Source organism: Streptomyces sp. V2I9, from assembly GCF_030817475.1.
Taxonomy (GTDB): domain Bacteria; phylum Actinomycetota; class Actinomycetes; order Streptomycetales; family Streptomycetaceae; genus Streptomyces.
This window is the reverse complement of the sequence record NZ_JAUSZJ010000002.1, coordinates 1,907,058-1,964,728: the sequence shown is the minus strand read 5'-3', so window position 1 is coordinate 1,964,728 and position 57,671 is coordinate 1,907,058. Positions and strand designations below refer to the sequence as shown.

Genomic DNA, 57,671 nt, shown 5'->3' with positions numbered 1-57,671 from the left:
GAAGAGCGCGGCGGCGACCCCGAGGGAGTGCACGGCGATCCAGTGCAGCAGCGCCTTGCGGCGTGCGGTGCGTGCGGCGGGGGTGGTGCGGGGAGCGGTCGCCGGGGAAGGGGCCGCGGTCTTGTCGATGAGGTGGGTCATGGCTCAGTCACCGGCCGAGATCAGGTTGTTGCGGCCCCGCATCAGCAGTGCGGTGAAGGCCATGGCCAGGGCGAACAGGACGAGAGCGACGGCACAGGCGGCGCCGTAGTCGAAGCGCTGGAAGCCCAGGTTGTAGACGAGCTGGGGAAGCGTCAGTGTCGACTTGTCGGGATAACCGGGTTCGAAGGACTGGCCGGAGCCGCCGATGACTCCGGAGGCGACCTTCCCGGCCACCAGGGGCTGCGTGTAGTACTGCATCGCCTGGATGACCCCCGTCACCACCGCGAACAGCACGATGGGCGAGATGTTGGGCAGGGTCACGAAGCGGAACTTCTGCCAGGCGGACGCACCGTCCAGCTCGGCCGCCTCGTACTGCTCCTTCGGCACGTCCAGCAGCGAGGCCATGAAGATGACCATCAGGTCCCCGATGCCCCAGACCGCGAGCATGGTGAGCGCCGGCTTGGACCAGGTGGCGTCGTTGAACCAGCCGGGCGTCGGCAGTCCCAGGTCGCCGAGGATCGCGTTGACGGGCCCGGTGCCGGGGTTGAGGAGAAAGACGAACGCGAGCGTCGCGGCGACCGGCGGAGCCAGGTAGGGCAGGTAGAACAGGGTCCGGAAGACCCCGGCCCCCGTCCTGATCCTCGTGATCAGCATCCCGACGCCGAGGCCGAAGACGACCCGGCAGGTGACCATGACGAGCACCAGCCACAGGGTGTTGCGCAGCGAGGGCCAGAACATCGGGTAGTCCTGGAAGACGTACGTCCAGTTCGCCAGGCCGTTGAAGACCGGCGTCCCGAACCCGTCGTACTCCATGAACGAGAAGTAGATCGTCGAGACCATCGGATACGCGAAGAAGACCGAGAACCCGATCAGCCACGGCGACATGAAGGCCGCCGTACGAAGCGCCGACCTGCGGCGCTTCGAGCGGAGTGTGTGCGTCGTCATCGAGGGCTACTTGGCCTTGGCGATGTCGGTGTCGATCTGCTTCGCGGTCTTCTCCAGCCCGGCCTGGAGGTCCTTCACCGCGCCCTTCTCGTACTGGTAGCCGAAGTCCTGGAGGGTCAGCTGGTACGCCGCACCGTTGACGGCGCCGTCGGGCGTGCTGGACTTCGGGTGCTGCGCGATGTCCAGGAAGGTCTTGAAGCGCGGGTCGAACTTCAGGTCCGGCGACTTCAGCGCCTCCAGGGTGGAGGGCACGTTGCGGATGCCGTTGGCGAATTCCACGACCGCCTTCGTGTCCGTGGTCATGTACTTCACCAGCTCCCACGCGGCGTTCTGCTTCTTGCTGGCCGGGGCGATGCCCACGATGGTGCCGGAGAGGAAGCCCTTGCCGTAGCTGTCGGCCTCGTCGTCGGCGACGGGCATCGGAGCGACACCGATCTCGAAGCCGGGCTTGGTGTCCTCGGCCATGCCGAGCCGCCACTCGCCGTCCAGCTGCATGGCGACCTGCCCGGTGTGGAACGGGTGCTTGGCGCCCCACTCGTCACCGAAGGTGCCCCGGTACTTCTCCAGCTTCCCGTAGCCGCCGAGGTCCTCGACGAGCTTCTTCTGGAACGTGAACATCTCCGCGAACGCCGGGTCCTTGGCGACGTTGGACTTGCCGTTCTCGTCGAAGTACTTGTGGTCCCACGAGGCCATGTAGTGGTCGGCGACGGTCTCGTAGCCGTGGAAGGTCGGCATGAACCCGAGCTGCTGGTAGCTGTCACCCTTCTCGACCGTGAGCTTCTTGGCGACGCTCGCCAGCTCGGACATCGTCTTCGGCGGGGCGGTGATCCCGGCCTTCTCGAAGGCGTCCTTGTTGTAGTAGAGGCCGTAGGCGTCGGTGAGCAGCGGCAGGGCGCAGCGCTTGCCCTCGAACTGGGTGTAGCCCAGGAGGACCTTCGGGAAGGTCTTCTCCAGGTCGAGCTTCGACTTCTCGATGAACGGCTTCAGGTCCGCGAACGCGCCCGAGGAGCAGAACTTGCCCACGTTGGAGGTGGTGAACGAGGAGACCACGTCGGGTCCGTTCGAACCGCCCGCGCGCAGCGCCTGGTTGAGCTTGTCATCGTTGATGTTGCTGGAGACCTTCACCGTGATGTTCGGGTGGGCCTTCTCGAACCGGGCGATGTTGTCCTTGACCGCCTTCACCTCGGCGGGAGCACTCCAGCCGTGCCAGAAGTTGATCGTGGTCTTCGCGTTCGGGTCGTCGGAGGCGCCGGCCTCGGACTGGCCGGTACACGCGGTGGCGAGCACCGATATCGCGGCGACGGCGACGGCGGTGGTGGTGAGACGGCTGGTGCGCATGACGGAACTCCCAGGTACGGGGAAGAGATGCGGACGGCAGGGCAGGGGAAAGGCGTGGTTCAGCGCGAGGTGTCGAACACTTCGTCGCGGGTGTCGGCGAGCGCCCGCTCCAGGGCGCCGCGCAGGACGGGGGTGCGGTCGATCTCGCCGACCACCAGGCGGGGCCGGGAGGCGGCGAGTTCGGCCAGTTCGGACTGGATCAGGGAGCGCAGGACCTCGCCGCCCGCCGCGACCGCCCCGCCGGCGAGGACGATCAGGCCGGGGTCCAGGACGGCGGTGACGGAGGCGAGCCCGGTGGCCAGCCGCTGGGCGTACTGGCGCAGCAACTCGGTGAGCGCCCCGTCCTCCTCGTACGCGCCGGCCGCCCGCGCCAGCAGGTCGGCGGCTACCTTCGCGTACGGCTGCTGCGGTGTGTCGATCCCCAGCGACTTGGCGAGCCGGGGCACCGACTGGGCGCCCGCCAGCTCCTGGAAGCCGCCGCTGTTGGCCTTGACGACCTGGCGTACGAGGGGGGTGCCCGGCACCGGCAGGAAGCCGACCTCGCCCGCCCCTCCGGTGAAGCCGCGGTGCAGCCGGCCGTTGATGACGAGGGCGGCCCCGAGACCCTCCTCGTTCCACAGCAGGACGAAGTCCTCGTGGCCGCGCGCCGCGCCGAGGCGCTGCTCGGCGACGGCGACCAGGTTGACGTCGTTCTCGTACTCGATCGGCATCGGCAGGAACGCGGCCAGCTCGTCCAGCAGGGTGGGGGAGTGCCAGCCGGGCAGGTGCGAGGCGTACCGCAGCCGCCCGGTGCCCGGGTCGAACGCGCCCGGCGTGCCGATGACGAGCCGGTGGACGTCGGCGCGGGTCAGCCCCGCGTCCTTCACCGCCCCGTCCAGCGCGTCGGCGACCTGGCGCACCACGCTGTCGGCGCGCCGTCCCGGTGTGGCCAGTTCGAACTCCCCGACGGTCCGCCCGGTCACGTCCGCGACGGCGGCGGCGATGCGCCGCCCGTTCACGTCGAGCCCGGCGACGTGGGCGGCCCGCGCGTTGACCGTGTAGAGCTGGGCGTTGGGTCCGGGGCGTCCCTCGCTGGTCCCGGTGGCGACGACGAGCCCGGCCGCCTCCAGCCGGGCCAGCAGCTGCGAGGCGGTGGGCTTGGAGAGCCCGGTGAGCTTCCCGATCCGGGTCCGGGAGAGCGGTCCGTGCTCCAGCAGCAGGTCGAGCGCGGCCCGGTCGTTCATGGCCCGCAGCACGCGAGGGGTGCCCGGGATGCCGGGTGGGCCGGGAGTGGGTCCCGCCATCGTGGATGCACCGCCCTCTGTCCGGAACTCGCGTTCACGACTCTGTTAGGAAAGTTTCCTGTTTGGTTGAGAGGACGGTAGGGCGCAGGTCACCGGGGCGTCAATGGGTGCCATCCCTCCGGCTACCAAAGTGTTACCTCGCCGGGGATGCGCAGCGGGCATGCTGGGCGGACATGTACGGGTCCGGAAGGGGGCGTCGGGCGTGGAGGGACAGGGACGAAGACGTGGTGCGCGAGGGGCCGCGGCCGTCGCGGTGACGGCGGCGGTGCTGGCCGTCCTCTCCGGATGCGTCGTGACCAATGGACCGGTGGAGACGTTTGCCGGCTTCCGCGTGGACGGTTCCGATCTGGTGGTGGCCATGCCGCTCTGCGCCGGTGACAGTCTGGAGAGCGCCGATGTCGTCGTCGACAGTGACGAAGGAGACGGGTTCGAGACGCTCTGGAGCGCCCGAGAGCCCCGTACAGCCGACGCTCGCGACGGTGTTTTCCACGTGAACAGTCCACACAGCTTCACCACGGTGATCAAGCAGTCGTCCGGTGCCCTGCCGGGCGAGTTCTTTGTGGAGACGAGGCAGGGCGGGGAGCGGGAGCCCGTGACCGAGTCGGGCTACGTCGACCTCGCTCAGCTGGAGTCCGTCGAACTCGGGAACGGCGAGTTCGTCACGTACCAGGGCAAGGTCATGACCCGCGCCGAGATCAACGCCCAACTCCCCTGCAACAAGAAGCACAAGAAGAACGAGCAGAAGTGACCGTCGCACCATGACGCGGAAGGGGCGCCCCACCGGGTCCGGTGGGGCGCCCCTTCCGCGTCGCCCGCTACTTGTTCAGGTTCGCCGGCGGCGGGATCGGGGAAGTCGCCAGGGACTGCGGGGAGGTCGCCGAGGCGTACGCGGAGGGGGCTGCCATCGCCGCCGTCGGGTCCGCGGTGGACTCGCTCTCCGTGGCGAGCGGGGCGGGGCCGATCATGCGGATGCCCGCCTCGTCCAGCGCCTGCTTGATCCGCCAGCGCAGTTCGCGCTCCACGCCGATCGACTTGCCCGGCATCGTCTTCGCGGTCACCCGGACCGTCATCGAGTCCAGCAGGACCGCGTCCAGGCCGAGCACCTCCACCGGGCCCCACAGCCGCTCCGACCAGGGCTCTTCCTTGGACATCGTCTCGGCGGCCGCGGTGATCGCCTTGCGGACCTGCTCCAGGTCCTCGGTCGGGCGCACCGTGACGTCGACCCCGGCCGTGGACCAGCCCTGGCTGAGGTTGCCGATCCGCTTCACCTCGCCGTTGCGGACGTACCAGATCTCGCCGTTGTCGCCGCGCAGCTTGGTGACGCGCAGCCCCACCTCGATGACCTCGCCGGAGGCCACCCCCGCGTCGACCGTGTCGCCGACGCCGTACTGGTCCTCCAGGATCATGAAGACGCCGGACAGGAAGTCCGTGACCAGGTTGCGGGCGCCGAAGCCGAGCGCCACACCGGCGACACCGGCCGAGGCGAGCAGCGGGGCCAGGTTGATCTTGAAGGCACCCAGGATCATCAGCGCGGCCGTGCCCATGATGAGGAACGACGCCACCGAGCGCAGCACCGATCCGATGGCCTCCGAGCGCTGGCGTCTGCGCTCCGCGTTCACCAGCAGCCCGCCCAGCGCCGTGCCTTCCACGGCCTGGGCGCTGCGGTTCATCCGGTCTATGAGGTTGGTGAGGGCACGCCGGATCAGATAACGCAGCGTGATCGCAACGGCGACGATCAGGAGGATGCGCAAACCGGTGCTCAGCCAGGTGGACCAGTTCTGCTCGACCCAGCCCGCGGCGTTCCCGGCCTGTTCGGCGGCTTCACCCAGCGAGCCGGCCGGCTCGGGAGACGGGCTTGCGGCCAAGAGGACGGACAAGGACACGACGGGGACCTCCAGGGGGACGACGGCTGGTCAGTAACAGTAACGAAGCCGGGGGAGTGGATCGTTGCCGTGAAGGGAGGAGAGACGGGTCTCACCGGGAACCCCTCCGCTGTGGCCGATCGCACAGCGCGGACAGCCACCCAGGTGAAACACCTGTTCGGGGTCTCCGGGCGGTGCGCGGGGCCCGGAGTGAGAAAAATCCTCCCGGCCCGTTACCCGTACGTGGTGGCGCTCCGACCAGGCATGAGGAGAGACTGAGATCGGATCGTCCCGGCGCGAGCCACGCGCCGCCGGCGTACAAGGAGGCATCCACCGTGCCGCACGTCCTGGTTCTCAACGCGTCGTACGAGCCGCTCGGCGTCGTACCGCTCCGCCGCGCACTCGTCCTCGTCCTGGAGAACAAGGCCATCTGCCTGGAGGAGTCCGGCGCCTTCCTGCACAGTGCCACCCGGGCCGTGCCCGCACCCAGTGTGGTCCGCCTCAAGCGCTTCGTCCGCATCCCCTACCGGGGGCCGGTGCCCCTGACGCGGCGGGCGCTGTTCGCGCGGGACGGCGGGCGCTGCATGTACTGCGGGGCCGCCGCCACCAGCGTCGACCACGTCATCCCGCGCAGCCGGGGCGGCCGGCACGCCTGGGACAACGTGGTGGCGGCCTGCCGCCGCTGCAACCACGTCAAGGCCGACCGCCACCTGCCCGAGCTGGGGTGGCGCCTGCGCCACCAGCCCGCCCCGCCGACGGGCCTGGCCTGGCGGATCATCGGGACCGGTCACCGCGACCCGCGCTGGCTGCCGTACCTGCAACCGTTCGGCGCGGACGACGTGATGGCCCGGATCGACGGCGTTTCCGCCTGAGACCGGGTTTCGCTCGTTCCGGGGCCTCACCCGTTTCCGGTGCCTCGCCTGTACCCGGCTCCCGCCTGTGCCCGGCCCTCAGCGGTTCTCCCATGCGGGCCGGGCGCGCGTCCGCCGTCTCAGTCGTCCGCCACCGCGTACGCCTCCACCGACCAGAGCGAGTAGCCGTACTGCGTCGCCCGGCGCTCGCCCTGCACCCGGACGAACCGGGTGGCCTTCGCGTCCATCCGGACCGACTCGCGCCCGCCCCGGCCCTCCGCCACGGTCGCGGCGGTGCGCCAGGTACGGCCGTCGGCGGAGACCTGGACGCGGTAGCGGGAGGCGTACGCGTCCTGCCAGCTCAGCACCACCTGGCCCAGGCGCACCGGCTTCGGCAGCTCCGCCTGCCACCACGCGCCGTTCTCCACCGGCGAGGACCACCGGGTCTCCGGGTCGCCGTCGGTGGCTGCCGACGCGGGGAAGTCCGGAGTCTCGTCACCGGACGAGGACGCCTTCGCCGTACGCGCCAGATCCGGCCCGCCCGTACGCGGGAAGGCCCGCACGGTCAGGGTGGACTCCTGGCCGCCGAAGGTCAGCGGCACCTCGTACTCGCCCGCCGGGGTGTCCGCCGGGACGGTGATGTCCACGGGCACCTCCGTACGGGAGCCGCGCGGCACGGTGGTCTGTTTCGGGACCCGCACCTCGATGCCCTTCGGGGCCTTCGCGGTGAGCTTGCCCTTGACCTCGGCCGGACGACGCCCGGCCAGCCGCGCCGCGACCCGCTGGGGGTCGCCGCCGATCTCCGCGTCCGTCTCGCCGTGCTTCAGGTCGAGCATGGCGGCGGGCTCGTCCCCGAACCACGGCACCAGGGCGCGCACCTGGGGGGCTCCCGTCACGACGGAGGGGGCCGAAGGCAGGCCGGGGCTCAGGTACGGGGGGCGGGCGGCCCGCGCGGCCTCCGGCACCGAGACCCGTACGGCGTCCGCGCGCAGCCCCTTCGCGGCGGTCTGGGTGAAGCCGCTCGGCGAGAGCTTCCCGAGGGCCCGCCACCCCTGGCCGGGCACATGGGCCTCCACGACCGCGTCGGCGAGGGCCGCTCCGGGCTCGGCGAGCGCCGTGACGGCCTCCACCGGACGCGGGGAGGCCAGCCGGACCGTATGGCTGCGGGCGTCCTTGACGACCCGGCCCGAGGCGCGGTCGGTACCGTTCCACCCGGCGGCCACCTTCGCCACCCGGTCCAGGAACGGGTCCAGCACGCCCTCGCCGACCGTCGCCCGGCTCGCCGCGATCTCCTCACGCAGCGGCTCCAGGGCCAGCTGGGCGCGCCAGGCGGCGGCCCCGTCGCCTGCGGCCTGGGCCTGGAGCAGGTCGACGGCCAGCTCACCCGCCCGGCCGTAGCGGGCCAGCTGCTCCGTCCAGGGGCGCACCTCGTCGGCGAGCCGGCCGCCGGCGGGGGCCTTCAGCCGGTCCGGGGCCTGCCGCATCACCGAGAACGCCGCCCGCAGCCCGGCCGCCGCACGGTCGCGGCGGGAGGCGTCGGCGCGGGAGCCCCAGAACGCGTCGAACAGCGGCCGGAGGTAGGCGGATTCCTTCGCGCCGAGCACCGAGCCCGCGCTGTTCCCGGCCAGGGCCAGCAGGGCGTCCCGCGCGGCGGCGTCCCCGCCCGCCAGATCGTCGACGGCCGCCCGCCAGGACGCGTCGGGGTCGTACCCCCTCGGGTTCCAGGCGAAGTCGGCGGCGGTGAACAGCGGAATGCGGGAGGCGGACGCCTGCTCCATCGCGTTGGCCAGCAGCGCCGCCGAACCGCTCGCCACCGCCGGTTCCCGGCCGGTGTACGGGCCGAGGAAGACGCGGTCCTGCGCGTAGTCGTTGACCGGGTAGTTGTCCATCGTGACCAGCGGATGGCGGAACGCGGCGCGGGCCCCGGCAAGCTCGGTCCCGGTGATCCTCTTCGGCACCACCCCGACCCCGGTCCAGGCCACCTGCACCCGGTCGTCCAACTCGGCCGCCAGCGCGGTGCGGTAGTCCGTGGCCCCGTCCTGGTAGAACTCCGTCGGCAGTACCGACAGCGGGGCCGCGCCCGGGTACCGGTCCTCCAGATGCCGGGCGAGGGCCCCCGCGACACGGGCCTGCGCGCGGGCCGCGGCCTTCGGCCCGTCGCCGAAGGTCTCCGCGTCCTCGTCGCAGTGCCACTCGCTGTAGCTGACGTCCTGGAACTGGAGCTGGAAGACCCGGACGCCCAGCGCCCACATCGCGTCGGCCTTCTCCGTCAGCGCCCGGACGTCCTGGTCCGAGGCCATGCACATCGCCTGACCGGGGGAGACCGCCCAGCCCAGCGTGACGTGCTCGGCGCGCGCCCGCTCGGCCAGCGCCCGGAAGCCGGCCCGCTCGGCGGCCGGGTAGGGCTCGCGCCAGCGCGCCAGCCGGTAGGGGTCGTCGCCCGCCGCGTAGAGATAGCGGTTCTGCTTCGTGCGGCCCATGAAGGAGATCTGCTCCAGCCGCTCCTCACGGGTCCACGGCTGTCCGTAGAACCCCTCGGCCATGCCGCGTACGGCGGTTCCCGGCCAGTCCCGGACCGTAACGCCCGCCACCGCGCCCCCGGCCGTCAGTTGACGCAGGGTCTGGACGGCGTGGAAGAGGCCGTCCGTGCCGGTGCCGTCCAGCGCGACGGTGGCGCGCCCCGTGGCCTTGCCGACCGCGATCCGGTAGCCGCCCGAGGGGAGATCACCCCGGTCGGGGGCGCGCAGCGCCCGCAGCGCCTCGCCGGCCCCCGTGCCGCCGAGACGGACGACGGGGCCGCGGCCCGGCAGGCTCTCGTGCAGGGTCCGCACGCCCGCCCCGCGCAACAGCGCGCGGGCCTGCTCCACGGCGTGCGGGTCCGCGTCCGGCGCGGCGACGAGGGTGGCCTCGGTACCCAGCTTCACGGCGGGCCCGGTGGTCCTCATGCTCTGCGGGCGGGGCCATACGGACGGCGGCAGGGCGTGGTCGGCGCGGTCGGACCGGTCGGCGACGGGCCTGCCGGGCTCCGCCGGGGCGGCGGGGGCCGCCGTCGCGGCCGGGGCGATGGAGACCGGACCGAGGAGTCCGCCGATCACGGCGGCGGCGACGGCCGCCGCCTGCCTTCTGCGCCCGAACCGCACGTCGCGCTCCCCTTCGTACGTATCCACTGCCGGTCGACGTTCGTAGGTTTCCCCGCCGGTCGGAGCCCGCGCGGGCTCCGAGCCCACCACCCGCGCGCGAGGGTGTCAATGCGCCCGGCCGTTCTGCGTTCTTTGCCGGGAATGGTGACAGCTCCGGTTCCACCGGGGCGGCTGTGACGGGAGAGACTGGCCGAAAATGGCCCATACCTGGCGTTCAGGGGAACGGAATGTGACCTGGAGCACGTTGGTCTCGTTGGTCGTAACGCCTACATCACGTCCACGTCTGCCACGGCGTGGCTTGGGTAGGGCTTGCTGTGTCCTGTTCTCCATGGCCAGGAGGCCACCATGCCCGCCGCCGCGCAGCTCCTGCTCTCCGACCTCTCCAAACAGGTAACCACCCCGGCCGATTCCGCGCCGCTGACCAGCGAACTCCCCCTCTCCGACGTCCGCCACCTGATCAGCGGGCCGCCGCTCGCCGACGTCTCCCTCCTGCTCGGCGAATCCTCCTTCGCCGATTCCGCGCCGCTGACCAGCGAGCCCCCGCTCGCCGATGCCACCCCCCTCACGAGCGAGCCGCCGCTCGCCGCCGTCGCCCCTCTGACCAGCGAGCCGACCGCACCCGGCACCGCAGGGGGCTTGGAGTTCCCAGGAGTCTGAATGGGCTTGTCCCGGCTCGCCGCACTGCACGGTGTCGCCACCTCCTACTCCCCGTCGCCGGATGTCACGGTGTCCGTCCCCGACGACACGGTCATCGCCGTGCTCGCCGCGCTGGGCGTCGACGCCGGCACTCCGGAGGACGTACGGAGGTCACTCGCCGCCGCGGAGTCCCGCTCGCGCCTGCTGCCGCCGACCGTGGTGGTCTGGGCCGGTGAGCCCCTGCCGGCCGCTCTGGCCGATCTGCCTCCCGGCTCGACCGTCACGGTCGAGCCGGAGGCGGTCCACCCCCCGGCCGACCCCGGGGGCCGCCCGCCCGCCCCGCTGAGCATGCGCTCCCGCGCTGCGGCCCCCGCGCCGGTACCGGCCCCCGATCCGTCCGCCGGACCCCCGGTGGGCGCGCCGGACGACGCCGCACCCACGGGAGCGGGCGAGGCCCTGGAAGGCTCCACGCCCGCCTGGTGGGTCGCCCCGCCGCACGGCGTCCACCGCGTCCACGTCCGTACGCCGGACCACCGCCGGGCCTCCGCCACCCTCATCGCCGCCCCGGCCCGCGTCCCGCAGCCGGCCGAGCGCGCCCACGGCTTCCTCGTCCAGCTCTACTCCCTGCTCTCCGCCCGATCCTGGGGCATGGGCGACCTCGGTGACCTGGCGGACCTCGCCGCCTGGGCGGGCCGCACCCTGGGCTCCGGGTTCGTCCAGGTCAACCCGCTGCACGCGGCCGTTCCCGGCCGCCCCACCGACCCGTCCCCGTACCGCCCCTCCTCCCGCCGCTTCCCCGACCCGGTGCACCTGCACGTCGAATCGGTCCCGGAGTACGGTCACGTCCGCGACCGGGCCACCCTGGACGACCTCCGGCAGGACGCCGCCGCGCTCAGCGAAGCCGTGCTGAACAAAGGCGCGCTCATCGACCGGGACGCCGTCTGGGAGCTGAAGCGCCAGGCCCTGGAGCTGGTCGTCCGGGTGCCCCTCACCCCCGGCCGCCGCGCCGACTACTGCGACTTCCTGGCCGAACAGGGGCAGGCGCTGGAGGACCACGCCCTGTGGTGCGCCCTCGCGGAGGTGCACGGCCCCGACTGGCTCACCTGGCCCGAGGCCCTGCGCGACCCCCGCTCCCCGGGCGCCGCCCGCGCCCGGACCGATCTGCTGGAGCGGGTCGACTTCCACTGCCGCCTCGCCTGGCTGACCGCCGGCCAGCTCGCCGACGCCCAACGGGCTGCCGAGGACGCCGGCATGGGCATCGGCCTCGTCCACGACCTGGCCGTCGGCGTGCACCCGTCCGGCGCCGACACCTGGTCCCAGCGGGACGCCTTCGCCCACGGCATGTCCGTCGGCGCGCCGCCGGACGCCTTCAACGCGCGCGGCCAGGACTGGGGCCTGCCGCCCTGGCGCCCCGACACCCTCGCCGCCACCGGTTACGCCGCCTACCGGGGCCTGCTGCGCGGACTGCTGGCGCACGCCGGGGCCCTGCGCATCGACCACGTCATGGGCCTCTTCCGGCTCTGGTGGGTGCCCGAGGGCCGCCCGCCCACGGACGGCACCTATGTCGCGTACGACGCCGAGGCGATGCTCGCCGTCCTCGTCCTGGAGGCCCACCGGGCCGGCGCCGCCGTCGTCGGCGAGGACCTGGGCACCGTCGAGCCCGGCGTCCGCGAGGCCCTCGCCCGGCGCGGGGTGCTCGGCACCTCGGTGCTCTGGTTCGAGCGCGACTGGGAGGGGGACGGACGGCCGATCGCCCCGGAGAAATGGCGGCGCGACTGCCTGGCCACCGCGACCACCCACGACCTGCCCTCCACCGCCGCCCGGCTGACCGGCGACCACGTGACGCTGCGTCACCGTCTCGGTCTGCTCACCCGCTCCCTGGAGGAGGAGCTGACCGAGGACGTCACCGACACCGCCGAGTGGCTGGCCCTCCTCGCCCGGCTGCGGATGCTCCCCGAGGGCGACGGCGACGAGGAGGCCGCGGTCCGGGCCGTCCACCGCTTCCTGCTGCGCACCCCCGCCCTGCTGACCGGCGTCTGGCTCCCCGACACCGTGGGCGACCGCCGCCCGCAGAACCTGCCCGGCACCTGGGACCAGTACCCGAACTGGCGGCTCCCGATCGCCGACGCGGAGGGGCACCCGGTCACCCTGGAGGAGATCACCGCCTCGCCCCGGCTGCACGCGCTGATGGAGGTCCTCAGGCCCCGAAAGCCTCATACGGCACCCCCGGGCGAGCGCCATCCTTAGGCGTTCGCTACGTTGGCACCGTGGACAAGAAGAACGCTATGCGCGCCGGCGTCGTTGCGGCCGGGACGACGCTGATGATGCTGCTCATGTCGAACCCGGCGCTCGCGCTGACGCCCGACGACGGTGACGACCCGGCTCCGCGCCTGAGCGTGATGGAGACCGTCGGTCTCTACGTGGTCGCGCCCATCGGGCTGTTCGTGGTGATCACGGCCCTGGTCATGGTCCTGGACAAGTCCAAGAAGCAGGTCTGACCCGCACGGGCACGCCGAGCTCCTCGGGTGCGCCGCCGGTGGTCTCCACCGGCGGCGCACCCGTGCGTGCGGCCCCTGTCGCGTACGGTGCGCCCGCCCCGGTCGCGTAGGCCCCGGCCCTCCGCGTCCCCGGCGTTCCTCCGGGCGCCGGTCCCGTACGAGCGCGCCTCCCCGCCTCGCGGGCCGGTAGGTTGCGCCCATGACCGAGTGGGACGTCAAGAAGCTCCGCATCCTGCGCACCCTGCGCGACCGGGGCACGGTCACGGCGACCGCCGAGGCCCTGCGGATGACCCCCTCCGCCGTCTCCCAGCAGCTCACCAACCTGGCCAGGCAGCTCGGCGTGGACCTCCTGGAGGCCCGGGGCCGCCGGGTCCGCCTCACCGACGCCGCCCACCTCGTCCTGCGCCACGCCGAAGCGGTCTTCGCCCAGCTGGAGCGGGCCGACGCCGAACTGACCGGCTATCTGCTCGGGGAGGCCGGCGAGGTCAGGATCGCCGCGTTCTCCACCGCCGTGCCCGCCCTCGTCGTCCCCGCCGTCCGGCTGCTGCGCGCCGAGGACCGCCCGGGGCCCGACGTCCGTGTCCGGGAGGCCGAGGCCGCCCTGGCGTACGACCTGCTCACGGCGGGCGAGGTGGACGTGGCGCTGTCGCTGGCCGCCCACGCGCCGACCGCCCGCGACCCCCGCTTCAGCCTCTTCCCGCTGCTCGCGGACCCCTTGGACGTGGCGCTCCCCGCCGACCACCCGCTGGCCGGCGCGCCCGCCCTGCGTCTGGCCGACCTTGCCGCCGACCGCTGGATCTTCGGCGGCTCCGGCCCCTGGTCCGAGATCACCACCGCCGCCTGCGAGGCGGCCGGCTTCGTCCCCGAGCAGGCCCACAGCGCCGCGGGCTGGACCGCCATCCTCGCCCTCGTCGAGGCAGGGATGGGCGTCGCGCTGGTGCCCCGGATGGCCGCCCGTGAACGCCGCGAGGACGTCGTGATGCGGGTGCTGGAGGCGGACCGGCCGCGCCGCCACGTGGTCGCGGCCGTCCGGCACGGGGCGGAGAGCGGACCCGTCGTGGCCCGTGTCCTCGCGGCACTCACCGAGACCGCCCGATCGTTCAGCTGAGCTGAACGGTATGTGCGAAAACTTTCGATGGACCTGATGGGTTGGACGGCGTCAGAGTGAGGGCATGACCTTCGACGCGAGCGAGCCCGTCTTCCAGGATCCCGACACCGACCCCCACGCCAACGACGCCGCACCGTACGGCGGCGGCGACCCCTACGCCGACTACCGCGAGGCCGGGGACCTCCCCTTCACCGAGCTGGTCGACCTCGCGGACCGCCGCCTCGGCGCGGGGGTGATCGCCGCCTCCGACGAGTTCTTCGCCGAGCGCGAGAACCTGCTGATCCGCGAACGCGCCGTCTTCGACCCCGAGCGCTTCGGCCACAAGGGGAAGATCATGGACGGCTGGGAGACCCGCCGCCGTCGCGGCACGGACGCCGACCACCCCTTCCCGGCCCCCGAGGACCACGACTGGGCCATCGTCCGACTCGGCGCCCCCGGCATCATCCGCGGCCTGATCGTGGACACCGCCCACTTCCGCGGCAACTACCCGCAGCGCGTCTCCGTACAGGCCACCTCCGTCGACGGCGCCCCGAGTCCCGAGCAGCTCCTCGCCGACGACGTGAAGTGGGAGGAGATCCTGCCGCCCACCCCCGTGCGCGGCCACGCCGCCAACGCCTTCGGGATCACCGGCGGCCGCCGCTCCACCCACCTGCGCCTCTGCCAGCACCCCGACGGCGGCATCGCCCGCCTCCGCGTGCACGGCGAGGTCGTCCCGGATCCGGCCTGGCTCGCCGCGCTCGGCACGGTGGACCTGATCTCGGTCCTCAACGGCGGCCGTTACGAGGACGCCTCCGACCGCTTCTACTCCTCGCCCACCCAGATCATCCTGCCGGGCACCTCCCGCAAGATGGACGACGGCTGGGAGAACCGCCGCCGCCGGGTCCGCGGCACCCACGACTGGGTCCGCTTCCGCCTTGCCGCCCAGGGCGCGGTCCGCGCGGTCGAGATCGACACCGCCCACCTCAAGGGCAACGCCGCCGGCTGGATCGCCCTCCAGGGACGCAACGGCGACACCGGCGAGTGGTTCGAGATCATCCCGCGCACCCGCCTCCAGCCCGACACCCTCCACCGGTTCGTGCTGCGCGCCCACGCCGTCGTCACCCACGTCCGCCTCGACGCCTTCCCCGACGGCGGCGTGGCCCGGATGCGGCTGCACGGCTCGCTCACCGAGTCCGGCGCGGCCGAGCTGACCCGCCGCTACGAGGAGTCCGGCGCGTAGACCCCGTACCGCCCTCGGGCCCGCGTCCCCGAGGGTCCCCGAGCAGAAGCCTTCAGAAGTCGGACGGCTTGATCTCTCCCGCGAAGACGATGACCTGGTCGATGAGGCCGCGCCGCAGGTGGACGACGTCCGTTCCCGCCAGCCGGGGGCCTCCGCCCGGGGTCGTGAAGGCCCACCGGTACCGGGCCCACTCGTCAGGCATGTCCACCGCCGAACAGCGCACCATCGTTCCGGCCCCCGCGGGGTGACGCCGGATGTCCAGCACGAACTGCTCGACCGCCGCGATCCCTTCGCTGCGGCCCAGCGGCCCCCAGAAGACCACGTCGGAGGTCAGGGCCCGGGAGAGCAGCTCGGTGACGTAGTGGTCGTCCAGGGCGTTGAACGCGGAGAGGAACGTGTCGATCGCCGACCGTGCGGTCTCTTCTTGCATACACCAGTAATACCAGCCGCTTCGCCGGGGCCGGTCGTTTCCCCGAGCACCTTCCGGGCCCGCCCCCGGCCTGTTCCGCGGTCGCGCCCGGCCCTTCCTCCGGACAGCTCCGCACCCGGAGGGCCAGGAGCAACGCGGAAGCGCCCCCTCCGCCACGGCGGAGGGGGCGCTCGGGGGTACGCGTTACGCGGTGGCGGCCGCCGCGTCCGCCGCCTGGGCCTTCAGGGCCCGCTCCACACCGGAGCGCGACTCCGACATCAGCCGGCGCAGGGCCGCGCTCGGCTCGGCCGAGGCCAGCCAGGCGTCGGTGGCGTCCAGCGTCTCCTGCGAGACCTGGAGGGCTGGGTAGAGGCCCACGATGATCTGCTGGGCCATCTCGTGGCTGCGCGTGTCCGAGACGCCCTTCACCGAGGCGAAGTACTTCTCCGTGTACGGGGCCAGCAGCTCCCGCTGGTCGGGCTGGACGAAGCCGCTGATGACCGCTTCCTGGAGCGAGTTGGGCAGCTCGCCGGAGTCCACGACCGCGGCCCACGCCTCCGCCTTGGCCGCCTCGGACGGCTGGGCCGCCCGCGCGGAGGCCGCGTGGCGCTCGCCCGCGGCGGTCCTGTCCCGCTCGTACTCGGCGGCGATCTCCTCCTCGTCCAGCAGCCCGGCCGCCGCCAGCCGCTGCACGAACGCCCACCGCAGCTCGGTGTCGACGGCCAGCCCCTCGATCGACTCGGTGCCGTCCAGCAGCGACTGGAGCAGGTCCAGCTGCTGCGGGTTGCGGGCCGTGGCCGCGAAGGCGCGGGCCCACGCCAGCTGGTGGTCGCTGCCCGGCTCCGAGGCGCGCAGGTGCGCCAGCGTCGCGTCGGTCCACTGGTTGAGCGCGCCCTCACGGGTCTCCGGGGCCGCGTACAGGTCGAGCGCCGTCTTCACCTGGCGGTGCAGCGACTGGACGACGCCGATGTCCGACTCCTTGCCGATGCCGGAGAGCACCAGCGCCAGGTAGTCGCGGGTCGCCAGCTCGCCGTCGCGCGTCATGTCCCAGGCCGAGGCCCAGCACAGCGCGCGCGGCAGCGACTCGGCGAAGTCGCCCAGGTGCTCGGTGACGACCCGCAGCGACTCCTCGTCGAGGCGGACCTTCGCGTACGACAGGTCGTCGTCGTTGAGCAGGACGACGGCCGGGCGGGCCTTGCCCACCAGGGCGGGCACGTCGGTGCGCTCGCCGTCGACGTCCAGCTCGATCCGGTCGGTGCGCACGAGCTTGCCGTCCGCGTCGAGGTCGTAGGCGCCGATGGCGATGCGGTGCGGGCGCAGCGTCGGCTCGCCCTTGGCGCCGGCGGGCAGCGCGGGGGCCTCCTGGACCACGGTGAAGGAGGTGACGTGACCGTTCGCGTCGGTCTCGATCTCCGGGCGCAGGATGTTGATCCCGGCCGTCTCCAGCCACGCCTTCGACCAGGTCTTCAGGTCGCGGCCGGAGGTCTTCTCCAGTGCGCCCAGCAGGTCGGACAGGCGGGTGTTGCCGAAGGCGTGCGCCTTGAAGTACGCCTGCACGCCCTGGAAGAACGCGTCCTTGCCGACGTACGCCACGAGCTGCTTGAGCACCGAGGCGCCCTTGGCGTACGTGATGCCGTCGAAGTTGACGAGGACGTCGTCCAGGTCGCTGATGTCCGCCATGATCGGGTGCGTGGACGGCAACTGGTCCTGCCGGTACGCCCAGGTCTTCATGGAGTTGGCGAACGTGGTCCACGAGTGCGGCCACTTCGAGCCCGCCGCGTCGGCCTGGCAGGCGATCGAGGTGTAGGTGGCGAACGACTCGTTCAGCCAGAGGTCGTTCCACCACTCCATCGTCACGAGGTCGCCGAACCACATGTGGGCCAGCTCGTGCAGGATGGTCTCGGCCCGCACCTCGTACGCCGCGTCCGTCACCTTGGAGCGGAAGACGTACTGGTCGCGGATGGTGACCGCGCCCGCGTTCTCCATCGCGCCCGCGTTGAACTCCGGGACGAAGAGCTGGTCGTACTTGGCGAACGGGTACGCGTAGTCGAACTTCTCCTGGAACCACTCGAAGCCCTGCCGGGTCACGGCGAAGATCTCGTCCGCGTCCAGGTACTCCGCGAGGGAGGGACGGCAGTAGATGCCGAGCGGGACGGTCTGGCCGTCCTTCTCGTACGTGCTGTGCACCGCGTGGTACGGGCCGGCGATGAGGGCCGTGATGTACGTGGAGATGCGCGGCGTCGGCTCGAACGACCAGACGTCGTCCTTCGGCTCGGGCGTCGGCGAGTTCGAGATGACCGTCCAGCCGGAAGGGGCCTTCACGGTGAACCGGAAGGTCGCCTTCAGGTCCGGCTGCTCGAACGAGGCGAACACCCGGCGGGCGTCCGGGACCTCGAACTGGGTGTACAGGTAGGCCTGCTCGTCGACCGGGTCGACGAAGCGGTGCAGCCCCTCACCGGTGTTGGTGTACGCGCAGTCCGCGACGACCTTCAGCTCGTTGGCGCCCTCGCGCAGGCCGGGCAGGGCGATCCGGGAGTCGTGGAAGACGGCGGCCGCGTCGAGGGCCTCGCCGTTCAGCACGACCTCGTGGACGGCCGGGGCGACCAGGTCGATGAAGGACTCCGCCCCCGCCTCCGCGCTGTCGAAGCGCACGGTGGTCGTGGACCGGTAGGTCCCGCCCTCCTGCGCTCCGGAGAGGTCGAGATCGATCTCGTACGCGTCCACGGTCAGCAGGCGCGCCCGCTCCTGTGCCTCTTCGCGGGTCAGATTCGTGCCAGGCACGCGGTCATCTCCTAGGTGTGCGACTTGATATGCGGCGTTTCCGGCCATCCTTCCACGTACCGCGCCCCCAGCGCGATGTCCGTTTTCCGCCGGACGCGGACAGTCTCGGGGGACAGGCTCGCACCATGACCGGACACCAGCCCCGCCCCATCGGCCCCGCCACCCTCGCCGAGCTCCGAGCCGCCGACGACGCGGGCCGCCCCTGCCGCCCGTACACGGCGGCCGAAGGCGGCCACCCCCTGCGCTGCTGCCTGCGCGACTGCGAGCCGGGGGAGCGCATCGTCCTCGTCTCCTACGCCCCGCTGCGCCGCTGGGCCGCCGCGACGGGGGCGGGGCCGGGGGCGTACGACGAGCAGGGCCCCGTCTTCATCCACGCCGAACCGTGCGCGGGCCCGGACCCGGAGCGCGGCGGATACCCCTTCGCCCGCGTGGGTGCGCTGCGCACGGTCCGCCGGTACGACGCGCGGGGCCACATCGTGGGCGGCCGGCTCCTGGAGATCCCGGCCGACCCGGAGAAGGGGTTCGACGCGGCCCTGGACGAGGCGTTCGCGGACCCGGAGGTGGTCCTGGCGCACGTGCGGGCCGTGGAGTACGGGTGCTTCCACTTCGAGGTGCGGCGGCGCTGAGCGACCGACGTGCTGCGGGTGGCGCCGGTTCGAGCCGGTACGGGCGATGGCCCGGGAGCGGTGCGTGCGGCAGACCGGCGACGCGCCCCGTCCGCGTGTGGCGGGGACCGACGTGGTCCTCGGAGGCCACCCGGTGCTCCGAGGGCACGGCCGGCACACGAAGGGGCGGCCACCGGTGCACTACGGTGGCCGCCCCTTCGCGGTGTACGCGTACGGCTGCGATCAGCCCTTCAGCTCGGCCGCCACCAGCTCCGCGATCTGCACGGCGTTCAGCGCCGCGCCCTTGCGGAGGTTGTCGTTGGAGACGAACAGCGCGAGGCCGTGGTCCACCGTCTCGTCGACCCGGATACGGCCGACGTAACTGGCGTCCTTGCCGGCCGCCTGGAGCGGCGTCGGGATCTCGGACAGCTCGACGCCCTCGGCGTCCTTCAGCAGCTCGTAGGCGCGCTCGACGCCGATCGGGCGGGCGAAGCGGGCGTTGATCTGGAGCGAGTGGCCGGAGAAGACCGGGACCCGGACGCAGGTGCCCGAGACCTTCAGCTCCGGGATCTCCAGGATCTTGCGGGACTCGTTGCGGAGCTTCTGCTCCTCGTCCGTCTCGAACGATCCGTCGTCCACGATCGAACCCGCCAGCGGCAGCACGTTGAAAGCGATCGGGCGCTTGTAGACCTCCGGCTCGGGGAAGTCCACCGCCTCGCCGTCGTGGACCAGCTTCTCCGCGTCGGCGACGACCTTGGCCGCCTGGCCGTGCAGCTCGGAGACGCCGGCGAGCCCGGAGCCGGAGACGGCCTGGTAGGTGGCGACGGTCAGCGCTTCGAGACCGGCCTCCTCGTGCAGCGGGCGCAGCACGGGCATCGCGGCCATCGTCGTGCAGTTCGGGTTGGCGATGATCCCCTTGGGGCGGACCTTCGCGGCGTGCGGGTTGACCTCGGAGACGACGAGGGGGACCTCGGGGTCCTTGCGCCAGGCGGAGGAGTTGTCGATCACCACGGCGCCCCGGGAGGCGACCTTCTCGGCCAGGGCCTTCGAGGTCGCGCCGCCGGCGGAGAACAGCACGATGTCCAGGCCGGTGTAGTCGGCCGTGGAAGCGTCCTCGACGGTGACGGGGGAGCCCTGGAAGTCGATCGTGGAACCCGCGGACCGGGCGGAGGCGAACAGCCGCAGCTCGTCGACCGGGAAGTCCCGGTCGGCCAGGATCCTGAGCATGACTGTGCCGACCTGACCGGTGGCGCCGACGATTCCGACCTTCACGAGGACTCCTCTGTTCTGCACGGATGTTCTGCACGGAGGGCGGCCGCCCGGCCCGTGCGTCGGTGCGGCCCGGCCGCGGGCGGCTGCCCGGCCGTGCTTCTGTACGGCCCGTTCGCCGCACCATGATGCGTATGTCCTGCCCCGCCTTGTCCAATCCATTGTCCGGCCTGCGGACTCTTCGCGCGAGGACCGCGGAATCTGCGCCGGCCGCGCGTGCGCGGGGAACATCTGCGGCGGCCTCCCCGTCCTGTGACGAGGAACACGCACGGCGGGGCGGGTGCTCGTGATGAGCGCCCGCCCCGCCGTCGTACCGGAGTGATCCGTTACGAGTGATCCGTTACGGCGTGACCTTCTCGATCACGACGCTGCCGGTGCCCGCGGCGGTGCCGCGCGCGTTGACCAGCCGGACCTCACCGAAGAACTGACGGCCCTCGGGGGCCGCCCCGGCGACCACGACCTCGGCGCCGACCCGGGCGGACGCGCCGTTGGCCAGGTTCACCGCCTGGGAGGCGTCGACCTTGATCGTGCCGAGCGACGCCGCGTAGTACACGTCGCGGTAGTCGTACGTGGTCGACCCGGCCGGGACCGAGTAGCCGTCCACGACGACGGTGTACGTGCCCGCGGCGGGCTTCACCAGGCTGACCGCCTCCTCGGAGCCGGCGGTGGTGCCGCTGCCGACCTGGGTGGCGCCCCGGAAGACGTACAGGTCGAGGTCGGCGTTGGCGTCCGACGTGCCGCCGATGGCGAAGTCGAGCTTCTCGACGCCCGCGCCGATGGTCACCGTGGTCTCACGGGTCTGACCCGTGGAGATCGACGGCTTGTCCACCTTGGCCGAGCCCAGCGAACCGCCCTGGAGCTTGCCCTGGAGGGCGGCGGCCTGGTTGGTGACCTTCCAGTCGACCGCGGTCGGCGCGCCGATCTTCGCCTCGGCGAGGGTGCGCACCGCCGGGTCGAACTCCACGCCGAGCAGCGAGACGTCCAGCTTGTACGGGTTGTCCAGCAGCGGCGACGTGCGGCGCGACTCGACCTCGATCTCCCAGACGCCGGGCTGCGGGTCCTTGTAGGAGCGCGCGTCCGGGCGGCAGGTGTTGGCCGGGTTCTCGTAGTTCGGGTAGCAGAAGGTCGTCGTGGTCGGGTCGACCGGCGTCCCGTACGGGTGCAGGGAGACGAACCGCGTCTGGCTGCCCGAGCGCAGCGCGCTGAGGGCGACCTCAAGGGTCTTCGCGCCCTCCGGCACGTTGACGAAGTACGACGTCGTGCCGTTGCGCTGGACCGAACCGGACGCCTTGTAGGCGTAACCGGGCTGCTGCAGCTCGTGGGCGATGACGACCGTGGTCATGATCTGGTGGTCGACGCCGGAGGTCTTCTTGTCGTCGACCTGGAGGATGGCGCTGTGCACCCCGGCGGTCTTCGCCTTGGCCCTGACCTTCAGCTTGACCGGCGTGTCGAGCGGCAGCGAGACGTACTGCGGGCTGCTCAGCTCGAAGGTGCCGTCGTTGTTCTTCCACGTCAGCTTGTGCTGGACGTCGCGGTCCGGGCCCGTGGTCCGGGTGACGACGACGTCGTAGACCTTGCTCTGGCCGACCTTGAGGCCGCCCTCGCGGTCGTAGAGGCCGGTGCCGAAGCCCGGGTCCTTGAGCGCGAAGTCGATCGCGGTGTCGACCGGGGCCTTCACCGAGAACTCGTGCGCGGGCTTGCCCTGCTTGGCGATCTGCTTCCACGCCTTGACGATGTCGATCAGACCGGAGCCCTGGACGTGCGCGGGCACGTCCGCGATGTGGCCGGCGGTGCTGGTCAGCGCCACCCGCAGGTCGGCCGGGGGGAGCTCGATGCCCTGCTGCTTCGCCTTCGACAGCAGCAGCGCCGCGGCGCCCGCGGCCTGCGGGGAGGCCATCGAGGTGCCCTGGAGCATGGAGTAGCCGGCCGGCAGCTCGTAGCCCGCCTCCTTGACCGGACCACCCGGCGCCCACGTCTGGGTGGTGTTGATGGCCGCACCCGGCGCCGAGAGGATCGGCGTGAAGCCGCCGTCCTCACGCGGACCGCGCGAGGAGAAGGGCATCATGTCGTACTTCTTGGTGACGTGGGAGCCGTAGTTGGCCGCCCACGTCTCCTTGGAGATCGACGCGCCGACCGAGATCACGTGGTCGGCGAGCGACGGGTCGCCGATGGTGTTGAGGCCGGGGCCGCTGTTGCCGGCCGAGATGACCAGCTGCACGCCGTAGATGTCCACGAGGCGCTTGTACAGCTCGGCGCGGGCGTTGTTGCCGTCGTTCAGCGGCGGCAGGCCGCCGATCGACATGTTGACGATGTCGACGCCGCGGTTGACGACGAGGTCGATCATGCCCTCGGTCAGCGCGATGTTGGTGCAGCCGCCGGTCCAGGTGCAGGCGCGCGAGGAGACGATCTTGGCGCCGGGGGCGGCGCCGTTCATCTCGCCGCCGAACAGCCCGTTGGCCGCGGTGATGCCCGCGACGTGCGTGCCGTGCGAGCCCTCGATGACGCCGATGTTGACGAAGTCGGCCTTCGCGCCGGCCGCGTTGTGGACCACGTTCTTACGGGTCTCGACGACGAACGGAATGCGCTCGACGACCTGCGTGCGCGGGTCGTCCTCACCGAAGTAGGAGACCTGGAACTTCTCCTTGTACGGCTTGAGGACCGTGTCGTCGGAGAAGTCGGCGTTGCCGTTCAGGTCCACCCGCGTGGTGCCGGTGACCGCGTCGTACAGCACGCCCCAGGTGTCGGTGGTGTCCCCGTCGCGGTTGAGGTCGCCCGCCATGTCGCCGCCGGTCGTGGCCGCCTCGGCGAAGGTGGCGAACCGGTAGCTGCCCGCCGGAGCCGAGTAGGTCTTCCCGCCGGACGTGAACGTCGGGCCGGTGACGGTGTCGGACATCCGGAGCCAGGTGCCGTCGCCGTCGCTGACCGGGTCGGTCGCGGTCACCCAGTCGACGATCTTGCGCTCGCCGGTGGTGGTCTTCCTGAGGGCCGGGTGACCGAGGTCGACGCCGGAGTCCAGGACGCCGATGGTGATCCCGCGGCCGTCCGCCTCCGGGTGCTTCTCGACGAAGTCGACCGCGCCCGTCTCGAAGGAGGGGTTGTACGGGTTCTTCGCCGGGGTGTTCCTGCCCGGCGCCGCGTAGCTGCCGGTGGCCTTCGGCTGCTTCGCCCCGGCCGCGCGGTCGCCCTTGGGCGTCGGGTCGTCCAGCTTGATCTCCTGCTTGAGATCGATGCCGAGGACGGAGGAGAGCTTCGAGGCCGCCTTGATGGTGGACTCGGCGCTCTTCGTCGGGACCGTCGCCCGGACGTAGCCGAGCTTGTCGTAGGTCCGGCCGAGCACGGACCCCTCGACGGCGTCCAGCTGCTTGCTGACCTGCTCGGTCGCCCCGGGGGTGGTGGCGACCATCATGGTGACGTTCTTCTCGCCCTTGGCCTCGGCCTTCGCCAGGACATCGGCGTCGGCCTTGCCGAGCTTGTCACCGCGGTCGCTGGTGGCGGCCGGTTTGACGGGTGCCGGAGCCGGGTCGTCGACGGCGAAGGCCGGTGCGGCACCGGAGGCGGCCAGCGCGGCCACCAGACCGGCCGAGGCCGCCATACGGGCCGCTCGTCTCGCCCCGGGTATGGAGCTGGGGGATTCCTTGGTCATCAGCATCCCTGTAATTGAAAGAGAGAGTCCGGAATTCGGTACCGGATGACCGCTCAGCCTGTCGTAAATGACAGGGGTTTGTGGAGAGTTGACGGAGACGAGTCAGGGACATGGCAGAGATCCGCCAGGGTGCGTGCTGCGCCATGAGGGAGGAACAGGGTCAAACGGTACGCCGGTGACGTCCGGGACGAGGGTGGCATCGCTTCCGTGGTCCGGACCAGCCGCACCGGCGGCCCGGAAACGCCGCGCTCCCTCCGGGCCGGCCCGCGCCCCCTCCGCCCGGGCGGCTCTCCGGGAGGACCTCCCCGTGCCGCCGCCCTGCTCAGCGCGGCAGCACCATCACGTACGCGGCCGGCTCCCGGTCCGCCGCCGCCATCAGCGCCGTCCGCACCACCGTCGCCTGCTGGTCCGCAGCCTCGCGCAGCTTCCTCGGTGTCAGGTGGACGACCGTGACCCCGAGCCGTTCCAGTTGCTCCCGCTTCGCGGTATACGCGGCCCACTGCGGGTCCTCCTCGGCCCAGCCCCTCCGCGGCGGCACGCCGTACCGGGGCGCCCGCACGTCCAGCTCCACCGCGACGGCGTGATCCGGCCAATAGGCGTCGACCGCGCCGAGCCGGGGTCCGCCGGGCAGTCGCAGCTCCACGTTCCACACCGGGTCCGGCAGCCCGTGCTCCCGCACCATCGCGTACAGCCGTGCCTCCGCCGCCGCACGGCCCTCGGCCAGCAGCGCGTCGACCGCACCCACCACGGCGGGTCGCCCCAGCAGCTCCGCCTCGCTCAACTCCCGTACCACGGAGGCCGGCTCGCAGTGGCCCGCGCGCACCGCCTCGGTCAGCAGCCGCCGCACCTCGGCCGCCTCCGCCGTGCTCGCCACCGCGTCCGCGAGGGCCCGCTCCACCGGGGCGACGGGCACCTCGCCCACCCGCACCGCGCGCGGCATCGCGGCGGTCCGCAGCACCTCCACGAACCGGGTGGACCGCAGCCGCCGGGTGCGCGGCACCAGGACGTCGATCCGGTGCAGCGCACCCAGGGGCCCCACCGAGGCGAAGCCGTGCAGCGCGAGGGCGGCGGCCCCGGTGACCATCGCCTCGCCGTACCCGTCCCCGCACCCCGGCTGGGGGAGGCCCGCCGGAGCGCGCCGCGCGGAGACGGGGGGACGCCCCGCGTACAGCAGCGCCCCGTGCAGCCGCTCCTGACCGGTGGGCGGCCCCGAGTGGAGCAGGTAGACCCCCGGCAGGATCTGCTGCCAGGGGCCTCCCGGCAGGCACTGTGCGGACGTCTGGGCCGCGGACACCCCGCGCGCCCGTAGTTGGGCGGCGGACTGGACACGGAGCGTCACGGCCTCGGGGTGAAGGGGAAGGCGGGAGGAGAGCGGGGTGTTCTGGGTCATGTCCCGTGATTTCCCGCGCCCGGAGGGGGTCCTAACCCCTGTTACACGCCCGTCGACAATCCCGGACAACACCGTCCTCATGCACGGACGTTCGGCAATCGAAATGGGCCGTCGCGCCGGGAATCGAGGGAGGGGCGCTACGAGCAGATGTGCGAGCGCCGCTTTCGCGCCGCGCGCACGCCCTGCCCGAGCGCCCCTCCCTCACCCCTGTTCACGCCCTCACCGAGAAGGTGCCGCGCCGGTGCTCCGCGGTCACGCCTCGCAGTCGCGCGCGACCCGTCCGGCCCCGTACGGCGACGTCACCCGGTGACACCCCGAGCGGGACCCGGCTCTGCCCGGTCGGGTTACGCCGTACGGTCGCACTCCTGAGCGCGGAGCGCCCGCGCGAGGTCGTCGCGGGCCTCCAGCACCAGCCGGCGCAGCGCCGGGGCCGCGTCCTCGTGCTCGCTCAGCCAGGCGTCGGTCGCCGCGAGGGTCTCGGGGCTGTCCTGGAGTCCGGGGAACATCCCCTTCACCACGTGCATGCCGATCTGGATGGACCGCTCCGCCCAGATCCGCTCGATCACCGCGAAGTAGCGCGGCGCGTACGGGGCGAGCAACTCCCGCTGCGAGGGCTGCTCGAAGCCGTTGATCGTCGCCTCGACCAGCGCGTTGGACAGCTTGTCCGACTCCACCACGGCCGCCCACGCCTGCGCCTTGACCGCCTCCGAGGGACGCGAGGCCAGGCACCGTACGTGGTGGCGCTTGCCGGACGCCGTGTCGTCGCGGGCCAGTTCGGCGTCGAGCGCCGCCTCGTTCGCCACTCCGTGCGAGGCGAGCGGCGAGAGGAAGGCCCAGCGCAGCTCCTGGTCGACGTCGAGACCGTCGATCTTCGCCGTGCCCTCCAGCAGTCCGCCCAGCAGCTGGAAGTCCGCCTCCGACGAGGCGACCGCCGCGAAGAAGCGGGCCCAGGTCAGCTGGTGCTGGCTGCCCGGCTCGGCGGCCCGCAGCTCGCGCAGCGCGCCCTCGGCCGCCGCCCGGCCGCCCTCCTCGCGCCAGTCCGGCGCCGCGTAGTGGACCAGCGCGGACTGCGTCCAGGCGTGCAGCATCTGCAGGACGCCGATGTCGCTCTCCCGGCCGGCGAACGCCAGCACCAGCGCGACGAAGTCGCGGGCCGGCAGAGCCGCGTCCCGCGTCAGGTTCCACAGGGCCGACCAGCACAGGGCGCGGGCCAGCGGGTCGGTGATGTCGCCCAGGTGGTCCCGGAGCGTGGCCAGCGACCCCTCGTCGAAGCGGACCTTGCAGTACGTCAGGTCGTCGTCGTTGACCAGGATCAGATCGGGCCGCTCGGAGCCGGCCAGCTCCTCCACCACGGTCCGCTCACCGGCCACGTCCACCTCGGCGCGCGCGTAACGCGTCAGCTCGCCCTCCGGCGTCCGCCGGTACAGGCCGACCGCGACGCGGTGCGGGCGCAGCTCCGGGTGGGAGGCGGCCGCCTCCTGGACGACGGCCAGCTCGGTGAGCACGCCGTCCGCGTCGTACGTCGGCACGGGGGTGAGCACGTTGACACCCGCCGTCTGGAGCCAGGAGCGCGACCAGGCGGTCATGTCCCGGCCCGACGTCTCGGCGAGCACCGACAGCAGATCGCCCAGGCGCGTGTTGCCGTACGCGTGCTGCTTGAAGTAGCGCCGGGCGCCCTCCAGGAACGCGTCGCGCCCCACGTACGCCACCAGCTGCTTCAGCACGGACGCGCCCTTGGCGTACGTGATCCCGTCGAAGTTCAGCTTGGCGTCCTCCAGGTCACGGATGTCGGCCGTGATCGGGTGCGTGGAGGGCAGCTGGTCGGCACGGTAGGCCCACGCCTTGCGGTTGTTGGCGAAGGTGATCCACCCGTTGGTGAAGCGGGTCGCCTCGACCATCGAGAAGGAGCCCATGAAGTCCGCGAAGGACTCCTTCAGCCACAGGTCGTCCCACCACTCCATGGTGACCAGGTCGCCGAACCACATGTGCGCCATCTCGTGCAGGATGACGTTGGCCCGCCGCTCGTAGGCCGCCGAGGTGACCTTCCCACGGTAGATGTACTCCTCCCGGAAGGTGACCATGCCCGGGTTCTCCATGGCGCCGAGGTTGTACTCGGGCACGAACGCCTGGTCGTACTTGCCGAAGGGGTACGGGTAGTCGAAGTGGTCGTGGAAGAAGTCCAGCCCCTGCTTGGTGACCAGGAAGACGTCGTCCGCGTCGAAGTGCTTGGCGAGCCCCTTGCGGCACATCGCGCCGAGCGGGATCTCCAGCGTGGTGCCGTCGTCGAACGTACGGCTGTAGTAGTCCCGCACGTAGTGGTACGGACCGGCGACGACGGCCGTGATGTACGTGGAGATCGGCTTCGTCTCGGCGAACCGCCAGACCTCGCCCTCGCGCGACTCCTCGGCCCCGTTGGACCAGACGCGCCAGCTCCGGGGAGCGATGACCTTGAACCGGAAGGGCGCCTTGAGGTCGGGCTGCTCGAAATTGGCGAAGACGCGGCGGGCGTCGGCCGGCTCGTACTGCGTGTAGAGGTAGACCTCGCCGTCCTCCGGATCGACGAAGCGGTGCATGCCCTCACCGGTCCGGCTGTACGCGCAGCGGGCGTCGACCACGAGCACGTTCTCGCCCTCGACGAGCCCGTCCAGCGCCACCCGCGTCCCGTCGAACACGACGGCCGGGTCGAGTGCGGTCCCGTTCAGCGTCACCGCGTCCACGGCCGGGGCCACCAGGTCGGCGAAGGTGGAGGCTCCCGCACGGGCCGAGCGGAACCGGATCGTGGTCAGCGAACGGAAGGTCCGCGGTCCGGCCTCCCCCTCGCCCCCGCCGGTTCCCTCGGGCTCACCGACGGCGGAACGCAGGTCGAGCTCGACCTCGTATCCGTCGACGGTCAGCAGCTCGGCCCTCTCCTGGGCCTCGTCGCGGGACAGGTTTTCACCGGGCACGGGCACTCCTTCGTGGCGCGTGTCATGTGTCGTGTTCGAACCCATTGATCCTTGCATGCGTCCCGCGACGGCGGCGTGCGGGGAATGGGTCGTCCCCCGGAGGCGTTCTCGCCCGCAGGTGTACCGCGTTCTTCTGAGGAGAGACATGTCCGAGAGCACCCCGGTGAACGGCACGACCCCGGTCGACTTCTGGTTCGACCCCCTCTGCCCCTGGGCGTGGATGACCTCGCGCTGGATGCTGGAGGTGGAGAAGGTCCGCGACGTCGAGGTCCGCTGGCACGTCATGAGCCTGGCCGTCCTGAACGAGGACAAGCTGGACGAGCTGCCGGAGGAGTACCGGGACATGCTGGAGAACCAGGCATGGGGCCCGGTCAGGGTCGTCATCGCCGCCCAGCAGCTCCACGGGGACGCCGTCGTCGGCCCCCTCTACACCGCGCTCGGCACCCGCTTCCACAACAACGGCGAAGGCCCCACCCGTGAGGCCGTGGCCGCCGCGCTGAAGGACGTCGACCTCCCCGCCGAGCTGGCGGAGTACGCCGACTCCGACCGGTACGACGCCGAACTGCGCGCCTCCCACCAGGAGGGCATCGACAAGGTCGGCCAGGACGTCGGCACCCCGGTCATCGCCGTCCCCGGCGCGGACGGCGAGCAGATCGCCTTCTTCGGCCCGGTCGTCACCCCCGCCCCCAAGGGCGAGGACGCGGCGAAGCTCTGGGACGGCACGCTGCTGGTCGCCTCCGTTCCGGGCTTCTACGAGATCAAGCGGACCCGGACGCAGGGCCCGGTCTTCGACTGACGCCGGCGAGAGACCGCGTACGCGTCACCCCCCCCGCACGAGCGGCCCACGGCCCCCGGCCTCCGGACACTGTCCGGGGGCCGTTGTCGGTGGCGGGTCGTACGGTGAGGGGCATGCGAATCTCACCGGAGATGATCACGATCGACTGCGCCGACCCCCAGACCCTGGCCGCCTGGTGGGCGGAGGCGCTGGGTGTCGAGGAGGTGCGGGACTACGACGCGTTCGTCGTCCTCGCGGCCACCCCGCTGGTGCTCGGCTTCCAGCGTGTGCCCGAGCCCAAGCCCGGCAAGAACCGGGTGCACCTCGACTTCTCCTCGCCGGACCGCTCGGCGGACGTGGAGCGCCTGGCGAAGCTGGGGGCGACCGTCGTCGGCGAGCAGTCCCTGCAGGGGATGTCCTGGACCGTGCTCAGGGACCCGGAGGGCAACGAGTTCTGCCTCGCCGACGAGGGCAGTCACTGACGCGGACGGCCGTCGGCCCCGAGGCGGCATCCCCCGGGGCCGACGGCCGCTCGGAACGGCCTACTTGAGGCCGAGGAGCTGCTCCAGCGGGTCGATGAGGAAGTAGACGAGGAAGAGCGCGGCGGTGCCCCACAGCAGCCAGTGGACCTCACGCGCCTTGCCGAGGCACGCCTTGATGATCACGTAGGCGACGAAACCGGCGCCGATGCCGTTGGTGATGGAGTAGGTGAACGGCATGACGACGATGGTGAGGAAGGCCGGGATGGCGACCTCGTAGCGGTCCCAGTCGATGTGCTTGACCTGGGTCATCATCAGGAAGCCGACCGCGACGAGGGCGGGCGCCGCCGCCTGCATCGGCACGATCGTCAGGACGGGCGTGAGGAAGAGCGCGAGCGCGAACAGTCCACCGGTGATCATGTTGGCGAAGCCGGTACGGGCCCCCTCGCCGACACCGGCGGCGGACTCGATGTAGGTGGTGGCCGACGACGCGGACGTGGCGCCACCGGCGACGGCGGCCGCGCCGTCGATGAGCAGGACGCGGCCGAGACCGGGCACCTGGCCCCGCTCGTCGAGGAGGCCGGCCTCGGCGGTGACGCCCACGACGGTGCCCATCGTGTCGAAGAAGTCGGACAGGATCAGGGTGAAGATGAGCAGGACGACCGTCAGCACGCTGACCTGACCGAACGAACCGAACAGGTCGAACCGGCCCAGCAGCCCGAAGTCGGGCGCGGCGACGGGGTTGCCGGGCAGCGAGGGCGAGGTCAGGCCCCAGGCCTTGATGTCGGCGAGCTCGTTGATGACGACCGCGACGACGGTCATCAGGACGATGCTGATGAGGATCGCGCCCTTCACCTTCCGGGCGAGCAGGACGATCGTCAGGAGGACGCCGAGGCAGAAGACGAGCATCGGCCAGCCGGTGAGCGTGCCGGTGCCGAGCTGGACGGGCACGGTGGAGTTCGCGGCATCGGGGATGCGGGTGACGAACCCGGCGTCCACGAAGCCGATGAACGCGATGAACAGACCGATCCCGACGCTGATCGCCTGCTTGAGGGGTTGCGGGATGGCGTGCATGATCGCCTCGCGCAGCCCGGTCACCACCAGGACGCAGATCAGCAGACCTTCGAGCACGATGAGGCCCATCGCGTCTTCCCAGCTCATCAGCGGAGCGATCTGGAAGGCGACGACGGCGTTGATCCCCAGACCCGCCGCCAGGGCCAGCGGCAGGTTGCCGCCCACACCCATGATCAGCGTCATCACCGCGGCGACCAGGGCGGTGGCGGTGACCAGTTGCACGCTGTCCAGCTGCTCGCCGAACTTGTCCTCGGCGCCGCCGAGGATGATCGGGTTGAGCACGAGGATGTATGCCATCGTGAAGAACGTGGCGAATCCGCCGCGTATCTCCCGTATGTAGGTCGAACCGCGCTCGCTGATGCGGAAGAACCGGTCGACGGCGCCCCCTGATCCGCCGGGCTCGGCGGCGGGCGGCGGGCTGGTCGTGCTGGAGTGCATGGCTGATCTCCTGGACCTGCGAATGATGAAGGGAAAGGAGGGCGCCGGTGCTGCCCGACGGGCGGGGCAGGCGCTGTGCGAACGCACACGCGGCACCTTGCGAGCGGATCATACGCGGCACCGGCAGGAGCGCAACTACCCGCGTAGAGCGCGTAGTTGATGCCTTTTCGGCCCTGTGGCTTCCTACGGAATCGGCGGCGACCTTTGCCGTCAAACCGGCAGGCAGCCGACAGGGGGCATGGAAGTCCGGGTGACGGTCCCCCTACGCTCCGTATGTGCACCCACCACTCCCCTTCAATGCGCGTGCAGCGCGTGCCCTGCGCGAGAAGCTCGGGATGGAACCCGGGCATGTGGCGTACGGCATGCGCGCCTCCTTCGGTACGACCCATGTCAGCCCCGAGCACGTGATCGCGTGGGAACGCGGGACCCACGTGCCGGACACGACCGAACTCACCGCTCTGGCAGCGGCCTTGTGGTGCCGTCCCAGCGAACTCATGGGCCGGCCCCACACCTTGCTCGAACACCGCATCGCGCGCGGCGTCCCTCCCGAGGAGGTCGCCCGCGCCACCGGCCTGCCCCTCGACGCCTACCTGGCCATGGAGGAAGCCGACCTGTGGACCGGCGACAGGCGGCAGTCCGTCCGCCTCGGCGAGGTCCTCGCCCTGCCCGCACGCGACTTCATCGCCATCACCGGGCTGGAGGAGGAGCTGGCCCACCTCCTCACCGAGGCGGTCTCCACCCGATGGCAGGCCCATGTCCGGGCCATCGCCAAGCTGGTCTCGATGGACCGCCGCGACCTGAAGGCCCCGTTGAGCGCCATGCAACAGGAGTACCAGGCCCTGATGACGGCGACGCTGAGCCGAGCGGGCGGCACCACGGCATCGGGCGAGGACGGCCGCCGCTACGTCGAGAACATCGTGGACCACTTCTGGTCCCGGCTGCCGGGCGGTTCGTGAGCGACGCGGGGTGAAGCGTCGTCCTCCCGCGCGACCTCGCGCACACCTCCCCTGGCCATGCGCAGCGGCGAAGTTGCTCCGCTTCCGCTGCCCGGCGGGGACGAGGAAGAGAGGGCAGGGGTGGGTTCTCCCAGGGAACATGACTCAATGTGACGGGGTTCTGGCTCCATTGCTCCTGTGAATCCCCGTCGGGGATCTGTCAGAATCGCCCTTTGAGCGTTTGCTGTACGGGGGAGGGCGCTGTGGCGCACGGGGAAGACGGGGCTGTTCCGGACACGGGGAAGTCGTTCGACAGCCTGTACGCGGTGAATCCGCAGCAGGCTCTGGCGATCGAGGCCCAGAAGATGAAGGCCTTCAAGAAGAGGGTCGACGATCTGCTCATCGCGCTGGGCGACTCCGAGGCCTCACCGGACCGCATGGGCGACGGCCGGGTGGCCCGCGCCCAGTTGGGCGCCGCGGAGTTCGGTGAGGCGCAGTACCTGTACGAGTCGTACACGGTGGTCCACGACGAGCTGGAGAAGCTGTCGAAGGCGCTGGGCGCGCAGATCGAGGGCATGGGACTGGCGGTTCATTCCTCCCAGGTGGGCTACGCGAACCTTGATCTGGACATCCGCGAGCGGATGAGGGCCATCAACGCGGAAGCCGAGTCGTACTACGACCGGGAACGCGACCCGTTCATCAAGGGCGCGTCGAAGGAGAATAAGGCGGACAAGGAGGCGGGCTTCTGATGGCGGACGGGACCGGCGGCAGAAAGCCGCAGCCGCGGAGTACGGACTTCGAGTCCATGACGCACCAACAGTTGGTCGCCCTGATCGCGTCGGCGAACCCGGCCGGTGCGTCGAACCTGGCGTCGAAGCTGTCCCAGGCGTCCACCACGATCACGAACATCGGCGAGGACCTCAAGACGTATGTGTCGGGTCTTCCCTGGCACGGAGAGGGTGGAGACGCCTTCCGTGCCTGGGGTGGGCAGATGGCGAGCGCGACGCTGCGCTTGGGGGACTACAGCAAGGGCGCTTCGCGGTGGATGGAGGAGGTGGCCCGCGCCATCGCTGAAGCGAAGGCCGCGATGCCGCCGGTGTCCGAGACCACACAGGCGCGGAACGAGCTGACGAAGGCGAACGGGGCGTACGACACCGCTACCGATCCGGCCAACCGCAACGACCCAGATGCGCGAGGTTTGGCGAGGACCGCACAGTCGGATGCCGCTGCGGCGGAGGCTCGGATCGACGCGCTGCGGGGCGAGGCGGCGCTGCGATTGCGGAAGTTGGCCCAGACGTATGAGTTTACCGCCCATCAGGTGAACGCGGAGACGCCGCCGACGTTCCCGCCGCCGTCGGCATTCATGTCAGGGTGGGTGAGCAACGATTCGTACAGGGAGACTCAGGGCGGGGGCGGGGCAGCGACCCCAAGCCCGGTGTCGGGCGAGGGGCCGGTTGCATCCGCGAGGCCGGTGACTGGCGGGGAACCCGTGGCCGGAGTGACCGCCCCGCTGCGTCACGGCTCGGTGGCTGACCTGCCGCAATCCGATATCGATGGACCATCCGGACGGGCCCCGCGCGTGGAGCCTCCGACGCGGATGGAGATCGACGGCCTCGCAACGCTGCCGACTGCCACACCGCCGTCACCCGCCGCGCCTCCGGTGGGTCCGCTGCCCGTCGGTACCCCTGACTCCTTGGGAATGCAGGCCACGCCGACGCCTCCCGTGTCAGGCACGGGCAGTACGAAGGTGCCCTGGCAGCCCGCGCCACCGGTCACGGGCCGCCCCGGTCAGATCGGTGGACGGCCACCGACCCTGCCGGTCCAAGGGCCGATGGGTCCAGGGACCTCCGCGCGCCTGCCGCACGACAGCGGAATCGTCGGCGGCCGTCCGATGCCCCCGAACGCGACGGGCGCGGGGCGAGGGGTACCGCGCGGGCTGGTCGTCGGCGGTGAGGGAACTCCGGGTGCCCGGGGACCGATGGGGCACACCCCTGGAATGGGGGCAGGAGGCGGCGGCGCGCGCCCCGGGGCGTCCGGTGGTGGTCGCCGCTATGCCTCCGAGGCGGGGGGCATCGTCGCCGGTAAGCCCCGGCAGACGAACCGACCGGGAGTACACCCGGTCGCCGGAGGAGGAGCGGTGGCGAGGCCGACCTCGAACACGCCTGCCGCCCGCCGTGACGAGCGGGGCACTGATCGCCCGGACTACCTCATCGAGGACGAGGACACCTGGAAACAGAACGGACGCCGTATCGTCCCCCCGGTCGTCGAGTGACGTCCGCGCCCCGAATCCGTAAGAGGTAGACACGAGATGCGTATCAGGAGGCAGCGCGCCGGAGTGCGCCTAGCCTTGACGGCCGGCATGAGCCTGGTGATGGCGGGGGTCGGGACCGGCCCCGCACACGCCGAGACCGCTCGGGAAAAGCAGTGGCATCTCGACGCGATGCAGGCCGAGGAGATGTGGAAGACGAGCACCGGCAAAGGCATCACGGTCGCGGTGCTCGACTCCGGCGTTGACAATAATGCGATTGATCTGCGCGGTCAGGTTCTGGATGGCATCGACTACTCCGCCCAGAGAGGCGATGAACACACGGACCTGGTGGATCACGGCACTCAGATGGCCGCTCTGATCGCTGCAACTGGAGCTGGGGGCAGAAACGCCGGAACTTATGGGCTGGCGCCTGATGCCAAGATCCTTCCCATCAGAATGCCGTACGAAGGGGAAGGGGCCACGAGCGATGGGATGGGGTTCACCGAAAAAATGGCCTTGGCCATTCGGTTTGCCGCTGACTCCGACGCGAAGATCATCAACATCTCCATGAGTGGCCCTATGGGCAACCCCAAGCTGACCGCAGCTGTGAAGTATGCGTTGGAGAAAGGAAAGTTGATTTTTGCGGGGGTCGGAAACGGCGGTCACCTTCGGAACGAACTGAGATATCCGGCTGCGACTCCGGGTGTCATCGGTGTGGCGGGAGTGGACCGGAACGCCAAGCCGTACAAGGACTCTCAATGGGGGCCGCAGGTCGACCTGGCGGCCCCAGCCGTGGACGTTGTCAGCGCCTGCCCGAACAGCAGTCAGGTCTGCGGGGGAAGCGGCACGAGTATGGCCACCGCCCTCGCCTCCGCCTCCGCCGCGCTCCTCTGGGCGCAGCACCCTGACTGGACCAACTACCAGGTGCTCCGGGTCCTGCTCCGGACTGCCAGTGGCAACGACAAGGGACTGAGCCGCGACGACGTCATCGGCTACGGCGTCGTCCGGCCCCGGATCGCGCTCACGGAACCGGGCGATCCGGGCCCGGCCGACGAGTATCCGTTGCCCGACCTCGCCGGGAAGGCCCCCGCATCCCCGTCCGCGCAGCCCTCCGAGCCCGCCAAGAGCTCTGCCGAGCCGGCCGCCGGCCCGGCCGCGTCCGACGGCGGCGACGGCAACAACCTGTCCACCGTGGGAATCGCCATCGGTGTCGGTGCCGTCGTCCTGCTCGGCGCGGCCGTCGCGGTGTGGGCGGTCCGCAGGCGTCGCAGCCGGACGCCATGAGGGCGCTCCGGGGCTGACCGGGCCGGGAGCGGCGGGCTCAGGCCTGTCGCTCCACCTCCGGTGCTGCCGCCCCCGGTGCCGCCGCCTCCAGTTCCGCCACCGTGCCCGACATGACCGTACGGATATGGCGCGTCAGGTGCTCCGCCGGCCAGTCCCACCAGGCCACCGCCAGGAGGCGCGCGATCTCCGCCTCCTCGTACCGGGTGCGGATCAGGCGGGCCGGGTTGCCGCCGACGATGCCGAAATCCGGGACGTCCGAGACCACCACGGACCGGGAGCTGATGATCGCTCCGTGCCCGATACGGACACCCGGCATGATCACCGCTTCGTACCCGATCCAGACGTCGTTGCCGATCACGGTGTCACCCCGGTTCGGGAGGCCCGTCAGCAGGTCGAAGTGGTCGGCCCACGAGCCGCCGAGGGTCGGGAACGGGAATGTGGAAGGCCCGTCCATCCGGTGGTTGGCGCCGTTCATGATGAACCGCACCCCGGTGCCGAGCGCGCAGAACTTGCCGATGACCAGGCGTTCCGGACCGTAGTGGTAGAGCACGTTGCGGGTCTCGAACTCCGTGGCGTGCTCGGGGTCGTCGTAGTACGAGTAGTCCCCGACCTCCACCAACTCCGAGGTGACCAGGGGCTTCAGTTGCACCACGCGCGGCTGGCCGGGCATCGGGTGCAGGACGGTGGGGTCCGCCGGGAAGGGCGCGGAGGGGGAGGTCATGGCAGCACTTCCGGAGTGGGAGTCATGGGGCGTGAGGTGGTCATCGTGGCAGCTGGGGACAGTGAGGCGGAGGTAATTTCCGTGCAGTCGCCGAGGTGCGACGATGCGGCGGTGACACTGGACGCGATCGAAGCAGTCGACTGGAGCCGTATACCGGGGCCCGCCGATGACCCCGGCCTCTACGACCCCGGCCGCGCCGCCACGGGCCTGCGCGCCCTCGCCACGGCGACGGGACTCGTCCGGGCCGCCGACGCCGGCTCGCTCCTGGCGGGCGGCGGGCTCCTGCACGACCACAGCGGGGCCGCGTTCCCCGCCGCCGTCACCGCCGCGCCGATCCTCCTCGGCATCGTGCGGCACGGCCATCCGCACGCCGCGGCGACCGCCCTCGGGCTGCTCGACGACGCCCTCGCGTTCGCCTCCCGCGACGGGCGTACCCGCGTGGCGACCCCGTACGCCGAGGCCGTCACGATCTGCTGCGCCCTCGCGGACCACCTCCGGTGCGAGCGCGACCTGCTCGCCGCGTCCGGGCCCGAGGGCGGACGGCTCCTCGCCGATGCCGCCCGCCACTGGCGGTTCGACGTGCACGAGGTGGCCGCCGACGCGGGTGGTGCGACGGTGTTCGGGGAGCTCGCGGGGCGCTTCCCGGACGGTACGCGGACGGCGGAGGCGCACCGCCTCGGCCGCGCCGCCCCCCTCCCCGCGCAGGTCGCCCTGCTCTACCCCCTCGTCGCGGACAGCCCCGATGCCTGCCTGCGCATCGACGGCGCGCATCCGGACGAACTCGCCCCGCCCACCGTCCTGTTCCCCGCCCGGTGCGCTGCCGACCCGGCCGAGCCCGCCGCCTCGTAGCATCCCGTACGCCGCCTGCTACGCCGCCACCCCGGCCTCGCACCCCAGCCGGAACGGCTCGCCCTGTGACCAGTCCGCCGGCACGCCCCGCATCACCAGTGCGCTGTCCAGCACCGCGCTGCCCGGCGGAAAGCGGTCCAGGTCCTCGAAGAACGTGGAGCGTACGGACCGGGTTCGGCCCGCCGTCACCTTCCAGGCCTCCGTGGACAGTTCGAGGACGTCCAGGTGTGTGCCCCCGGCGCGGGGGGAGAGGCCCCGGTGGCCCAGGCGGAAGAACTCCGACGCCTCCGCCAGGTCCGTGAACAGCTCGCTGCCGCGCAGTTCGTCGGCGGGCTCCACCGTGGCGTCCACCTCCACCTCGCCGTCCCGCGTCGCGAAGGCCACCCGTACGGCGTCGGCGTCCTCCCGCACCGTGAAGTCCGCGCGGCCGTGCTCGCCCGGATAGAGCCGCCCGCCCACGAAGGCGTTGAGGCGGGAGGCGGTGTCACGACGCGGGATGTACACGCCGCGCTCGACGCCGTCCGGTCCGTCCCACTCCACCGAGATCCGGTGCGCCGCGTTCTCGCTGGTCATACCGGTCGCCGCCGGGGCCCAGCCGGGACGGACGCCGCCGATCCGGAGCAGGCATATCCCGGCCACCGCCCGGCCGCGCACCAGGTGGGGCCGCAGCGGTGCGGGCAGCAGGGCCGCCGCGATGTACGGGTCCACGCGGTAGTTCACCAGCAGGCGGCGTTCGATGACGCTGGAGAGCCGGGGTCCGATCACGAGGATTCGCCTTCCGGGGCAGGGCGCCACTTCGTGTGGCGGAGCACGATCTGTTCGGGGCACACGGCGCTCAGGAAGCGCCCCACGCACATGGCGAGCCGCTCCTCGGCGAGGGAGTAGAGGATGCGGTTGGCGTCCCGGCGCTCGGTGACGAGTCCGGCCCCCTTGAGGACGCCCAGGTGGCGCGAGATGGACGGTGCGCTGATCGAGAACCGGCTCGCGATCTCCCCGGCTGCCAGCTCGCCGCCCCGCAGATCCTCCAGGATCTGGCGGCGGGTGGGATCGGCGAGCGCGCGGAAGGCGCTCGCCTCGTCGTCGGCGGGTGATTCCATGATGCATGTTTAGCACATGAGCTAAATAGCTAAACAGTCGCCATGGGAAAGCCCCCGCGAGTCACGTCCTCGCGGGGGCTCTCCGTTGATCCGCCTGCCCGGGTGAAGGTGGAGAAGACGATCACGAGGCAGGGCGTCGGGGGTGGCGGCGTCGCCTCAGGGGGCGAGCAGGACGTTCCGGCGCTCCTTGGCGGCGGCGTAACGCTTCGCCACGTCCTGCCAGTTGACGACCTGCCACATCGCCTCGATGAAGTCCACCTTCTGGTTCTTGTACTGCAGGTAGAAGGCGTGCTCCCAGGCGTCGAAGACCAGGATCGGGACCGATCCCTGGCCGACGTTGCCCTGGTGGTCGTAGACCTGCTCGACGATCAGCCTGCCGCTCAGGGGCTCGTACGCGAGTACGCCCCAGCCGGAGCCCTGGGTGGTGGCCGCGGCCTTCGTCAGCTGGGACTTGAAGCCCGCGTAGGAGCCGAAGGATTCGGTGATCGCGTCGGCGAGGTCGCCCACGCCGTCCGCGGCCAGGGGCTCACCGCCGCCGTCGCCGGACATGTTGTGCCAGTAGATCGAGTGCAGGATGTGGCCGGAGAGGTGGAACGCGAGGCTCTTCTGGAGGCCGTTGATCGCGCCCCACGCCTCCTTGTCGCGCGCCTCTTCCAGCTGCTCCAGGGTGTCGTTCGCCCCCTTGACGTACGCGGCGTGGTGCTTGTCGTGGTGCAGCTCGATGATCTGCGGGTTGATGACCGGTTCGAGCGCCGCGTAGTCGTACGGAAGTTCCGGGAGCGTGTACGTGGCCATGGTGCGAGCCCTCCGACTGCTGGGAATGCCGTCAAGTTGTTATTGCAACCTATATGCAGAAGCAGATTAACAGCAGGAGTGTTCCGAGGTGATCAGCCCTTCGGCCTAGGACCTGCGACGCTGCCCTTCCTCTCCTGCGTTTTGTCGCGCAAAGGTGATTTGCTCCTTCTCTCGCGCTGCGTACGCCGTCGCACGTTTGGTCCTGTCGTTCCGGGGGACCCGGCCCAACAGCCGGGCGGCCGGTGCCGGGACCGTGTGCGCGCCGCCCGCAGCCGCACACCCCGCTGACCAGGAGGACTCGATGGCACCCCCCGAAACGCCGAACGGCCCCGACGACACCTCGGGCGGCCCTGGAGGGAACGGCTCGGGCGCACGCGGCCGCGATCCGCGACTGGCCCCGCCCCGTGCGGAAGCGGCGGGCTGGGGGGAGCTCGACGTCCGTGCCGTGGACACCGTGCGGGTGCTGGCCGCCGACGCCGTGCAGAAGGCGGGCCACGGTCATCCGGGTACCGCGATGAGCCTGGCCCCGCTGGCGTACCTGCTGTTCCAGCAGGTGATGCGGCACGACCCGGCCGACGACCGGTGGATCGGCCGCGACCGCTTCGTCCTCTCCTGCGGCCACTCCAGCCTCACGCTCTACATCCAGCTCTACCTCAGCGGATACGGCATGGAGCTGTCGGACCTGGAGGCGCTGCGCACGTGGGGGTCGGCCACCCCCGGCCACCCCGAGTACCGCCACACCCGAGGCGTCGAGATCACCACCGGGCCGCTGGGTCAGGGGCTCGCCTCCGCCGTGGGCATGGCCATGGCCGGACGGCGCGAGCGCGGCCTCCTCGACCCGGACGCGCCCACCGGCACGAGCCCCTTCGACCACCACGTGTACGTCGTCGCCTCCGACGGCGACCTGATGGAAGGCGTGACGGCCGAGGCCAGTTCGCTGGCCGGGCACCAGGAGCTCGGAAACCTGATCGTCTTCTACGACTCCAACCAGATCTCCATCGAGGACGACACCGACATCTCCTTCAGCGAGGACGTCACCGCCCGCTACGCCTCGTACGGCTGGCACGTCCAGACGGTCGACTTCACCCGGACCGGCGACTACGTCGAGGACGTCGACGCCCTGCTCGCCGCCGTCGATGCCGCCAGGAGCGAGACCGGCCGGCCCTCCCTGATCCTGCTGCGCACGATCATCGGCTGGCCCGCGCCCACCAAGCAGAACACCGGCAAGGCCCACGGCTCCGCGCTCGGCGACGAGGAGGTAGCCGCCACCAAGAAGCTGCTCGGCTTCGACCCGGACGCCGACTTCGCCGTCGAGGACGACGTGCTGGAGCACGCCCGCGCGGTCCGCGAGCGCGGTGCCGAGGCCCACCGCGCCTGGGAGCCCGGCTATCAGGAGTGGCGCTCCGCCCACCCGGAGCGGGCCCGGCTCCTCGACCGGCTGCGGGAACAGCGGCTTCCGGAGGGCTGGACCGACAGCCTGCCCGTCTTCGCCCCGGACCCCAAGGGCATCGCCACCCGCAAGGCGTCCGGCGACGTGCTCACCGCGCTGGCCCCCGTGCTGCCCGAACTGTGGGGCGGATCGGCCGACCTCGCGGGGAGCAACAACACCACCATGGACGGCGAGCCGTCCTTCGTGCCGGAGTCCCGGCAGACCGGGGAGTTCCCCGGCAACCCGTACGGCCGCACGCTCCACTTCGGCATCCGCGAGCACGCCATGGGCGCGATCCTCAACGGCATCGCCCTCCAGAGCCTCACCCGCCCCTACGGCGGTACGTTCCTGATCTTCAGCGACTACATGCGCCCGGCCGTCCGGCTCGCCGCCCTGATGAAGCTGCCGGTCACCTACGTCTGGACCCACGACTCGATCGGCCTGGGAGAGGACGGGCCCACCCACCAGCCGGTCGAGCAACTGGCCGCCCTCCGCGCGATCCCCGGCCTCGACGTCGTACGGCCCGCCGACGCGAACGAGACCGCCGTCTGCTGGCGCACCGTCCTGGAGCACCACGACCGGCCCGCCGGGCTCGCCCTCACCCGGCAGCCGCTGCCCGTCCTGGAGCGCGGCGAGCGCGCGTACGCCTCCGCCGAGGGGGCGGCGCGCGGCGGGTACGTCCTCGCCGACAGCCGGGGGGAGACGCCCGACGTCATCCTCGTCGCCACCGGCTCGGAGGTCCACATCGCCCTGGAGGCGCGGGAGTTGCTGGCCGCCGAGGGGCACGACGCACGGGTGGTCTCGCTGCCCTGCCGCGAGTGGTTCGCGGAGCAGCCGTACGCGTACCAGGACGAGGTGCTCCCGCCCGAGGTCCGGGCGCGGGTCAGTGTCGAAGCCGCCGTCGCGCAGGGCTGGCGGGACGTGGTGGGGGACGCGGGCCGCATGGTCAGCCTGGAGCACTTCGGCGCGTCCGCCCCTTACGAGCGGCTGTACGAGGAGTTCGGCATCACGCCCGCCGCGGTCGCCGAAGCCGCACGGGAGAGCATGCGCGCGGCGTCCGGCCCCGTCCGGCCCGGCGGGGAGCGCCCCGGCGCGACCCCGACCGAGGGCGGCACCGGAGACGTCGGCTGAGCGACCCCCGGCCTCCGGCCTCCGGCCCCCGGCCCCCGGCCTCCGGCCACTGACCCCCGGCCCCCGGCCTCGACCCCCGGCCCTGACCATCCGACCTCCGACCTCGGTCGGCCGGGACGCTCGGAAGGCCCACCGGCACCGAAGACCCACCGGCATCACGGAAGCCACCACCAGGACCGTCCTTCACCGCACTCCAGAGGAGCCCCATGTCCCCCGCACGCACCCCCCGTTACACCGTCCCCGGCCTCGGCGTCGACGAGGGGCGGCAGATCATCGACCTGCTGTCCCTGCGTCTGCACGCGCTCAACGACCTCGCGCTCACCCTCAAGCACATCCACTGGAACGTGGTCGGCCCGCACTTCATCGCCGTCCACGAGATGCTCGACCCGCAGACCGCCGCCGTACGGGACATGGCGGACGCCACCGCCGAGCGCATCTCCGCCCTCGGAGGCGAGCCGGACGGCACTCCGGGAGCCCTGGTCAGGGAGCGCACCTGGGACGACTACAGCGTCGGGCGCGCCGACGCCATCGCCCACCTCGGGGCCCTGGACCTCGTCTACACCGGGATCATCGAGGACCACCGCAGGGCGGTCGAGGAGGCCGGCGAGATCGACCCGGTCACCGAGGACCTGCTCATCGAGCACCTGCGCGGCCTGGAGCAGTTCCAGTGGTTCGTCCGCGCCCACCTGGAGTCCGGCTCCGGCGCGCTGTCGACCGCCGGAGCCCGCACCGAGGAGGCGGCGGCCGAGGCGGCGTCCCCGAAGCGGGCCGCCGCCCGGCGGACCCCCGCCAAGAAGACGGCGCTGCCCGCCCCGGCGAAGAAGACCGCGAAGAAGGCGGTCAAGAAGACCACGGCGAGCCGCCGCACCACCCGCTGAGCCGCACTGTCCCGGCAGGAGCGCCCAGCGGGCCCCGGGCGCGGCTGGGAGGCCGGCCGGGCGGTGCCCCCGGCCCGGTCCCGCTCGGGACCGGGCCCTACCCCCGCAGATCGTCCCTGGCCTGCGCCGCGATGTCCGGGAAGTCCGTCACCACCGCGTCCACGCCCTGCCCGTAGTGGAAGGCGTACTCCGCGAACGCGTCGCCGAAGGCGTGGGGGTCGGTGCCCCGGCGGTACGCGGCCGGGAGGTACTGGTTCTCCGCCCGGAAGGTGTACGCGCCGACCTTCAGGCCCGCCGCGTGGGCGTCCGCCAGCAAGGTGCTCGGCGGGACCAGCGAGGACTTGTCCGGCCCGATCCACTCCGCGTACGAGGCGATCTCGCCCAGCCCGGCCGGCGTCATCATCTCCCGGTAGGTGATCCCGTGCCCGTACGGGCCGCCGCTCGTGCCCAGCGCCTGCCACAGGGGGAGGCCGAGCCGGGCGGCGGCCACCCGGCGCAGGCTCGCGGGCTCGAAGGACTGGACGACGCAGTCGCGGGCGGTCAGCCGGTTCCGGCGGATCACCCGGATCAGCTCCTCCTCCAGCGGCAGCCCGATCGAGCGGAAATACGTCGGGTGCTTCGTCTCGGGGAACACCGCGATCCGCCGCCCGGACTCCCGTGAGAGCCGCCGGGCCAGGTCCACGACCTCCTGGAACGTCATCACCCGGCCCCGCCCGTCGAAGACGGTGTTGCGGTCGCGGACCAGCGGAAGCCGCTCCACCGTGCGCAGGGTCCGCAGCTCGCGCAGCGTGAAGTCCTCGGTGAACCAGCCCGTCACCGCCTTGCCGTCGACCGTCTTCGTGGTGCGGCGGTCCGCGAACTCGGGGCGGTCGGCGACGTCCGTCGTCCCGCCGATCTCGTTCTCGTGGCGGACGACCAGGACGTGGTCCTTCGTCGGGACGAGGTCCGGCTCGATCCAGTCGGCCCCGGCCCGTACGGCGTAGGCGTACGCGTCGGCGGTGTGCTCGGGCCGCCAGCCCGCGGCCCCGCGGTGGCCGATGACCAGAGGGCCGGACGGGCGGTGGGGCCGGTGGCCCGGGGTCGGGGCGGCGACGGCCGGGGCGGTGGCGGCCGCGGTCACGGCGGCGGTGGCCAGGAGGATCGAACGGCGCCTGGGGGCAACGGACATGAAGGCTCCTCGGGTGGGGTGAGCCATCACGGAAGCGAGTACGGGTGACGGCCCGGAATACGGCGCCCGGCCCTGCGGTGTCCTGTCGGCCACGGATGCGCCCGGCGCCCGGTGGCGGCCACCGGAGCCCCGAACGCCGAAACGCCGGGCCCCGCCCCGATCGTACGAGGAGGAGCCCGGCGTCCGTGGAGGCCGTGCGGGAACTACGTCCGCGGAGCCGGGGCCCCGTCCCCGGCGACGGGGCCCGTGCCGGAACCGGCACCCGAGTCATCGCCCGTGCCGGTACCCGTGCCGTCGCCGGCCTCCGGGCCGGCGTCGCCCCGCCGCCGCTGGCGCAGGAGGCCGACGGCGATCAGGCCCACGGTCAGCGCCCCCGTGGCGAGCAGCTGGTCACGGGTGTCCGGCTGGCGCAGCATCAGCAGGAAGATGCCCGCCATGGCCGCCAGGGCGGCGATCGTGCCGACGGGGAAGAACCACATCCGCACGACCAGCGTCTCGGGCGCCTCCCGCTCGGTGCGGCGGCGCAGGATCAGCTGGGAGACCGCGATGAAGATCCACACGACGAGGATCACCGCGCCGATCATGTTCAGCAGCCACGGGAAGACGTCGTCGGGCCGCCAGTAGCTGAGCAGCACGCACAGGAAGCCGAAGACCGAGGAGAACAGCACCGCGTTGCGCGGCACCCCGGAGGAGATCCTGCCGAGCACGGACGGGCCCTGGCCGCGGGCGACCAGCGACCGGGCCATGCGGGACGCGCCGTAGATGTTGGCGTTCATCGCGGAGAGCAGGGCGATGAGGATGACCACGTTCATGATCTGGGCGGCGCTCCCGACGCCCAGGTGGTCGAGCATCGCGTAGAAGGGGCCGACCTCGGCGACCTTCGGGTCGTCCCAGGGGACCAGCGTGACGATGACCGCCATCGAGCCGATGTAGAAGACGGCGATGCGCCACATCGCCGTACGGACCGCCTTGGCGACGCCCTGCACCGGGTTCTCGGACTCGGCCGCCGCGATGGTGACCGTCTCCAGACCGCCGTACGCGAAGACGGAGGCGAGGAGTCCGATGATGAAGCCGTCCATGCCCTTGGGCAGGAAGCCGCCGTCCCCGGTGAGGTTGGACAGGCCGGGCGCGTCCGTGTCGGGCAGTACGCCGAAGATCGCCAGCAGGCCGAGGACCAGGAACAGCGTGATCGCGATGACCTTGAGCGCGGCGAACCAGAACTCGAACTCGCCGAAGTTCTTCACTGCGGCCAGGTTCGTCCCCAGGAAGATCACCATGAAGAGGGCGACCCAGGCCCACTCCGGGGTCCCCGGCAGCCAGCCGCCGACGATCTGCGCGGCCCCGATGCCCTCCAGGCCCACGGCGACGCAGAGCAGGAACCAGAAGGACCAGCCCGCGGTGAACCCGGCCCATGGGCCGATCGCCCGCTCGGCGTGCACGGAGAAGGAGCCGGACGCCGGGTTGGCGGCCGACATCTCGCCGAGCATGCGCATCACCATCATGACGAGCAGCCCGGAGATGGCGTACGCGATGATGATCGAGGGCCCCGCCGCGGCGATCCCGGCGCCCGAGCCGACGAAGAGCCCGGCGCCGATCACCCCGCCGAGGGCGATCATCGACAGGTGCCGCTGCTTGAGGCCGTGGGTGAGCGCGGAGTCCGCCGAGGGGCCGGCGGGGGCCGCGGCGTCAGCGGTGGGGGGAGACGCGGAAGTCCGAGGCATGGACGAGCTCTGTTCGGTAGTCGAGACGGGGGAAGAACCCACAGTCTGGGCATCCGCACCGCTCACACGGGAAGAGTGTCCGCTATACGGTCACCAGGCTCACACAAGGTGCACACCCGCCTACCGGGGGATGCGCCCGGCCGGGGCGCCACCCCGGCAGCGGACTCACCCCGTGGTCCGCAGCACGTCCCGTACCTGACCGCTCAGCTCCTCCGGGAGCCGCCCGTAGCCCAGGCCGCCGGCCGACCGCCGGCCGTCCTTGCTCACGGCGTGGGTGAAGAAGCCGCGCGCGGTCGCCGCCTTGCCCGCCGCGTCGTCCGTGCCGCACAGGACGGCGTATCCGAACCGGACGATCGGGTACGCGCCCTTGGCGCGCATGGCGTGATCGATGTCCATCGCCAGGTCGGTGCCGCCGGTGGTCACGCGCTGCGCCGTGGCGGCTCCCGCGGTCACCGATTCCGGCGTCGGGCCGACCGGTTCGCTGCCACCCGTGTCCAGGAACGCGGGCTTCAGCTCCATCGACGTCATGTACTGCATCGCCACGTAGGAGATCGAGCCCTCGGTCTTCGCCACCAGTTCCGCGACCTCCTGCGGGCCCGGCGCGCCTCGGCCGACCCGCTCGGGCATGCCTCCCGAGGGCCGGTACCTCCAGACGTCGGGCGCCGCCTCGGCCAGGTAGGTGGTGAAGATGAGCGTCGTGGTGGCGGTGCCCAGCTGGTGAATGGGGGCGATCTTCCGGTCGGGCAGGGTCGTGCCCCGGTTGAGCGCCGCGAGCGCGGGGTCGTTCCAGCGGGTGATGGAGCCCTGGAAGATCATCGCCAGGGTGCGTGCGTCGACGGTCACCGAGTCGACGCCCCGGAGGTTGACGACGACCGCGATCGGCAGCGTGGTCACGGGGATCTGGAGGGCGCCTCCCGGACCGCAGCGCCGCTGGGCCCACTTCGCCTGGTCCGGGGTCATCGCGTCGTCGAGAAGCGCGAAGTCGCTCTTCTCGGTCTGGAAGTCGAGCAAGCCGACTCCGTTGCCGTTGCCCTCGTAGGCGACCTGGGCGCCCGGGCAGTCGCGGGCGTAGCCGGCGGCCCAACTGCTCATGGCCCGCTGCTGCATGCTGGACCCGGCTCCGCGCAGCAGACTTCCGGCGGCGCCGCACGAGGGGTCCACGGAAGGCCGGGCACGGGTGGCGGAAGCCGAAGGGCTCGTGCTCGGGTTCGGGCCGGCCTTGTCGTCGTCACCGTCCGGGAGCCCGCTGATGACGAGCGGAACGGCTGTCGCCACCACCACGGCGGCAGCGGCCACGGCGAGCCACACCGGCTTCACACGACGGCCCGCGCGGGCGGGCGCCGGCCGGACCCCGTCCGGGGCGCTGACCGGCGGGCCGTACGGAAGGGCGGGTGCGGGTGCGGTTACGGGGGCCGGTTCCGGGTCGGGCCGCGTGAACGCGAGTGTGGGGGCCGGCTGTCCTCCGGCCTCGCGGGCCGCCTGCGTGAGCGCGTCGAGCAGTTGCCCGACGGTCGGCCGCAGCGCGGGATCCTTCGCCAGGCACGGAACCACCAGGCGGCACAACTCCTCGGAGAGGCCCGTCAGGTCCGCCTGTTCGTAGACGACGCGGAACCCGATCGCATGGGAGGAGTCCCCGTCGAAGGGCCCGTGCCCGGTGGCCGCGTACACCAGCACCGAGCCGAGGGAGAAGACGTCCGCCGCCGGGCCGACGTCCGCGCTCCGGAACTGCTCGGGCGCCATGAACGGCGGCGTGCCCACCACCGTCCCGGCGTGCGTGAGCTGGGTGGCGTCGGCGGCGCGGGAGATGCCGAAGTCGATGACGCGGGGCCCGTCGCGGGCCAGCAGCACATTGCCGGGCTTCAGGTCCCGGTGCACCAGACCGGCACGGTGGATGTCCCGCAGCGCTTCGGCGAGCCCGGCCGCCAGCTGCCGCACCTCGGCCACGGTGAGCGGCCCCCGGGCGAGGACCCGCTCGGCCAGCGACGGGCCGGGCACGTACAAGGTCGCCAGCCACGGGGTGTCGCTCTCGGGATCGGCGTCCACCACGGGAGCCGTGAACGCCCCGCTGACCCGGCGCGCGGCCTCGACCTCCCGGCGGAAGCGGTCCCGGAACCCGGGATCCTGTGCCAGCTCGGGCCTGATCACCTTCACGGCGACCTTCCGGCCCGACAGCGTCCGCGCGAGGTACACCACGCCCATCCCGCCGGCCCCGAGCCTGCCCTCCAGCGTGTAGGAGCCCATCGAGCGCGGATCCTCACCCAGCAACGTCATGTCTGTCGTCCCCCTGTGCTCCACCCGTACCCCGCACCGGCCACGGCGGCCCCGTCGGCGCGCGTACGCGCCCTGTCCCGGCCGGCCGGCCCGGAACAGGGTATCGGTGGCCGCCGCCGGACCCCGCCGTGCGGGACGGCCCGCTCCCGACCCGTGTACGGAGCCGCCGGGGAGCCGACCGCTCGTCCCCGCGGGAAGCGGATCGTCCAGGGGGAAGCGCATCGTTCACGGGGGAGCTGATCGTTTATGGGGAAGCTACAGTCCCGCCGCCCAGCGCCCTCCCCGCCGGAACGCGCCGACAACGCCCTCACCTCCGTGACGCGTGTCACGCGGGAACATGATTGCGCGGCGGGCTTTGTGTGAATCCCACCAAGCCGCCAACCGCCGCTTTGTGGGCGGCTGATGGTGATCGGGCGCCGACCCGTGGGCTAACGTCGGCGGGAGCCCGACCCCACCCTGCCCGGCGGGGGCCGCCCAGGCCCGACCGCCCTCACCCGCGGAGTCCCGATGAGCACTGCTGCCGCCCCCGTCCGCTCCGGAGCGGTCCTCGCCGACCTGCTGCCCGCAGCCCGGCACCGCTACGCCGTGGACGCGGCCCTCGTCCTCGGCGGCGCCGCCCTGACCGGCATCGCGGCCCAGATCGCCGTCCCCGTCCCCGGCTCCCCGGTCCCGGTCACCGGCCAGACCTTCGCCGCGCTCCTCATCGGCACCGCGCTCGGCGCCCGCCGGGGCTTCCTCTCGCTCGCCCTGTACGCGCTCGTCGGCATGGCCGGCATGCCGTGGTTCGCCGAGGCGTCCTCCGGCTGGAGCATGCCGTCCCTCGGCTACGTCTTCGGCATGCTCCTGGCCGCCACCGCCGTCGGCGCGCTCGCCCGGCGCGGCGGCGACCGTTCGGTGCTGCGCACCGCGGGCACCATGATCCTCGGTTCCGCCATCATCTACGCCGTGGGCGTGCCCTACCTCGCGCTGTCCACCGGGATGTCGCTGAGCGCCGCCGTCGCGGCGGGCCTCACCCCGTTCCTGATCGGCGACGCCCTCAAGGCGGCCCTGGCCATGGGCGTGCTGCCGACCACGTGGAAGCTCCTCGGCCGCCGCGGCTGAGTCACCGCTCAGCCCTCGTAGGGGCCCCCGAAGAGGCCCGCCGGATCGTACTGGGAGACCAGGCCGGCGAGCCTCTTCGCCGTTTCCGGCCCGTGGAGACCGGTGGTACGGTCGCCGCCGCCGAAGGAGAAGTTCAGGGACCGTCCCAGCACCCGCGACCCCAGCACCCCGGCCACCTCCTCGTACAGCGAGCGCACCGACGCCACGTCCGTACCGTCCAGCGGCGACAGCACCCGCAGCAGGTACCGCGCGTCCCGGTGGGGCACCGCGCGTTCGCCGGCTCGGGCGGCTCGGCCAGGGCCCCGCCGAGGTGGTTGAGCTGCACCACGGTCATCATCGGCGCGCCGGGCCCCGTCAGCTCCAGGACCCGCGCCGCCCGCTCCGCGTCCAGCTCCCGCACCATCAGCCCGTCCCCGTAATACGCGTGCGGGAACGGCGGGTCGTTGTGGATCGTGGAGCTCTCCGTGTACGGCATCTCCCGCAGCGAGTCCGACAGCGCGGGCCCGATCGCCCGCAGCGGGGCCACCAGCCGCTCACCCTCGGCCGCGTCCCCCGTGAACGCGACCCGCACCGAGACGGCGTACCGTCCCCGCAACTCCTCGGGAAGCCGCGGCATGTCCGGGTGGACCAGCGCGGCCAGCGACGACGTCAGGGTCTCGGGCACGGTCCGGGTCCACTCCAGATAGGCGGCCACCACCTCCGCGGCCCGTTCCCCGCCGAACGCGATCGTCCCCCCGTACAGCCGCTCCACCGCCACCAGGCCGATCTCCAGTGCGGTGACCACTCCCAGCCGGTGTCCGCCGCCGCGCAGCCCCCAGAACAGCTCCGGCTCGCGCTCCGGCGTGACCCGGCGCCGCACCCCGTCCGCGGTCACCGCCTCCAGCGCCCGGACGTGGTCGGCGGCGTACCCGAACTGCCGGGCCAGGATGCCCAGTCCGCCGCCCAGCGTGTACGAGACGGCGCCCACCGAGGGCGACGAGCCGTTGAGCGGGGCGAGGCCGTGCGGGGCCGCGGCGGCGGCCACCGCGCCCCAGGTCGCGCCCGCGCCGACCGTGGCGGTGCGGGCGACCGGATCGACGGTGACCGAGTCCAGGGCGCGGGTGAGCACGAGGACGCCGCCCTCGACCGCACCGGGCAGCCCGTGCCCGGTGGCGTGCGCGGTCACCCGGAGCCCGCGCTCGGCGGCGTACGCCACGGCCTCCCGTACGTCGTCGGGGGTGCGGGCCTCGACCAGCCGGTCGGGGCGGATCGGGAAGCCGGTCTGGAAGCCGGCGGGAGCGGGCCCCTCGGGCCGCGACCGGTGCTGGGGGGACGACATGGAAAAGCTCTCCTTCGCTCGCGTTCCTGCGGTGCGAAGGAGAGCTTCCCCGTCCTACCTGACAGCCTCCGTCAGGTATGGATCACGGTGCGCGGCGGACGGGCGGCGATCACCGGGCGGCGGCCTTGCGGCCACGCCGCTCGCGTACCAGCGAGATGCCCACCACCAGGGCCGCGACCAGCAGCGACAGCACGACCTGCTCGCGGGCCGTGTCATCGGTCAGCATGTAGACCAGGACGAACGAGATCATCGCGATCGTCGCCCAGGTGAGGTACGGGAAGAGCCACATGCGCACGACCAGCTTGCCCGGTGTCTCGCGCAGGATGATCCCGCGCATCCGCAGCTGGGTGAAGCAGATGACCAGCCACACGAAGAGCGCGACCGCGCCGGAGGAGTTCAGCAGGAACTGGAAGACCGTGTCGGGCCACTGGTAGTTGAAGAACACCGCCACGAAGCCGAAGACCACCGACGACAGGATCGCCGTCTGCGGCACGCCCCGCCGGTTGACCCTGGCGAAGGACTTCGGCGCGTCGCCCCGCTCGCCGAGCGAGAACGCCATGCGGGAGGCGGTGTAGAGGCCGGAGTTGAGGCAGGACAGCACGGCGGTCAGCACGATGAAGTCCATGACCTGGCCCGCGTGCGGGATGCCGATCGAGTCCAGGGCGGCGACGTAGCTGCCCTTCTCCACGATCGACGGGTCGTTCCACGGCAGCAGCGTCAGCACCACGAAGATCGAGCCGAGGTAGAAGACGGCGATCCGCCAGATCACGCTGTTGGTGGCCTTCGAGACGGCCCGCTGCGGGTCCGTCGACTCACCGGCGGCCAGCGTCACGATCTCACTGCCCATGAACGAGAAGACGACCATCAGCACACCGGTGAGGATCGCGCCCGGCCCCTCGGGGAAGAACCCGCCGGAGTCCGTCAGATGCGCGAGCCCGGACGCGGGGTTGTCCGAACCGGGCAGGAACCCGAAGACCGCGAGGAAGCCGACGACCACGAACGCGGCGATCGCCACGACCTTGATCCCGGCGAACCAGAACTCGAACTCACCGTAACTGCCCACCGAGACCAGGTTGGTGGCGGTCAGGACGACCATCACGATCAGCGCCCAGGCCCACTGCGGCACACCGGGGATCCAGCCCTCCAGGATCTTCGCGCCCGCCGTGGCCTCCACCGCGAGCACCACGACCCAGAAGAACCAGTAGAGCCAGCCGATGGAGAACCCTGCCCACCGGCCGAGCGCCTGGTCGGCGTAGGCGGAGAAGGAACCCGAGCTGGGCCGGGCGGCGGCCATCTCGCCGAGCATCCGCATCACGAGGACGACCATGAGGCCGACCATCGCGTACGAGACGAGGATCGCCGGGCCCGCCGCCGCGATGCCCGCGCTGGAACCCACGAAGAGCCCGGCGCCGATCACACCGCCGATCGCGATCATCGAGAGGTGGCGGTTCTTCAGGCCTGCCTGAAGCCCGTCCGACGAGTCCGTCCGGTCCGGCTCGCCGGGTTCCTGGCCCGGCTTCGCCAGCGTCGTCTGCGACGTCATGGGGGGAGTCCTTACGTTTTCGAACCTGAGGATGCGCCCTGCTCCGCCGTGGGGTGGTGCGAAGACAAGGCCACGCATTGAAGCCCGGAAAGGGACGGAAACGGAACCCCCTCTTCCAGATCATTTGCCCGATCGTTGCCCGCGTGGCGTTGACCACATCGCGCGCGAAGGGCGGGAAGCCCGGACCCCGCTGACGATTACCCCCCGAAGTTCGTGCCACACTTCGCACCATGCGCGTGTACCTCGGATCCGACCATGCCGGCTACGAACTCAAGAACCACCTCGTCGAGTGGCTCGGCGCCCACGGCCACGAAGCCGTCGACTGCGGCCCCCACATCTACGACGCCCAGGACGACTACCCGCCGTTCTGCCTGCGCGCCGCCGAGAAGACGGCCGCCGACCCGGGCAGCCTCGGCATCGTGATCGGCGGCTCCGGCAACGGCGAGCAGATCGCCGCCAACAAGGTCAAGGGCGTCCGCGCGGCACTGGCCTGGAGCGAGCAGACCGCCGCCCTCGGACGCGAGCACAACGACGCCAACGTCATCGCGATCGGCGGCCGGATGCACACGGTCGAGGAGTCCACGAAGTTCGTCGAGATCTTCCTCGCCACCCCGTACTCGAACGAGGAGCGCCACACGCGCCGCATCGAGATGCTCTCGGCGTACGAGACCACCGGCGAGCTTCCCCCGATCCCGGCCCACCACCCGCAGCAGGGCTGACCGGCCCCGCCGCACCCCCGCCTCCCCGTGCCGCCGGGTCCCGGACCCGGCGGCACGGTCATGCCGTCGACCGCCACCGCCACAGGGAGCAGACCCGCCGTGCCCGAGGGACACACCATCCGCCGCCTCGCCGACGACCACACCGAACGGTTCGCCGGCGCACCGGTCCGGGTGAGCAGTCCGCAGGGCAGGTTCTCCGCCAGCGCGGCCCTCCTCGACGGGCGTACCCTCACCGCCACCGACGCCCACGGCAAGCACCTCTTCCTCGGCTTCGGCGACGCCGGCTGGGTCCACATCCACCTCGGCCTCTTCGGCAAGCTCGGCTTCGGCGCCGCCCCGCCCCCGCCGCCCACCGACACCGTCCGGCTGCGGCTCGTCAACACCGGACACCACGCGGACCTGCGCGGCCCCACCACCTGCGCCCTGATCACCGAGCCCGAGAAGCGCGCGATACACGAGCGCCTGGGGCCGGACCCGCTCCGCGGCGACGAGGACGGGGAGCGCGCCTGGCAGCGGATCTCCCGCAGCCGCACCACCGTCGCCGCCCTGCTGATGGACCAGAAGGTCGTCGCGGGCGTCGGCAACGTCTACCGGGCCGAGGTCCTCTTCCGCCACGGCATCGACCCGTACCGCACGGGCCGCGACCTCACCCGCGCGGAGTGGGACGCCCTCTGGGCGGACCTGGCGGAGCTGATGCGCGAGGGCGTGGCGAACAACCGGATCGACACCGTCCGTCCCGAGCACCTCCCCGAGGCCATGGGCCGCCCGCCCCGCAAGGACGACCACGGCGGCGAGGTCTACGTCTACCGGCGGGCGAACCTCCCCTGCCACATCTGCGGTACGGAGATCCGCACCGCGGACCTCGTCGCGCGCAACCTGTTCTGGTGCCCCCGGTGCCAGTCCTCAGGCCCCTCCGGGGGAGGAAAAGGCTGAAAACCGCCCGAAGAAGGCCGACGGAAACGGACGGGCGACCCCTTTCGCGCACCTGGTCACCGGGGTCCCCCTGCGCCGGAGGCGTCCGGGTGGATAGGGTCCCGGCAGTGGCCCGTAGCGGAGGAGCAGACGACTTCTGGGCCCGGTGGCGGAAGAACGCGCACCGGGTCCGCATCGGGCTGCGCAGGTCCGGGGTCGACTACTTCCGCGGCGACGGCTCCGACTGGATCGCCCTGGCCGGTCTGCTGCTGACGATCCCGGCCATCACCCTGGCCACCGTCGTCAGCCCCGTCTGGTTCGACCCCGCCGCCCTCGCCCTGCCCATCGTGGCGGGCGGCCTCCTGCTGCGCCCCGCCAGCCTGCTCGGCCTGTACGCGACGGCCGCCGGGGCGCTGATAGTCGAGGCGCTCACCCTGGGCCCCTACCTGGACGGCCCCGCGCGGGTCACGCCGGGCACGGTGCTGGTGGTCGCCTCCTGCGGGCTGTTCGGGCTGGTCCTCGCCCAGTTCCGGGCGCGGGTCGGCGTGCCCTGGCGGCGCGGCGGCACGATGCTCTTCGACCTGCGCGAGCGCATCCGGGTGCAGAGTTCCCTGCCCCGGCTGCCCCGCGGGTGGCACCGTGAGATGGCCCTGCGCCCGGCCGGCGGCCAGTCGTTCTCCGGGGACTTCGTCGTCGCGGCCCGCACCCACGGGGGCCGCACCCTGGAGGCCGTGCTCACCGACGTGTCCGGCAAGGGCATGGACGCGGGCTCCCGCGCCCTGCTGCTGTCCGGCGCCTTCGGCGGACTCCTCGGATCGCTGCCCCCGCACGCCTTCCTGCCGGCCGCCAACGGCTATCTGCTGCGCCAGGACTGGGACGAGGGCTTCGCCACCTCGATCCACCTGGTGCTGGACCTGGAGTCCGGCGACTACGAGATCTACTCGGCGGGCCATCCGCCCGCCCTCCAACTGCACGCGGGCAGCGGCCGGTGGGAGGAGAAGTCGGGGGAGGGGCCGCTGCTCGGCGTCTACGACGGGGCGGAGTTCGACGCGGTGAAGGGATCGCTGGCGCCGGGCGATGTGCTGATGCTGTTCACCGACGGTCTCGTGGAGGCGTCCGACCGGGACATCGCCGAGGGCATCGACCGGCTGACCGGCGAGGCCGACCGCTACGTCTCCACCGGCTTCGAGGGTGCGGCCTGGCATCTGATCGAGGCGTGCGCCAAGGACGTGAACGACGACCGGGCCCTGCTGCTGCTCTCCCGCCGGGCCTGAACGACGCCGTACGGTCCGGGGCCGCGGGCCGGACGGGCGGGGCCGGACCGTACGAGAGGCGCCCCGTCACCCGGAAGCCGGGTATCGGGGCGCCTCTCCGGCGTCCGGTGCCGCTCAGACCGACACGGGGACCTGTTCCTGGTGGTCGTCCTTCTCGCGGCCGCCCGGCAGGATGCGGGCCAGCCAGTGCGAGCGTCCCGCGGCCAGCGGCGCGAGGACGGCGAGCAGGAGGACGTAACCGGCGATGAACGGCGAGAGCCGCTCGTCCAGACCGGCGGCTGCCGCCATCGTGGCCAGGATGAGCGCGAACTCACCGCGGGCCACCAGCGTGGTGGCGATGTTGGCCGTGGCCTGCGCGCCGAAGGAGTAGACCTTCGCCGCCGCGAAACCGGCCGCGATGTTCATGGCGAGCGTCAGCACGACGGCCGCCAGCACCGGCCACAGCACGCTCGGAAGGTCGCCCGGATCGATGGAGAGGCCGAAGGCGAAGAAGAAGATGGCGCCGAAGGCGTCCCGCAGCGGGTGCACCAGCTTGAGGATGCGGTCGGCGGACGAGGTGGAGCCGAGCATCAGGCCGACCATGAAGGCGCCGATGGCGTCGGCCACGCCGAACATCTCGGAGACGCCGGCGACGAAGACCGCCACACCGAGGAACGAGATGACGAGCAGCTCGTCGTCCTTGGTGTTCATGAGCTTGCCGATGAGCTTCGTGCCGAACCGGGCCGCCAGCGCGAGGAGCAGCAGGAAGCCGAAGGCCTTGCCGCCGTCGATCAGCGCGGCCGAGAGGCTGTCCGCACCGGACAGGATCGGCTGGAGCGCGGCCAGGTAGAGGGCGAGGAAGATGTCCTCGACGACGATGATGCCGAGGATCGGCCGGGTCTCCGGATTCCCGATGCGCCCCAGGTCCACCAGGATCTTGGTGACGATCGCGGACGAGGAGATACCGAGGACACCGGCGAGGACCAGCGCCTCGGACGTGCCCCAGCCCAGCGCGAAACCGAAGACGAGGCCGGCGCCGACGTTCAGGGCGAGATACGTCCCGCCCGCGACGGCCATCTTCCGGCCGCCCGTCCTGAGATCGTCCATGTGGAACTCGAGCCCCAGGTAGAAGAGCAGGAGGACGAGTCCCAGCGCGGAGAGCATCTCCAGGTCGTGCGGGTTCGAGAGGAGGGTGTAACCGGGGGTGTGCGGGCCGAGGAGGATCCCGGCCAGGATGAACAGGGGGATCGTCGGCAGCCCGATGCGGCCGCCGAGACGGGCGAGGACGGCAGCGGCCAGGAAGGCGCCGCCCATGGCGAGGAGGGTGTCTGCGTGTCCGATGAGCCTGATCCTTCGGGGTCGGGTCACGTGCGGGTCAAGGGGGCATCAAGAATCCATCAGTAATTAGTTTACCGAACGATTGACCCTGCAACTATGGGCGCGGCACGTTGTCAGCATTTGTCCGCTTGTTCCGTCGGGGATCTCGGCGTCAACGGGCGCGCACCCGGCGCGGGTTCGGACGCGGAGCCGGATCCGGCCCCCACTGTGGCCGTAGGGTCGGCCCATGACCGGACCCCAGTTGAGCGTCTCCGCAGTGGAGGCCATCGCCCGCGAGGCCCACGCGCACCGGACCGACAAGGCCGGCCGCCCGTACGAGGAACACCTGGCGGCGGTGGCCGAAGGCGTACGGGTGCGGGGCGGCGACGACGGGCAGATCGCGGCGGCCTGGCTGCACGACGCGATCGAGGACGGCGCGCTCTCCGCCGCGTGGCTGACGGGCGCCCCCCTGCCCCAGCGGGTGAAGGACATGGTCCTGGCGGTGACCAAGCGGCCCGGTGAGGCGCTGACCTCGTACGCCGCGCGGATCCTGGCCACTCCGGGGGCGCTGCTCGTCAAGGAGGCGGACCTCGCCCACAACGCGGATCCCGCCCGCCTCGCGGTCCTGGACGCGGCGACCCGTACCCGGTTGGCGGCGAAGTATGCGCAGGTGCGGGGCCTGCTGGGGCTGCCCGGCGGTGAACTGCCCCTGGACCGAAAGAATTCGGCCAACCCGGAAACGCGCTGATCCATCCGTGGCCGCCCACGGGCGGGTCGGCCACGGATGGATCGGGTGAGCACGGCCGGGGCGCGGGACCCGGAGGCCGGGGCGGGGCAGAAGCCGGGGGCCCGAGGGCTCAGCGCTTCGCGGGGGCCTTCCGGAACGCCCAGGCCATGTCCGGCTCGGTGGCCCACTTCAGCGCTCGGCCCACCGGCGGGGTGCACAGGAGCGTCACCGCCGCCGCGGCCGTGAGGGAGACGACGACGAGGCCGACCGGGTCGGCGAGCCAGGTGTGGCGGTCGAACAGGCCCGCGTACTCGGCCCCCTTGACCAGGAAGCCGTGCAGCAGGTAGCCGCAGATCGTTCCGGCGCCGAGCACCGTGAACCACCGGGCCCTGCCGGGCACCCAGGCCAGGAAGCCGATCGTCAGCACCAGCGCGCAGCCGAACATCGCGAGCGTCATCACCGCGCCCGACCACCACGGGGCGCCCATCTCCTGCGCGCTGTTGGCGCGGTAGAACCAGCCGAGCTGCATGCGCGGGGCGACCCAGTACGCGAAGAGCAGCGCGCCCGCGAACAGGGGCACGGACAGCAGGCGCACCTCGCGCCGCCTGATCAGCTGGAAGTGCTCCGGTTTCATCAACAGGCCGAGCACGAAGAACGGCAGGAACTGCAGCACCCGCTGGAGATCGAGGTCGTCGCCGATCTCGGGGGAGATCGAGGCGAGCGCGGCGATGCCGAGCGCCACCGGCAGGGGATGGCGCAGCGACAGCCAGATCGGCGTGGTCACCCGCCAGATGAACAGGGCGATGAGGAACCAGGTCAAGTAGAACGGGTCGATCAGGCTGATCGCCATGTCCGGCGCGTCGTCCGCGTACCGCTTGAAGAGCGAATAGGCCGTCTCGAACAGCACGTACGGCACCACGACCCCGGTGATCAGCCGCTTCACCTTGGGGGCCGTCATGTCGAAGGTCCGGGAGAAGTAGCCGGAGATGAGGATGAAGGCCGGCATGTGGAACGCGTACACGATCATGTACAGCGCCCAGGTGGCGCGACTGCCGTCCATCACGGGTTCCCAGGCGTGCGCCACGGCGACGAGAACGATGGCCAGATACTTCACATTGTCGAAGTAGGGATCACGTTTTCTCGCCGCTGCGGGTGCCGGAGCGGCGGCGCCGGGGGCGGCGGTCCCGTGCGCGGGCCGGGGGGCGGTGGCGGTGGGTGTCTGCGCGCGTCTGGGCTCCGACCCCTGGGTCGCCGGGGGGAGCGGGGCCCTCTGAAATACGCTCGGAGCTGGGAACATCTCAGGCACCTTAGACCGGTCGATTGCCTTGCGTAAAACCGCGGGGAGATATCGCGCGTTCCCCTCTATTCGAATGTGAAACCGTCGAACACGGTCCGATATGACCTACTTGATCCCGATGAAATGGC

At 71.9% G+C, this 57,671-nt stretch carries 46 protein-coding genes and 1 pseudogene (1 of these 47 only partly in view); 22 read left to right on the top strand and 25 right to left on the bottom strand.

All coding sequences use genetic code 11. The features are described 5' to 3' along the window. The 4 genes in view from QFZ71_RS08780 to QFZ71_RS08765 are tightly spaced (at most 59 nt apart) and all read right to left on the bottom strand, a layout consistent with a single transcriptional unit that may run on beyond the window. On the bottom strand, positions 1-141 hold the start of the coding sequence (locus tag QFZ71_RS08780; protein WP_307667697.1) for a carbohydrate ABC transporter permease. 765 nt of this gene lie to the left of the window's left edge; 141 of the gene's 906 nt are visible here — the first part of the coding sequence; its start codon is at positions 139-141; the stop codon falls past the left edge of the window. A gap of 3 nt (positions 142-144) precedes the next feature. Continuing rightward, positions 145-1,086 (bottom strand): carbohydrate ABC transporter permease, encoded by a 942-nt coding sequence (locus tag QFZ71_RS08775; protein WP_307667696.1) that lies wholly within the window; start codon positions 1,084-1,086, stop codon positions 145-147. A gap of 6 nt (positions 1,087-1,092) precedes the next feature. After that, positions 1,093-2,424 (bottom strand): ABC transporter substrate-binding protein, encoded by a 1,332-nt coding sequence (locus QFZ71_RS08770; RefSeq protein WP_307667695.1) that lies wholly within the window; start codon positions 2,422-2,424, stop codon positions 1,093-1,095. Positions 2,425-2,483: 59 nt separating this feature from the next. Continuing rightward, positions 2,484-3,707: an ROK family transcriptional regulator gene (locus tag QFZ71_RS08765; RefSeq protein WP_307667694.1), complete on the bottom strand. Its 1,224-nt coding sequence runs from the start codon at positions 3,705-3,707 to the stop codon at positions 2,484-2,486. 307 nt (positions 3,708-4,014) lie between these two features. Between QFZ71_RS08765 and QFZ71_RS08760 the strand changes: the two genes are divergently transcribed. Continuing rightward, positions 4,015-4,455 carry a hypothetical protein gene (locus QFZ71_RS08760; protein ID WP_307667693.1) on the top strand — a complete coding sequence of 147 codons (441 nt, stop codon included), beginning with the start codon at positions 4,015-4,017 and terminating at the stop codon, positions 4,453-4,455. A gap of 67 nt (positions 4,456-4,522) precedes the next feature. On the opposite strand, the gene QFZ71_RS08755 is transcribed toward QFZ71_RS08760, so the two are convergent. Then, complete coding sequence (locus tag QFZ71_RS08755) at positions 4,523-5,590, bottom strand: mechanosensitive ion channel family protein (RefSeq protein ID WP_307667692.1); 1,068 nt, start codon at positions 5,588-5,590, stop codon at positions 4,523-4,525. A gap of 314 nt (positions 5,591-5,904) precedes the next feature. Here QFZ71_RS08755 and QFZ71_RS08750 point away from each other — a divergent pair, with 314 nt between their 5' ends. Then, a complete protein-coding gene (locus QFZ71_RS08750; RefSeq protein WP_307667691.1) occupies positions 5,905-6,441 on the top strand; it encodes an HNH endonuclease in 537 nt (178 codons plus the stop codon). Positions 6,442-6,560: 119 nt separating this feature from the next. Here the strand turns inward: QFZ71_RS08750 and QFZ71_RS08745 are convergent, their stop codons facing one another. Continuing rightward, on the bottom strand, positions 6,561-9,560 hold the full coding sequence (locus tag QFZ71_RS08745) for a beta-N-acetylglucosaminidase domain-containing protein (RefSeq protein ID WP_307671378.1): 3,000 nt from the start codon (positions 9,558-9,560) through the stop codon (positions 6,561-6,563). Positions 9,561-9,905: 345 nt separating this feature from the next. Here QFZ71_RS08745 and QFZ71_RS08740 point away from each other — a divergent pair, with 345 nt between their 5' ends. The 5 genes from QFZ71_RS08740 to alc all read left to right on the top strand — a co-directional run bounded on the left by QFZ71_RS08740 (position 9,906) and on the right by alc (position 15,021). Continuing rightward, positions 9,906-10,217 (top strand): hypothetical protein, encoded by a 312-nt coding sequence (locus QFZ71_RS08740; RefSeq protein ID WP_307667690.1) that lies wholly within the window; start codon positions 9,906-9,908, stop codon positions 10,215-10,217. Continuing rightward, entirely contained in the window at positions 10,218-12,443 is a 2,226-nt protein-coding gene (gene malQ / locus QFZ71_RS08735; RefSeq protein ID WP_307667689.1) for a 4-alpha-glucanotransferase, read from the top strand. A gap of 38 nt (positions 12,444-12,481) precedes the next feature. Then, positions 12,482-12,694, top strand: a complete 213-nt coding sequence (locus tag QFZ71_RS08730; RefSeq protein ID WP_307671377.1) for a hypothetical protein — start codon at positions 12,482-12,484, stop codon at positions 12,692-12,694. A 199-nt stretch (positions 12,695-12,893) separates the two neighbouring features. Then, complete coding sequence (locus QFZ71_RS08725; RefSeq protein ID WP_307667688.1) at positions 12,894-13,802, top strand: LysR family transcriptional regulator; 909 nt, start codon at positions 12,894-12,896, stop codon at positions 13,800-13,802. Between the two features lie 64 nt (positions 13,803-13,866). After that, positions 13,867-15,021, top strand: coding sequence for an allantoicase (alc, locus tag QFZ71_RS08720; protein ID WP_307667687.1), 1,155 nt, complete (start codon positions 13,867-13,869; stop codon positions 15,019-15,021). Positions 15,022-15,073: 52 nt separating this feature from the next. Here alc and QFZ71_RS08715 read toward each other — a convergent pair whose 3' ends face one another. Together QFZ71_RS08715 and pepN (QFZ71_RS08710) are read right to left on the bottom strand one after the other, a co-directional pair. After that, positions 15,074-15,451 (bottom strand): nuclear transport factor 2 family protein, encoded by a 378-nt coding sequence (locus QFZ71_RS08715; protein WP_307667686.1) that lies wholly within the window; start codon positions 15,449-15,451, stop codon positions 15,074-15,076. A gap of 183 nt (positions 15,452-15,634) precedes the next feature. Beyond that, the gene (pepN, locus tag QFZ71_RS08710) at positions 15,635-18,211 is read right to left on the bottom strand and encodes an aminopeptidase N (protein WP_307667685.1); all 2,577 of its coding nucleotides are present in this window, start codon (positions 18,209-18,211) and stop codon (positions 15,635-15,637) included. A 125-nt stretch (positions 18,212-18,336) separates the two neighbouring features. Between pepN (QFZ71_RS08710) and QFZ71_RS08705 the strand changes: the two genes are divergently transcribed. Continuing rightward, entirely contained in the window at positions 18,337-18,837 is a 501-nt protein-coding gene (locus tag QFZ71_RS08705) for a DUF1203 domain-containing protein (RefSeq protein ID WP_307667684.1), read from the top strand. 222 nt (positions 18,838-19,059) lie between these two features. On the opposite strand, the gene QFZ71_RS08700 is transcribed toward QFZ71_RS08705, so the two are convergent. The 4 genes from QFZ71_RS08700 to pepN (QFZ71_RS08685) form a co-directional block, all read right to left on the bottom strand. Then, the gene (locus QFZ71_RS08700; protein ID WP_307667683.1) at positions 19,060-20,088 is read right to left on the bottom strand and encodes an aspartate-semialdehyde dehydrogenase; all 1,029 of its coding nucleotides are present in this window, start codon (positions 20,086-20,088) and stop codon (positions 19,060-19,062) included. Between the two features lie 337 nt (positions 20,089-20,425). Further along, positions 20,426-23,734 carry a S8 family serine peptidase gene (locus QFZ71_RS08695; RefSeq protein ID WP_307667682.1) on the bottom strand — a complete coding sequence of 1,103 codons (3,309 nt, stop codon included), beginning with the start codon at positions 23,732-23,734 and terminating at the stop codon, positions 20,426-20,428. A 316-nt stretch (positions 23,735-24,050) separates the two neighbouring features. Further along, positions 24,051-25,118, bottom strand: a complete 1,068-nt coding sequence (locus QFZ71_RS08690) for a hypothetical protein (protein ID WP_307667681.1) — start codon at positions 25,116-25,118, stop codon at positions 24,051-24,053. A 344-nt stretch (positions 25,119-25,462) separates the two neighbouring features. Further along, entirely contained in the window at positions 25,463-28,063 is a 2,601-nt protein-coding gene (pepN, locus tag QFZ71_RS08685) for an aminopeptidase N (RefSeq protein ID WP_307667680.1), read from the bottom strand. 145 nt (positions 28,064-28,208) lie between these two features. On the opposite strand from pepN (QFZ71_RS08685), the gene QFZ71_RS08680 reads away from it, so the two are divergent. Both QFZ71_RS08680 and QFZ71_RS08675 read left to right on the top strand, forming a co-directional pair. Beyond that, positions 28,209-28,859 carry a DsbA family protein gene (locus QFZ71_RS08680; RefSeq protein WP_307667679.1) on the top strand — a complete coding sequence of 217 codons (651 nt, stop codon included), beginning with the start codon at positions 28,209-28,211 and terminating at the stop codon, positions 28,857-28,859. Positions 28,860-28,972: 113 nt separating this feature from the next. Then, positions 28,973-29,320 (top strand): VOC family protein, encoded by a 348-nt coding sequence (locus QFZ71_RS08675; RefSeq protein WP_307667678.1) that lies wholly within the window; start codon positions 28,973-28,975, stop codon positions 29,318-29,320. A gap of 60 nt (positions 29,321-29,380) precedes the next feature. Here the strand turns inward: QFZ71_RS08675 and QFZ71_RS08670 are convergent, their stop codons facing one another. Beyond that, positions 29,381-30,829: an NCS2 family permease gene (locus tag QFZ71_RS08670; protein ID WP_307667677.1), complete on the bottom strand. Its 1,449-nt coding sequence runs from the start codon at positions 30,827-30,829 to the stop codon at positions 29,381-29,383. A 335-nt stretch (positions 30,830-31,164) separates the two neighbouring features. Between QFZ71_RS08670 and QFZ71_RS08665 the strand changes: the two genes are divergently transcribed. Further along, a complete protein-coding gene (locus QFZ71_RS08665; protein ID WP_307667676.1) occupies positions 31,165-31,785 on the top strand; it encodes an XRE family transcriptional regulator in 621 nt (206 codons plus the stop codon). A 242-nt stretch (positions 31,786-32,027) separates the two neighbouring features. Then, positions 32,028-32,513 (top strand): hypothetical protein, encoded by a 486-nt coding sequence (locus tag QFZ71_RS08660; RefSeq protein ID WP_307667675.1) that lies wholly within the window; start codon positions 32,028-32,030, stop codon positions 32,511-32,513. Positions 32,514-32,784: 271 nt separating this feature from the next. Here QFZ71_RS08660 and QFZ71_RS08655 read toward each other — a convergent pair whose 3' ends face one another. Beyond that, on the bottom strand, positions 32,785-32,919 hold the full coding sequence (locus tag QFZ71_RS08655) for a hypothetical protein (RefSeq protein ID WP_307667674.1): 135 nt from the start codon (positions 32,917-32,919) through the stop codon (positions 32,785-32,787). A gap of 982 nt (positions 32,920-33,901) precedes the next feature. On the opposite strand from QFZ71_RS08655, the gene QFZ71_RS08650 reads away from it, so the two are divergent. Together QFZ71_RS08650 and mycP are read left to right on the top strand one after the other, a co-directional pair. Next, a complete protein-coding gene (locus QFZ71_RS08650) occupies positions 33,902-34,036 on the top strand; it encodes a hypothetical protein (protein ID WP_307667673.1) in 135 nt (44 codons plus the stop codon). Between the two features lie 87 nt (positions 34,037-34,123). Then, positions 34,124-35,296, top strand: a complete 1,173-nt coding sequence (mycP, locus tag QFZ71_RS08645) for a type VII secretion-associated serine protease mycosin (protein ID WP_307667672.1) — start codon at positions 34,124-34,126, stop codon at positions 35,294-35,296. Between the two features lie 37 nt (positions 35,297-35,333). On the opposite strand, the gene QFZ71_RS08640 is transcribed toward mycP, so the two are convergent. Next, positions 35,334-36,017, bottom strand: coding sequence for a CatB-related O-acetyltransferase (locus tag QFZ71_RS08640; protein ID WP_307667671.1), 684 nt, complete (start codon positions 36,015-36,017; stop codon positions 35,334-35,336). A gap of 45 nt (positions 36,018-36,062) precedes the next feature. On the opposite strand from QFZ71_RS08640, the gene QFZ71_RS08635 reads away from it, so the two are divergent. Next, positions 36,063-36,866, top strand: coding sequence for a hypothetical protein (locus QFZ71_RS08635; RefSeq protein WP_307667670.1), 804 nt, complete (start codon positions 36,063-36,065; stop codon positions 36,864-36,866). An 18-nt stretch (positions 36,867-36,884) separates the two neighbouring features. Here QFZ71_RS08635 and QFZ71_RS08630 read toward each other — a convergent pair whose 3' ends face one another. The 3 genes from QFZ71_RS08630 to QFZ71_RS08620 all read right to left on the bottom strand — a co-directional run bounded on the left by QFZ71_RS08630 (position 36,885) and on the right by QFZ71_RS08620 (position 38,758). Continuing rightward, positions 36,885-37,631: a DUF2071 domain-containing protein gene (locus QFZ71_RS08630; protein ID WP_307667669.1), complete on the bottom strand. Its 747-nt coding sequence runs from the start codon at positions 37,629-37,631 to the stop codon at positions 36,885-36,887. Beyond that, on the bottom strand, positions 37,628-37,963 hold the full coding sequence (locus tag QFZ71_RS08625) for a metalloregulator ArsR/SmtB family transcription factor (protein ID WP_307667668.1): 336 nt from the start codon (positions 37,961-37,963) through the stop codon (positions 37,628-37,630). Before QFZ71_RS08625 ends, QFZ71_RS08630 begins: the two co-directional genes overlap by 4 nt. A 156-nt stretch (positions 37,964-38,119) precedes the next feature. Continuing rightward, positions 38,120-38,758 (bottom strand): superoxide dismutase, encoded by a 639-nt coding sequence (locus QFZ71_RS08620; protein ID WP_307667667.1) that lies wholly within the window; start codon positions 38,756-38,758, stop codon positions 38,120-38,122. Between the two features lie 301 nt (positions 38,759-39,059). Between QFZ71_RS08620 and tkt the strand changes: the two genes are divergently transcribed. Together tkt and QFZ71_RS08610 are read left to right on the top strand one after the other, a co-directional pair. Next, on the top strand, positions 39,060-41,318 hold the full coding sequence (gene tkt / locus QFZ71_RS08615) for a transketolase (RefSeq protein ID WP_307667666.1): 2,259 nt from the start codon (positions 39,060-39,062) through the stop codon (positions 41,316-41,318). A 206-nt stretch (positions 41,319-41,524) separates the two neighbouring features. Next, a complete protein-coding gene (locus QFZ71_RS08610; protein ID WP_307667665.1) occupies positions 41,525-42,196 on the top strand; it encodes a Dps family protein in 672 nt (223 codons plus the stop codon). 97 nt (positions 42,197-42,293) lie between these two features. Here the strand turns inward: QFZ71_RS08610 and QFZ71_RS08605 are convergent, their stop codons facing one another. The 3 genes from QFZ71_RS08605 to QFZ71_RS08595 form a co-directional block, all read right to left on the bottom strand. Beyond that, positions 42,294-43,364, bottom strand: a complete 1,071-nt coding sequence (locus QFZ71_RS08605) for a glycerophosphodiester phosphodiesterase family protein (RefSeq protein WP_307667664.1) — start codon at positions 43,362-43,364, stop codon at positions 42,294-42,296. Between the two features lie 203 nt (positions 43,365-43,567). Then, positions 43,568-45,085, bottom strand: coding sequence for an amino acid permease (locus QFZ71_RS08600; protein WP_307667663.1), 1,518 nt, complete (start codon positions 45,083-45,085; stop codon positions 43,568-43,570). 165 nt (positions 45,086-45,250) lie between these two features. Further along, a complete protein-coding gene (locus QFZ71_RS08595; protein ID WP_307667662.1) occupies positions 45,251-47,356 on the bottom strand; it encodes a serine/threonine-protein kinase in 2,106 nt (701 codons plus the stop codon). Between the two features lie 507 nt (positions 47,357-47,863). Here QFZ71_RS08595 and QFZ71_RS08590 point away from each other — a divergent pair. Beyond that, positions 47,864-48,457 carry a biotin transporter BioY gene (locus tag QFZ71_RS08590; RefSeq protein ID WP_307667661.1) on the top strand — a complete coding sequence of 198 codons (594 nt, stop codon included), beginning with the start codon at positions 47,864-47,866 and terminating at the stop codon, positions 48,455-48,457. Between the two features lie 8 nt (positions 48,458-48,465). On the opposite strand, the pseudogene QFZ71_RS08585 reads toward QFZ71_RS08590, so the two are convergent. Together QFZ71_RS08585 and QFZ71_RS08580 are read right to left on the bottom strand one after the other, a co-directional pair. Continuing rightward, positions 48,466-49,775: pseudogene (locus QFZ71_RS08585) on the bottom strand (FAD-binding oxidoreductase). Between the two features lie 109 nt (positions 49,776-49,884). Further along, positions 49,885-51,318, bottom strand: a complete 1,434-nt coding sequence (locus QFZ71_RS08580) for an amino acid permease (RefSeq protein ID WP_307667660.1) — start codon at positions 51,316-51,318, stop codon at positions 49,885-49,887. A gap of 230 nt (positions 51,319-51,548) precedes the next feature. Here QFZ71_RS08580 and QFZ71_RS08575 point away from each other — a divergent pair, with 230 nt between their 5' ends. The 3 genes from QFZ71_RS08575 (at position 51,549) to QFZ71_RS08565 (ending at position 54,223) form a co-directional block, all read left to right on the top strand. Beyond that, positions 51,549-52,037, top strand: a complete 489-nt coding sequence (locus QFZ71_RS08575; protein ID WP_307667659.1) for a ribose-5-phosphate isomerase — start codon at positions 51,549-51,551, stop codon at positions 52,035-52,037. 99 nt (positions 52,038-52,136) lie between these two features. After that, positions 52,137-52,970: an Fpg/Nei family DNA glycosylase gene (locus tag QFZ71_RS08570; protein WP_307667658.1), complete on the top strand. Its 834-nt coding sequence runs from the start codon at positions 52,137-52,139 to the stop codon at positions 52,968-52,970. Positions 52,971-53,077: 107 nt separating this feature from the next. Then, positions 53,078-54,223, top strand: coding sequence for a PP2C family protein-serine/threonine phosphatase (locus QFZ71_RS08565; protein ID WP_307667657.1), 1,146 nt, complete (start codon positions 53,078-53,080; stop codon positions 54,221-54,223). Positions 54,224-54,337: 114 nt separating this feature from the next. Here the strand turns inward: QFZ71_RS08565 and QFZ71_RS08560 are convergent, their stop codons facing one another. Next, entirely contained in the window at positions 54,338-55,516 is a 1,179-nt protein-coding gene (locus QFZ71_RS08560; RefSeq protein WP_307667656.1) for a cation:proton antiporter, read from the bottom strand. 250 nt (positions 55,517-55,766) lie between these two features. Between QFZ71_RS08560 and QFZ71_RS08555 the strand changes: the two genes are divergently transcribed. Further along, on the top strand, positions 55,767-56,267 hold the full coding sequence (locus QFZ71_RS08555; protein ID WP_307667655.1) for an HD domain-containing protein: 501 nt from the start codon (positions 55,767-55,769) through the stop codon (positions 56,265-56,267). A gap of 109 nt (positions 56,268-56,376) precedes the next feature. On the opposite strand, the gene QFZ71_RS08550 is transcribed toward QFZ71_RS08555, so the two are convergent. Further along, entirely contained in the window at positions 56,377-57,543 is a 1,167-nt protein-coding gene (locus QFZ71_RS08550; RefSeq protein ID WP_307667654.1) for an acyltransferase family protein, read from the bottom strand. Positions 57,544-57,671 lie beyond the last annotated feature (128 nt).

What these genes read in the sequence shown, in the direction of transcription:
- QFZ71_RS08595 (WP_307667662.1), bottom strand. Translation starts at nt 47,356, where the DNA reads ATGACGTTGCTGGGTGAGGATCCGCGCTCGATGGGCTCCTACACGCTG.
- QFZ71_RS08605 (WP_307667664.1), bottom strand. Translation starts at nt 43,364, where the DNA reads ATGTCCGTTGCCCCCAGGCGCCGTTCGATCCTCCTGGCCACCGCCGCC.
- QFZ71_RS08560 (WP_307667656.1), bottom strand. Translation starts at nt 55,516, where the DNA reads ATGGGCGGCGCCTTCCTGGCCGCTGCCGTCCTCGCCCGTCTCGGCGGC.
- QFZ71_RS08775 (WP_307667696.1), bottom strand. Translation starts at nt 1,086, where the DNA reads ATGACGACGCACACACTCCGCTCGAAGCGCCGCAGGTCGGCGCTTCGT.
- QFZ71_RS08590 (WP_307667661.1), top strand. Translation starts at nt 47,864, where the DNA reads ATGAGCACTGCTGCCGCCCCCGTCCGCTCCGGAGCGGTCCTCGCCGAC.
- QFZ71_RS08625 (WP_307667668.1), bottom strand. Translation starts at nt 37,963, where the DNA reads ATGGAATCACCCGCCGACGACGAGGCGAGCGCCTTCCGCGCGCTCGCC.
- QFZ71_RS08575 (WP_307667659.1), top strand. Translation starts at nt 51,549, where the DNA reads ATGCGCGTGTACCTCGGATCCGACCATGCCGGCTACGAACTCAAGAAC.
- QFZ71_RS08680 (WP_307667679.1), top strand. Translation starts at nt 28,209, where the DNA reads ATGTCCGAGAGCACCCCGGTGAACGGCACGACCCCGGTCGACTTCTGG.
- QFZ71_RS08580 (WP_307667660.1), bottom strand. Translation starts at nt 51,318, where the DNA reads ATGACGTCGCAGACGACGCTGGCGAAGCCGGGCCAGGAACCCGGCGAG.
- QFZ71_RS08765 (WP_307667694.1), bottom strand. Translation starts at nt 3,707, where the DNA reads ATGGCGGGACCCACTCCCGGCCCACCCGGCATCCCGGGCACCCCTCGC.
- QFZ71_RS08770 (WP_307667695.1), bottom strand. Translation starts at nt 2,424, where the DNA reads ATGCGCACCAGCCGTCTCACCACCACCGCCGTCGCCGTCGCCGCGATA.
- QFZ71_RS08725 (WP_307667688.1), top strand. Translation starts at nt 12,894, where the DNA reads ATGACCGAGTGGGACGTCAAGAAGCTCCGCATCCTGCGCACCCTGCGC.
- QFZ71_RS08690 (WP_307667681.1), bottom strand. Translation starts at nt 25,118, where the DNA reads ATGACCCAGAACACCCCGCTCTCCTCCCGCCTTCCCCTTCACCCCGAG.
- QFZ71_RS08730 (WP_307671377.1), top strand. Translation starts at nt 12,482, where the DNA reads ATGCGCGCCGGCGTCGTTGCGGCCGGGACGACGCTGATGATGCTGCTC.
- QFZ71_RS08620 (WP_307667667.1), bottom strand. Translation starts at nt 38,758, where the DNA reads ATGGCCACGTACACGCTCCCGGAACTTCCGTACGACTACGCGGCGCTC.
- malQ (WP_307667689.1), top strand. Translation starts at nt 10,218, where the DNA reads ATGGGCTTGTCCCGGCTCGCCGCACTGCACGGTGTCGCCACCTCCTAC.
- QFZ71_RS08670 (WP_307667677.1), bottom strand. Translation starts at nt 30,829, where the DNA reads ATGCACTCCAGCACGACCAGCCCGCCGCCCGCCGCCGAGCCCGGCGGA.
- tkt (WP_307667666.1), top strand. Translation starts at nt 39,060, where the DNA reads ATGGCACCCCCCGAAACGCCGAACGGCCCCGACGACACCTCGGGCGGC.
- QFZ71_RS08705 (WP_307667684.1), top strand. Translation starts at nt 18,337, where the DNA reads ATGACCGGACACCAGCCCCGCCCCATCGGCCCCGCCACCCTCGCCGAG.
- QFZ71_RS08665 (WP_307667676.1), top strand. Translation starts at nt 31,165, where the DNA reads ATGGAACCCGGGCATGTGGCGTACGGCATGCGCGCCTCCTTCGGTACG.
- QFZ71_RS08610 (WP_307667665.1), top strand. Translation starts at nt 41,525, where the DNA reads ATGTCCCCCGCACGCACCCCCCGTTACACCGTCCCCGGCCTCGGCGTC.
- mycP (WP_307667672.1), top strand. Translation starts at nt 34,124, where the DNA reads ATGAGCCTGGTGATGGCGGGGGTCGGGACCGGCCCCGCACACGCCGAG.
- QFZ71_RS08740 (WP_307667690.1), top strand. Translation starts at nt 9,906, where the DNA reads ATGCCCGCCGCCGCGCAGCTCCTGCTCTCCGACCTCTCCAAACAGGTA.
- QFZ71_RS08675 (WP_307667678.1), top strand. Translation starts at nt 28,973, where the DNA reads ATGCGAATCTCACCGGAGATGATCACGATCGACTGCGCCGACCCCCAG.
- alc (WP_307667687.1), top strand. Translation starts at nt 13,867, where the DNA reads ATGACCTTCGACGCGAGCGAGCCCGTCTTCCAGGATCCCGACACCGAC.
- QFZ71_RS08555 (WP_307667655.1), top strand. Translation starts at nt 55,767, where the DNA reads ATGACCGGACCCCAGTTGAGCGTCTCCGCAGTGGAGGCCATCGCCCGC.
- QFZ71_RS08550 (WP_307667654.1), bottom strand. Translation starts at nt 57,543, where the DNA reads ATGTTCCCAGCTCCGAGCGTATTTCAGAGGGCCCCGCTCCCCCCGGCG.
- QFZ71_RS08640 (WP_307667671.1), bottom strand. Translation starts at nt 36,017, where the DNA reads ATGACCTCCCCCTCCGCGCCCTTCCCGGCGGACCCCACCGTCCTGCAC.
- QFZ71_RS08600 (WP_307667663.1), bottom strand. Translation starts at nt 45,085, where the DNA reads ATGCCTCGGACTTCCGCGTCTCCCCCCACCGCTGACGCCGCGGCCCCC.
- QFZ71_RS08695 (WP_307667682.1), bottom strand. Translation starts at nt 23,734, where the DNA reads ATGCTGATGACCAAGGAATCCCCCAGCTCCATACCCGGGGCGAGACGA.
- QFZ71_RS08715 (WP_307667686.1), bottom strand. Translation starts at nt 15,451, where the DNA reads ATGCAAGAAGAGACCGCACGGTCGGCGATCGACACGTTCCTCTCCGCG.